The organism is Pseudomonas sp. DW-iso17 (genome assembly GCF_058725345.1).
In genome coordinates, this window is sequence record NZ_JBZXEA010000047.1 from 56,465 (window position 1) to 114,002 (window position 57,538).

General features: G+C 60.8%; 52 protein-coding genes (1 of these 52 only partly in view). 33 read left to right on the forward strand and 19 right to left on the reverse strand.

All coding sequences use genetic code 11. The features are described 5' to 3' along the window. Positions 1–157: 157 nt before the first annotated feature. Positions 158–793, reverse strand: coding sequence for a response regulator (locus tag AC4PS6_RS26620; RefSeq protein ID WP_014717036.1), 636 nt, complete (start codon positions 791–793; stop codon positions 158–160). A 199-nt stretch (positions 794–992) separates the two neighbouring features. Continuing rightward, positions 993–1,811 carry a response regulator gene (locus tag AC4PS6_RS26625; RefSeq protein ID WP_336826994.1) on the reverse strand — a complete coding sequence of 273 codons (819 nt, stop codon included), beginning with the start codon at positions 1,809–1,811 and terminating at the stop codon, positions 993–995. A 389-nt stretch (positions 1,812–2,200) separates the two neighbouring features. Between AC4PS6_RS26625 and AC4PS6_RS26630 the strand changes: the two genes are divergently transcribed. The 9 genes from AC4PS6_RS26630 (at position 2,201) to AC4PS6_RS26670 (ending at position 10,029) form a co-directional block, all read left to right on the forward strand. After that, positions 2,201–2,821: a DUF1120 domain-containing protein gene (locus AC4PS6_RS26630; RefSeq protein WP_019817638.1), complete on the forward strand. Its 621-nt coding sequence runs from the start codon at positions 2,201–2,203 to the stop codon at positions 2,819–2,821. Between the two features lie 13 nt (positions 2,822–2,834). Next, positions 2,835–2,957 (forward strand): hypothetical protein, encoded by a 123-nt coding sequence (locus tag AC4PS6_RS26635; RefSeq protein ID WP_256203223.1) that lies wholly within the window; start codon positions 2,835–2,837, stop codon positions 2,955–2,957. Between the two features lie 45 nt (positions 2,958–3,002). Continuing rightward, complete coding sequence (locus AC4PS6_RS26640) at positions 3,003–3,617, forward strand: DUF1120 domain-containing protein (RefSeq protein ID WP_014717033.1); 615 nt, start codon at positions 3,003–3,005, stop codon at positions 3,615–3,617. Positions 3,618–3,629: 12 nt separating this feature from the next. After that, complete coding sequence (locus tag AC4PS6_RS26645; protein ID WP_019817636.1) at positions 3,630–4,250, forward strand: DUF1120 domain-containing protein; 621 nt, start codon at positions 3,630–3,632, stop codon at positions 4,248–4,250. Positions 4,251–4,253: 3 nt separating this feature from the next. Next, positions 4,254–4,937, forward strand: coding sequence for a DUF1120 domain-containing protein (locus AC4PS6_RS26650; RefSeq protein WP_032903334.1), 684 nt, complete (start codon positions 4,254–4,256; stop codon positions 4,935–4,937). Positions 4,938–4,965: 28 nt separating this feature from the next. Beyond that, complete coding sequence (locus tag AC4PS6_RS26655; RefSeq protein ID WP_014717030.1) at positions 4,966–5,670, forward strand: fimbria/pilus chaperone family protein; 705 nt, start codon at positions 4,966–4,968, stop codon at positions 5,668–5,670. A gap of 119 nt (positions 5,671–5,789) precedes the next feature. Continuing rightward, positions 5,790–8,225 (forward strand): fimbria/pilus outer membrane usher protein, encoded by a 2,436-nt coding sequence (locus AC4PS6_RS26660; RefSeq protein ID WP_236466067.1) that lies wholly within the window; start codon positions 5,790–5,792, stop codon positions 8,223–8,225. An 11-nt stretch (positions 8,226–8,236) separates the two neighbouring features. After that, the gene (locus tag AC4PS6_RS26665) at positions 8,237–9,376 is read left to right on the forward strand and encodes a DUF1120 domain-containing protein (protein ID WP_492181063.1); all 1,140 of its coding nucleotides are present in this window, start codon (positions 8,237–8,239) and stop codon (positions 9,374–9,376) included. 11 nt (positions 9,377–9,387) lie between these two features. Further along, positions 9,388–10,029 (forward strand): DUF1120 domain-containing protein, encoded by a 642-nt coding sequence (locus tag AC4PS6_RS26670; RefSeq protein ID WP_020301231.1) that lies wholly within the window; start codon positions 9,388–9,390, stop codon positions 10,027–10,029. On the opposite strand, the gene AC4PS6_RS26675 is transcribed toward AC4PS6_RS26670, so the two are convergent. Both AC4PS6_RS26675 and AC4PS6_RS26680 read right to left on the reverse strand, forming a co-directional pair. After that, positions 10,026–11,291, reverse strand: a complete 1,266-nt coding sequence (locus AC4PS6_RS26675; RefSeq protein ID WP_014717026.1) for a CynX/NimT family MFS transporter — start codon at positions 11,289–11,291, stop codon at positions 10,026–10,028. The two genes, AC4PS6_RS26670 and AC4PS6_RS26675, sit on opposite strands and share 4 nt — an antisense overlap. Next, positions 11,281–11,940 carry a FadR/GntR family transcriptional regulator gene (locus AC4PS6_RS26680; protein ID WP_019817632.1) on the reverse strand — a complete coding sequence of 220 codons (660 nt, stop codon included), beginning with the start codon at positions 11,938–11,940 and terminating at the stop codon, positions 11,281–11,283. The genes AC4PS6_RS26675 and AC4PS6_RS26680 overlap by 11 nt, the downstream gene beginning before the upstream one ends. A gap of 159 nt (positions 11,941–12,099) precedes the next feature. Here AC4PS6_RS26680 and AC4PS6_RS26685 point away from each other — a divergent pair, with 159 nt between their 5' ends. Together AC4PS6_RS26685 and AC4PS6_RS26690 are read left to right on the forward strand one after the other, a co-directional pair. Further along, the gene (locus AC4PS6_RS26685; RefSeq protein ID WP_336826995.1) at positions 12,100–12,411 is read left to right on the forward strand and encodes a type II toxin-antitoxin system MqsR family toxin; all 312 of its coding nucleotides are present in this window, start codon (positions 12,100–12,102) and stop codon (positions 12,409–12,411) included. Then, complete coding sequence (locus AC4PS6_RS26690; RefSeq protein WP_014717023.1) at positions 12,408–12,890, forward strand: type II toxin-antitoxin system MqsA family antitoxin; 483 nt, start codon at positions 12,408–12,410, stop codon at positions 12,888–12,890. The genes AC4PS6_RS26685 and AC4PS6_RS26690 overlap by 4 nt, the downstream gene beginning before the upstream one ends. Before the next feature lie 53 nt (positions 12,891–12,943). Here the strand turns inward: AC4PS6_RS26690 and AC4PS6_RS26695 are convergent, their stop codons facing one another. The 4 genes from AC4PS6_RS26695 to AC4PS6_RS26710 form a co-directional block, all read right to left on the reverse strand. Further along, positions 12,944–13,708, reverse strand: a complete 765-nt coding sequence (locus AC4PS6_RS26695; RefSeq protein WP_003188759.1) for an amino acid ABC transporter ATP-binding protein — start codon at positions 13,706–13,708, stop codon at positions 12,944–12,946. A gap of 10 nt (positions 13,709–13,718) precedes the next feature. Further along, complete coding sequence (locus AC4PS6_RS26700) at positions 13,719–14,816, reverse strand: amino acid ABC transporter permease (RefSeq protein ID WP_014717022.1); 1,098 nt, start codon at positions 14,814–14,816, stop codon at positions 13,719–13,721. A gap of 10 nt (positions 14,817–14,826) precedes the next feature. After that, a complete protein-coding gene (locus AC4PS6_RS26705; protein WP_336826996.1) occupies positions 14,827–16,008 on the reverse strand; it encodes an amino acid ABC transporter permease in 1,182 nt (393 codons plus the stop codon). Positions 16,009–16,080: 72 nt separating this feature from the next. Continuing rightward, on the reverse strand, positions 16,081–17,112 hold the full coding sequence (locus AC4PS6_RS26710; RefSeq protein ID WP_014717020.1) for an amino acid ABC transporter substrate-binding protein: 1,032 nt from the start codon (positions 17,110–17,112) through the stop codon (positions 16,081–16,083). 346 nt (positions 17,113–17,458) lie between these two features. Here AC4PS6_RS26710 and AC4PS6_RS26715 point away from each other — a divergent pair, with 346 nt between their 5' ends. Together AC4PS6_RS26715 and rhlB are read left to right on the forward strand one after the other, a co-directional pair. Continuing rightward, positions 17,459–18,115: an alpha/beta hydrolase gene (locus tag AC4PS6_RS26715; RefSeq protein WP_014717019.1), complete on the forward strand. Its 657-nt coding sequence runs from the start codon at positions 17,459–17,461 to the stop codon at positions 18,113–18,115. Between the two features lie 95 nt (positions 18,116–18,210). Then, positions 18,211–19,677 (forward strand): ATP-dependent RNA helicase RhlB, encoded by a 1,467-nt coding sequence (rhlB, locus tag AC4PS6_RS26720; RefSeq protein WP_032903341.1) that lies wholly within the window; start codon positions 18,211–18,213, stop codon positions 19,675–19,677. A gap of 130 nt (positions 19,678–19,807) precedes the next feature. On the opposite strand, the gene moaE is transcribed toward rhlB, so the two are convergent. The 6 genes from moaE to AC4PS6_RS26750 form a co-directional block, all read right to left on the reverse strand. Further along, positions 19,808–20,257 carry a molybdopterin synthase catalytic subunit MoaE gene (gene moaE / locus AC4PS6_RS26725; protein ID WP_014717017.1) on the reverse strand — a complete coding sequence of 150 codons (450 nt, stop codon included), beginning with the start codon at positions 20,255–20,257 and terminating at the stop codon, positions 19,808–19,810. A 2-nt stretch (positions 20,258–20,259) separates the two neighbouring features. Beyond that, complete coding sequence (moaD, locus tag AC4PS6_RS26730; protein ID WP_014717016.1) at positions 20,260–20,502, reverse strand: molybdopterin converting factor subunit 1; 243 nt, start codon at positions 20,500–20,502, stop codon at positions 20,260–20,262. After that, on the reverse strand, positions 20,499–20,972 hold the full coding sequence (gene moaC, locus AC4PS6_RS26735) for a cyclic pyranopterin monophosphate synthase MoaC (protein WP_014717015.1): 474 nt from the start codon (positions 20,970–20,972) through the stop codon (positions 20,499–20,501). The genes moaD and moaC overlap by 4 nt, the downstream gene beginning before the upstream one ends. 109 nt (positions 20,973–21,081) lie before the next feature. After that, on the reverse strand, positions 21,082–24,810 hold the full coding sequence (locus AC4PS6_RS26740; protein ID WP_336826997.1) for an autotransporter domain-containing protein: 3,729 nt from the start codon (positions 24,808–24,810) through the stop codon (positions 21,082–21,084). A gap of 295 nt (positions 24,811–25,105) precedes the next feature. Beyond that, a complete protein-coding gene (locus AC4PS6_RS26745; protein WP_003188745.1) occupies positions 25,106–26,500 on the reverse strand; it encodes a PhoH family protein in 1,395 nt (464 codons plus the stop codon). A gap of 340 nt (positions 26,501–26,840) precedes the next feature. After that, positions 26,841–27,965 carry a polysaccharide deacetylase family protein gene (locus tag AC4PS6_RS26750; protein ID WP_336826998.1) on the reverse strand — a complete coding sequence of 375 codons (1,125 nt, stop codon included), beginning with the start codon at positions 27,963–27,965 and terminating at the stop codon, positions 26,841–26,843. Between the two features lie 120 nt (positions 27,966–28,085). On the opposite strand from AC4PS6_RS26750, the gene yaaA reads away from it, so the two are divergent. The 15 genes from yaaA to AC4PS6_RS26825 all read left to right on the forward strand — a co-directional run bounded on the left by yaaA (position 28,086) and on the right by AC4PS6_RS26825 (position 47,776). Beyond that, positions 28,086–28,865: a peroxide stress protein YaaA gene (gene yaaA, locus AC4PS6_RS26755; RefSeq protein WP_019817626.1), complete on the forward strand. Its 780-nt coding sequence runs from the start codon at positions 28,086–28,088 to the stop codon at positions 28,863–28,865. 878 nt (positions 28,866–29,743) lie between these two features. Next, complete coding sequence (locus AC4PS6_RS26760; RefSeq protein ID WP_014717010.1) at positions 29,744–31,060, forward strand: nucleotide sugar dehydrogenase; 1,317 nt, start codon at positions 29,744–29,746, stop codon at positions 31,058–31,060. A gap of 83 nt (positions 31,061–31,143) precedes the next feature. Then, the gene (gene alg8 / locus AC4PS6_RS26765) at positions 31,144–32,625 is read left to right on the forward strand and encodes a mannuronan synthase (protein ID WP_003188740.1); all 1,482 of its coding nucleotides are present in this window, start codon (positions 31,144–31,146) and stop codon (positions 32,623–32,625) included. A gap of 37 nt (positions 32,626–32,662) precedes the next feature. Then, positions 32,663–33,829, forward strand: a complete 1,167-nt coding sequence (locus AC4PS6_RS26770) for an alginate biosynthesis protein Alg44 (protein ID WP_014717008.1) — start codon at positions 32,663–32,665, stop codon at positions 33,827–33,829. Positions 33,830–33,912: 83 nt separating this feature from the next. Beyond that, positions 33,913–35,361, forward strand: a complete 1,449-nt coding sequence (gene algK, locus AC4PS6_RS26775) for an alginate biosynthesis TPR repeat lipoprotein AlgK (protein ID WP_336827022.1) — start codon at positions 33,913–33,915, stop codon at positions 35,359–35,361. Continuing rightward, positions 35,358–36,848: an alginate export family protein gene (locus AC4PS6_RS26780; RefSeq protein WP_014717006.1), complete on the forward strand. Its 1,491-nt coding sequence runs from the start codon at positions 35,358–35,360 to the stop codon at positions 36,846–36,848. Before algK ends, AC4PS6_RS26780 begins: the two co-directional genes overlap by 4 nt. Continuing rightward, complete coding sequence (gene algG, locus AC4PS6_RS26785; protein WP_014717005.1) at positions 36,848–38,416, forward strand: mannuronan 5-epimerase AlgG; 1,569 nt, start codon at positions 36,848–36,850, stop codon at positions 38,414–38,416. The genes AC4PS6_RS26780 and algG overlap by 1 nt, the downstream gene beginning before the upstream one ends. An 11-nt stretch (positions 38,417–38,427) precedes the next feature. Next, positions 38,428–39,876 carry an alginate O-acetyltransferase gene (locus AC4PS6_RS26790; RefSeq protein WP_336826999.1) on the forward strand — a complete coding sequence of 483 codons (1,449 nt, stop codon included), beginning with the start codon at positions 38,428–38,430 and terminating at the stop codon, positions 39,874–39,876. Positions 39,877–39,884: 8 nt separating this feature from the next. Then, on the forward strand, positions 39,885–40,994 hold the full coding sequence (locus AC4PS6_RS26795) for a mannuronate-specific alginate lyase (protein WP_492181064.1): 1,110 nt from the start codon (positions 39,885–39,887) through the stop codon (positions 40,992–40,994). A gap of 189 nt (positions 40,995–41,183) precedes the next feature. Continuing rightward, on the forward strand, positions 41,184–42,716 hold the full coding sequence (locus AC4PS6_RS26800) for an MBOAT family O-acyltransferase (RefSeq protein ID WP_014717002.1): 1,533 nt from the start codon (positions 41,184–41,186) through the stop codon (positions 42,714–42,716). Between the two features lie 11 nt (positions 42,717–42,727). Continuing rightward, the gene (locus tag AC4PS6_RS26805; protein WP_014717001.1) at positions 42,728–43,900 is read left to right on the forward strand and encodes an alginate O-acetyltransferase; all 1,173 of its coding nucleotides are present in this window, start codon (positions 42,728–42,730) and stop codon (positions 43,898–43,900) included. Between the two features lie 16 nt (positions 43,901–43,916). Beyond that, positions 43,917–44,573: an alginate O-acetyltransferase AlgF gene (locus AC4PS6_RS26810; protein WP_014717000.1), complete on the forward strand. Its 657-nt coding sequence runs from the start codon at positions 43,917–43,919 to the stop codon at positions 44,571–44,573. Between the two features lie 186 nt (positions 44,574–44,759). Continuing rightward, positions 44,760–46,211: a mannose-1-phosphate guanylyltransferase/mannose-6-phosphate isomerase gene (locus tag AC4PS6_RS26815; RefSeq protein ID WP_032903349.1), complete on the forward strand. Its 1,452-nt coding sequence runs from the start codon at positions 44,760–44,762 to the stop codon at positions 46,209–46,211. Between the two features lie 273 nt (positions 46,212–46,484). After that, on the forward strand, positions 46,485–46,949 hold the full coding sequence (locus AC4PS6_RS26820) for a hypothetical protein (protein WP_014716998.1): 465 nt from the start codon (positions 46,485–46,487) through the stop codon (positions 46,947–46,949). Between the two features lie 14 nt (positions 46,950–46,963). Next, positions 46,964–47,776, forward strand: coding sequence for an SDR family oxidoreductase (locus tag AC4PS6_RS26825; RefSeq protein ID WP_336827000.1), 813 nt, complete (start codon positions 46,964–46,966; stop codon positions 47,774–47,776). Here the strand turns inward: AC4PS6_RS26825 and AC4PS6_RS26830 are convergent. Beyond that, positions 47,773–48,630, reverse strand: a complete 858-nt coding sequence (locus AC4PS6_RS26830) for a LysR family transcriptional regulator (protein ID WP_014716996.1) — start codon at positions 48,628–48,630, stop codon at positions 47,773–47,775. The two genes, AC4PS6_RS26825 and AC4PS6_RS26830, sit on opposite strands and share 4 nt — an antisense overlap. A 111-nt stretch (positions 48,631–48,741) precedes the next feature. On the opposite strand from AC4PS6_RS26830, the gene AC4PS6_RS26835 reads away from it, so the two are divergent. Then, entirely contained in the window at positions 48,742–49,929 is a 1,188-nt protein-coding gene (locus AC4PS6_RS26835; protein WP_020301245.1) for an MFS transporter, read from the forward strand. Continuing rightward, positions 49,922–50,323, forward strand: coding sequence for a nuclear transport factor 2 family protein (locus AC4PS6_RS26840; RefSeq protein ID WP_014716994.1), 402 nt, complete (start codon positions 49,922–49,924; stop codon positions 50,321–50,323). The genes AC4PS6_RS26835 and AC4PS6_RS26840 overlap by 8 nt, the downstream gene beginning before the upstream one ends. Positions 50,324–50,361: 38 nt before the next feature. Here AC4PS6_RS26840 and AC4PS6_RS26845 read toward each other — a convergent pair whose 3' ends face one another. From AC4PS6_RS26845 to AC4PS6_RS26860, 4 genes are read right to left on the reverse strand one after another with little or no spacing between them, the layout of a single operon-like run. After that, entirely contained in the window at positions 50,362–51,222 is an 861-nt protein-coding gene (locus tag AC4PS6_RS26845) for an efflux RND transporter periplasmic adaptor subunit (protein ID WP_020301246.1), read from the reverse strand. Positions 51,223–51,232: 10 nt separating this feature from the next. Next, positions 51,233–51,433, reverse strand: coding sequence for a DUF1656 domain-containing protein (locus AC4PS6_RS26850; RefSeq protein ID WP_003188711.1), 201 nt, complete (start codon positions 51,431–51,433; stop codon positions 51,233–51,235). Beyond that, entirely contained in the window at positions 51,423–53,600 is a 2,178-nt protein-coding gene (locus tag AC4PS6_RS26855; RefSeq protein ID WP_014716992.1) for an FUSC family protein, read from the reverse strand. Before AC4PS6_RS26855 ends, AC4PS6_RS26850 begins: the two co-directional genes overlap by 11 nt. 10 nt (positions 53,601–53,610) lie before the next feature. After that, positions 53,611–55,122 (reverse strand): efflux transporter outer membrane subunit, encoded by a 1,512-nt coding sequence (locus AC4PS6_RS26860; protein WP_014716991.1) that lies wholly within the window; start codon positions 55,120–55,122, stop codon positions 53,611–53,613. Positions 55,123–55,303: 181 nt separating this feature from the next. Between AC4PS6_RS26860 and AC4PS6_RS26865 the strand changes: the two genes are divergently transcribed. The 3 genes from AC4PS6_RS26865 to AC4PS6_RS26875 all read left to right on the forward strand — a co-directional run. After that, positions 55,304–56,272, forward strand: coding sequence for a LysR family transcriptional regulator (locus AC4PS6_RS26865; protein WP_014716990.1), 969 nt, complete (start codon positions 55,304–55,306; stop codon positions 56,270–56,272). A gap of 84 nt (positions 56,273–56,356) precedes the next feature. Then, positions 56,357–57,331: a 2-hydroxyacid dehydrogenase gene (locus AC4PS6_RS26870; protein WP_014716989.1), complete on the forward strand. Its 975-nt coding sequence runs from the start codon at positions 56,357–56,359 to the stop codon at positions 57,329–57,331. A 135-nt stretch (positions 57,332–57,466) separates the two neighbouring features. Beyond that, positions 57,467–57,538: the 5' end (the start) of a chemotaxis protein CheV gene (locus tag AC4PS6_RS26875; RefSeq protein WP_014716988.1), read on the forward strand. Its footprint extends 831 nt past the window's final position; the window shows 72 of its 903 coding nt (coding positions 1–72); it begins with the start codon at positions 57,467–57,469; its stop codon lies off the right edge, out of view.

Consider the following 57,538-nt stretch of genomic DNA (forward strand, 5'->3'; position numbering starts at 1 on the left):
GACTCATCTAATAGACTAGGGATTTGGGGACGGCCATCGCACATATTGCAAAGGCACCGTGGCTACTTTAAAGACCGCCTCTTTCAAACCCCATACAACTAATACGAATTGAAAAAAACACCGGTTAGTTTCAGCCTCGTCATAAAACTGTAACTTTCTAAGGCACCATTCCCGCATCTCGGGCGTAAGCAAACAAGTCAACGTCGGTAGAAATACTCAACCGTTGCATGGCGGTGCTTTTCTGCTTGCTGATAGTTGAAATACTGCGATTGACCTGTGCTGCGATCTGGCTGACGGTCATGCCGCTGGCCAGCATCCGCACCACCTCGCGTTCCTTGCCCGACAACTGCGGCTCTTGGGATTGATCGCCCGTTCCCGCCTCAACCAGTTGCACTCGCAGGCATTCGCTGGCAAAGGTCTGCCCGGCGCACACCGCCTTTATGGCCAGGGGCAACTCCCTGGCCGAAGCGCTTTTGGCGACAACCGCCTTGGCACCATGAGCGAAAGACGCGCGCAAGGTGGCGACGTTGGCGAACATGGTCACCAGAATCACCGGCAACTTCGGATACTGGCGATGCAGCAGCCCCAACAAACCATAACCGTCAGCGTGCTGGCCGCCCGGCATGGCGAAGTCCGTGACGAGCACATCGCACGGGGTGGTGCTCAATACCCCAAGCAACTGATCAGGACCGTCGGCCTCACCCACCACTTTGCACTTGCCATTCGCCTCAATCACGACTTTCTGCCCGACTCGGACAATAGGATGATCGTCAGCAATAATTACTCGAAGCATAGATACCCACGCATGATGGCAACTTGGACCCGCGCAAAATACCTCCGCCAGCGCCCATCAACAACTGCTAACAAAGAGCTGCTTGCAGCCGCGCCCAATATTCAGTAGTGGGTATTTTTTGGACTACAACACAATAGGAAAGTACCTACAACCAAAACTAGGCAGTCAGCAGCACTTACAACCCCGGCGGGTTCTTGCCTCAAATGCTGGACAGGTACTCAAGACAGACACACAAGCGTGTCTGGAACACGTCCAAATCCCTGCTGTGTGCTGCAACTCCATCGGTCTGCACTTGCTTGATCAACTGTGTAGCGGTGATTTCAAGGTCGCAACTCCCCAAAAACACCAGGCTGCCAACCAAGCGATGGAGGCGCTCCGCAGCCAGTGACGCATTCAGTGTCGCACAGGCATGACGCAAGACACGGTGGTCCTCCCATGCTTCGATCAACAGGCTTTCGAGCAGCGAGTCAACAATCAGGTCGCTGCCAAACGTCGCAACCAGCGTGGCACGTGTTGGCCAAACGGCGCACGGCAATGTGTCCTGCCGGTCGGGTTGGCCAGCATCACCGCCTGGCAACCAGCGCACCAACAGGGCTTGCAGTTGTTCCAGGGTCAGCGGTTTGAGCAGCCAGGCATCCATTCCGGCGTCAAGACATCGCTGAGGGCTGTCGTTCTGCAGGTTGGCGGTCAAGGCAATGATCGGTACCCGTTTCAAACCGTGGTCGCGCTCATGCTGGCGAATGGCACGGACCATACTGTAGCCATCCATGAACGGCATCTGGCAATCGCTGATCACCAAGTCAAAGGGCCGGCTGGTGAACGCGACCAGGCCCATGAACCCGTCGGCGACCAGCTCGTGCCCCAGCCCCAGCTTCTGTAACAGCCATCCCAACAACAGGCGGTAGGCGGAGTGATCCTCTACGACCAGGATATTCAACTGTTGCCAATGACGCGGTACGGCAACAGGCGGCTTGAGTGTCTGGCTCGCTCCTGCGGTTGAACCTGAAAGCGAACCCATCAGTACCTCTTCGTGACTATTGATCCGGCGGCAATCCGCCGCACTGGTGCAATAGCCAAAAAGGCCTATTCGGCAGCAACGATCGCCACATCCATTTGAATGTTATCGACCTGAAACAAATAACCTTTTGAGCAATTAAAAGCCGATACAACAACTACGAAAAAATCCACTGGCTCATGGCCGCCGCGCATCAGGCCAATGTCGTATTAGTTGTATTTCCAACGTGCCACCCCCTGGCTAAATTGGGCCCACCCCAAAAGAGGGACGGTTTGCCACTCGGCAGCCGCGAAAAAATCGAGAGCGCCACTCGGCAAACCGCCCGTCCATGTCGGGTCGGACGCTGCCCTGCACGCGCCTCCATCTGCCAGCCTGCAATGGAAAAAATTGAAATGAAGATCCGTATATCTCTGCTGAGCAGCGCCCTGCTGCTGGCAATGACTTCGTCTGCGTTCGCTGCCAGCAGCGTGGACCTGACCGTCAAAGGGGTGATCACCCCCAGCGCCTGCACCCCCAACCTGCCAGGCGACATTGATTACGGAAAAATCGCAGCGAAGGATCTGAGCCCCGACAGCCATACCTGGCTTGAGCATCGGACACTGAAACTGAGCGTCAACTGCGATGCGGCGACGCTGTTCGCCATCCGCACCGTCGACAATCGGGCCGGCTCGTCAACCATCGGCACCTTTGGCCTGGGCTTGACCGACGAAAACGAAAAGCTCGGTGGGTTTGAGCTGTCGCTGCTCAGTCATACCTCTGAGACGCCCTCCACAGCATTGATCCAGTACCCCTGGAGCCCGACATGGACTGTGCTTTACCCGGATGACGGGGTCACCCCCAACACATTGGTAGGTTTTGGCGGTCGCAGTGATAGCGGTTGGGCCCCGCAACCACTTCAGGACGTGGTCATGGACATCTCCGTACGTGGCGCCATTGCACCTACCAATACCCTGACACTGGACAGCGAGGTGGCAATGGACGGTTCCGCGACCTTCGAAGTCAACTATCTGTAAGGGGGCTTCTTCGATGAAGCTCTGCCTAGCCCTACTCGGCAGCGTCCTGTCGCTGGCGGCGAGCGCCCGCCTATTGGCCGCCAGCGCTGTGGATAAGCGTCCAGGCCCGGGCACTGCAGAACGCTTGTATCTGTAACTCCCTCTAGAAGATTCAAACCACCCCCAGGAGATCCATTCGACCATGAAGGTACTCACGTTCAGCCTGACAGGCGTGTTGCTGCTCTGCCCGCCAGCATTCGCCAACAGCAACACCGAGTTGCTGGTCCAAGGCGTCATCACCCCCAGCGCGTGCGCCCCGGTGGTCTCCGGCGGTGGCATTGTCGACTTCGGCAAGGTGTCGGTCAAAGACCTCAATACCCACACCTATACCGATTTGCCCAGGGAAACCATGCTCTTGAGCGTGCGTTGCGACGGGCCGACTTTTTTTACCCTCAACACCATCGATAACCGCCCGGGTACGGCTGCCAGCCACTTCAGCTGGCACGGCCTGGGCACCACGGCCAACGATGAAAAAGTCGGCGACGCCGGGCTTGGCCTCTATAACCCGGTGGCCGACAACGTATCGGTGCGCACCATCACTTCAAGGGATGGCGGCACGACCTGGATGCCCTCCGTGATGCTCAGTCACACCTTGCTGACGGCGGTCGCCAACAGCGACGACGTGACCCCCATTGCGATCCAGGAACTGGACGCCGAGATACGCCTGATTACTCACATTGCACCCGCCAACGACCTGACGCTTACCGACGAAGTCCCCATCGACGGTCACGCCACTGTGCAAGTCAATTACCTCTAAGGAGCCCGCACCATGAAAACCCGCTTGACCACCCTGGCCGCCAGCCTGTTGCTGCTCAACTCGGCCGCCACCTTCGCCGCGTCCACCGTTGACCTGACCGTCAAAGGCCTGATCGTGCCCAGTGCCTGTACACCGAGCCTGTCCGGTGGTGGCGTGATCGACCACGGCAAGATTTCCGCCAAGGACCTGAACCCGGACAAAAATACGGTCATCGGCAACAACACACTGAGCATGGCGGTCAATTGCGACGCGCCGATCCAGTTTGCTCTGCACTCGATCGATAACCGCGCAGCGTCCGGCAGCTCGATACGTTACGGTCTTGGATTTATCAATGAGACCCAGGTGCTTGGCGGGTACATCCTGACGTTCGCCAACCCGGTTGCCGAAGGTGGCGTCGTGGTGCAGCCGATTGCGTCGGGCGACCAAGGTAATACCTGGTACAGGGAAAAGTTCTGGGACCCAGGCCTGTACATGTCAGTCGCCGCGATGGATGACGACACCCAGCCACTGGCGGTCAAGGACCTGAGCCTCGACTTGGAAGTGCAAACCATCATTAATCGCGCCGATGGCCTGGACCTGAGCAATGAGGTCACCATCGACGGCTCCGCCACCCTTGAAGTGAAGTACCTTTAACCCATGGCGGCCCATCCCTTGAACATTGACAGGCATGGGCTGCGCCTGCCGATGCCTGTGTTGGCTGCACCCGCCCGTCTCTGTGCCGCCGTACTGTGCCTGCTCATCGCGTTCCAGGCACACGCGGGCTCGTTCGTCGACCTCACGGTAACCGGCCGGGTCACACCGGACGCCTGTCATATCGAGCTGACGGACGAGGGCATTGTCGATCACGGCAAGATCCCGTCCCACAGCCTCAACGTCGACGAGTTCACCGTGCTGCCCAGCCAGATGCTTGATCTGCACGTGCTGTGCGCCCGGCCCATGCTGTTTGCACTGGTGGGCATCGACAATCGTGCCGAGTCGTCACTGGCGCCCGACTACTTCTATGGGCTGGGAAGAAACATACACGCCCCTGAGGAGCGTCTCGGTTCCGTAGCGTTGTCCTATCGCGACGCCCTGGGCGACTCACAGCCGTTGCAGGTACTGGCCTCCATCAACAGCGGCGAGACCTGGTCACAAGACCCCAATGCCTATCCACGCTCCTACATGGCCTTCGCGCCGCCCGGTGACCGTCAGCCCGAGTTCATCAGCCAGTTGCTGGTCAGGCTGCAGGTGGACACGGCCATCAACTTTTCGCAGTACCTGACACTGGACCAGGAAGTCCCTCTGGACGGCTCCATCGTCCTGGATTTGCGCTACCTCTGACCCAACTATCGCCTAATGGAAAACCGTCATGACCATGACACGCTCAAACACCGCCGTCGGCGCCCTGGCCCTGCTACTGGTGCTGGGTAATCCAGTAAAAGCCGATGGCATGGTACCCGACACCTCCGTGGTGATCGTGCACGAAGCCGAGGGCGAAGCCGCCGTGTCGGTGACCAACACCGACAGCCAGCTCGCGCTGCTGCATGTGACCTTGCTGGATATTCCAGAAGACACCGAGCCGCTGCTGGTGGTGACACCGCCGTTGTCACGGGTTGAGGCGTCCAAATCCCAGCTGGTGCGGTTCATCCTGCAGAACCAGCAGCCGCTGCTCACTCAGCGACTCAAACGCGCCGTGTTCGAAGGCATGCCGCAAGGTCGCGCCGCCACTGCCGCCGGGCATGCCCGCGTGGGCGTGACTGTGCGCCAGAACCTGCCGGTAATCGTGCACCCCAAGGGCCTGGCGCCGAACCGCACACCGTGGACCGACCTGACCTGGACCCTGCGCGACGGCCAGTTGCAGGTGCGCAATGACACGCCTTATGTGGTGCGCCTGGCGCAGGAGCTGCTGCTGTTGCCAGGTAACGGCAAAGCCATGCTGCCGCGCACCTACGTGCTGCCGGGCGAAGCCATCAGCGTACCGGCCAGCGGTGGTCAGGCCAGCACAGTCAGGCTGCAGCCGGCCACGGTGTATGGCTTTGCGGTCAAGGCCTACGACGCACCGATCACCCTCTGACGGAAAACCACAGGCGTCGCACCATCGACCGACGCCTGGATAACGAAGTGACGGCATATCGACCGTCACCAGAACGCCGGGCGCACACGGCCTGAGTGTTCACTACAAGAGTACCTTGCGTGATAACAGTATTGAGTTACCGTGACGGCGAAGCCGTGCCCGCCATCCTTGCCCGACCGCCGTTGCCGTTGGCGCTGCTGCTGTGCGCAGTGCTGTCGACCAAGGCCTGGGCCGATGATTCGAGCCCGGCCGGCTTCGACACCCAGACCTTGCATCAACGTGGCATTGACCCACAGCTGGCCAGCCTGTTGCTGGCCGCACCGCGCTTCGCCGCCGGGCGACATACCGTCCACCTGCGGGTCAACGGCGAGCGACGCGGCCGGCATGATGTCAGTTTTGATCAGCAGGGCAACCTGTGCTTTGACCGGGCCTTGCTGGACGCCGCCAACCTGCAGTTGCCCAGTGAAACCGAAGGTTGCCAGGACTTCCTTGGGCAATATCCGCAAAGCCTGGTGGAGCCGGATCCGGCGACACTGACGGTATCCCTGGTGGTGCCCACCGAAGCGCTGCGCCCGGTGCGGCAGGATATTTCCGGCTACGAAACCGGCGGATTTGCCGGGCTACTCAATTACGACCTCAGCGGCTTCTACAACCGCTTCGGCGATGACGCCAGCCGGTTCGGCTCGGCCAATACCGAGGTGGGTTTCAATGCCGGCGACTGGATCGTGCGCAGTCGCCAGGTGCAGACCTGGCAGGATGGCCTGTCACGCAGCACCCACTTGGAAGCCTATGCTCAACGCACCTTCGCCAGCCATCAGGCAGTGCTTCAGGCCGGGCAGATCAATCTGTATAACCCGGTGCTGTCCGGCGCACAGATCACCGGGGTGCAAGTGCTCACCGAACACGCCCTTCAGGAGCAGGGCCAGGGTGCGCTGATCCAAGGTATCGCCAACAGTCCCGCACAGGTCGAAGTGCGGCAGAACGGTGCGTTGATTCACTCCACCGTGGTGCCTGCCGGCCCCTTTGCCCTGACCGATGTGCGCCGGTTGAACACGCGCTCGGATGTGGAGGTCACGGTCAAGGAAAGTGTCGGCGGTGAGCGACGCTTCACTGTGCCGGCGGCCATGCTGGGTCTCGGGTTGCCAGCGCCGGGTTACTCCGTGGCGGCGGGCCGGGTACGTAATGTCGGCGACGCCAAAGGGGATGATCCATGGGTGGTCAGTGCCGGCTGGACAGGCGCCCTGCATCCTCAAGTGACCCTGGGCAGCGGCGTGCTGGCGGCCAGCGAATACCGCTCGGTGGGCGCCAGCCTGGGCTGGATGCCCTGGCTGGACAGTCAGGTCCAACTGTCCACGCAAGTGTCCAACACCCAGGCGCGTGAAAAAGTCTCCGGTGTGCAAACCGATCTTTCCTGGTCCCAGCGCCTCAACGAACAGTGGTCATTCAGCGCCGCCAATTCCTGGCGCAGCCCCGGCTACCGCGAACTCGAAGAGAGCACCTACGAGCGCGACGACCGCAATCGCGCTTCACGCTACCGCGACCAGCAAAGCCTCAACCTGGGGTGGTCGCACCCAATACTGGGTGCATTCAGCGCCGGGGTTTCGCGCTCATCCAACTTCGCCGGCGACAGCAGCAGCCGCGCATTGGCATCCTGGGGCACCAGTATTGGCGCGGTGTCTTTGTCAGCCAGCGCCGAATGGCAAATGGGCGGCAGCCAGCAACAAGATAACGCGGTTTACCTCAACATCAGTGTGCCGCTGGGCGAGAGCCGCCGACTGCGCAGTTGGGTACGCAACTCCGGCGGCGAAAACCGCACCGGCATGGGCGTGACCGAACAGATCGACGACCAGCTCAGCTACCGGGTCAGCGCCGAACATGACAGCAGCGATCATCAGGTGGAAACCACCGTCGGCGTCTCGGCGTTGCCACGCTACAGCCAGCTCGACTTCAGCTACAGCCGCTCCGATGCCGAGCGCTCCAGTTATCAAGGGGGGGCCCGCGGCGCAGTGGTGATGCACGGTGGCGGCGTGACCCTTTCCCCCTACCCGGTGCGCGACACCTTTGCCCTGGTGTCCGTCGGCGACATGAGCGGCATCAAGCTCAGTACCCCCAGCGGGCCGGTCTGGACCGATTGGCAAGGCCAGGCCGTGGTGCCGCAAGTGGCCGCGTACGGGCGCAGCCCGGTGGAAGTCCAGACCCGCTCGCTGCCGCGCAATGCCGATATCAACAACGGCCTGGCAATGATCTCGGCCGGACGCGGCGCGGTGGACAGGGTCGAGTTCGGCGTCGGTTTGACCCGCCGTGTGTTGCTCACCGTCAGTCACGACGACGGCTCGCCGCTGCCTGCGGGCGCCTCCGTCAGCAGTGCCAGTGGTGAGTTTGTGACCTTGGTGCAGGACGGCAGCCAGGTCTTTCTGCCCAACGTACTGGATCAAACGACGCTGTGGATAACCACACCCCAGGGAGGCCGTTGCCAGTTGCACTACCAACTGGCAGCCAAAGCCGACCCGTCGGTGTACTTCGAATCGGCTCCCGCACGTTGCCGCGTACCTTGAGGATTTCTGTCATGCCCCTTTCAACCTGTATGCGCTCACTCTGTATGTGGCTACTGCTCGGCATCGCCGGCACGGCCCAAGCCTTGGAAGAATGCCAACTGAACGTCAGCGAAGCTCAGGTTGATTTCGGTCTGATGAACCGTATTGCGCAACACGACGGCGCGCCGGAACGCTTGCTCGGTGAGCGCCGCCTGAGCGTGAACGTCAACTGCCCCCAGGCCGAAGACCTCAGCCTCTTCTATCGTGCGCTGGCTGCCACCCCGCAGCGCCTGCAATTTACCGAACACGGCAGCTATGCCATCGAGGTCGGCAATGCCGTGCTCGACGGTCGCGCCGTTGAATTGGGCTTGCTGACCGCTGCCGGCCAGCCCCCCGTGATGAGTGCAACGGTACTGGAGTGGCGCCCCGGGCACGGCATCGCACCGATTGAACAAGGTGCCGTGCTCATGGGCAAAACCCTTTCGTTGCAACTGACGCTACGCGCCTGGGCCGGTGTGGCGGCAATACAAGCCAGAGACGCAACTACCTGGGAAGTCTCTGGAATGCTGTACGGCGCAAGCCACGGCCGCTACCGGGAACTGACGCTGCGCGCGCACTTTGCGCCCGTTGCTTGCCTGCCGACACTGTCGGACCACGGCGTGGTCGACTATGGCACGTTGTACGCCAAGGACCTCAGCGCCACCAACGAAACACCCCTGCCCACTCGTACGCTGCGCCTGAACGTGAGCTGCGACGCGCCGATCCGCTTTGGCCTGCGCATGAAAGACAACCGCGACGGTTCGGCCACCGGCGGCACTGATGAAACGGCCTATGGACTGGACTTGGACGCCAGCCGTAACAAAATCGGGCGTTTTTATTTGACCATCGACCCGGGGGAATTCAGCGCCGATAGCTTTCCCACCTTGTACCGCACCGACTCCACCAGCAATGGCGTGGCGTGGAGCAGTTCCACCGCCCGGCAGATCCCCATGGCGGCCAACAGCCTGCTGGGTTTTACCGACAAGACAGGTGTCACCACCGGGCCGGTGTCCATGCAGACACTGACCGGCACGATGCGCATCAAGACGTATCTGGCGCCCATGCAAAGCCTGGATCTGCGTGATGTCGTGCGCATCAATGGGTCCGGCACTCTCGAAATTGTCTACTTGTAGGAGTTCGCATCATGAAAAGACACCTTCTTTGCAGCCTGCTTTTATGCGGCAGCGCCCAGGCACTGGCGGCCTCCACGGTTGACCTGAGCGTCCAGGGCCTGATCATTCCCGCCGCCTGCTTGCCACAACTCTCCAGCGGCGGCCTGATCGACTACGGCAAGATTGCCCAACAAGATCTGAACCTGGAGACCGCCACGCGCCTGCCTGTCAAGAACCTGCACATCGGCATTGCCTGCAACGGCCCCGTGCGCTATGCCTTGCGCATGGCTGACAACCGCGACGGCTCGGCCATGGTCAACAGCGAGATTTACTACGGGTTGGGGTTCGATAACAGCGGTAACCGCCTGGGAGTCTACTCCATGACCTTCGACCCTCGGCAGACGCAGGCCAGCAACACCGCACAGATCTACGGCACTGAATCCACCACCGGTGGCCTGGCGTGGCGAACCTCCAACCTCAACCCCATCGACATCGGCTCCAGGAGCTACCTGGGCTTCACGGACGTCGAGGGCAGCGTCAGCGGGCCCACGGCGATCGGTATCCTGGGAGGCATGGTGACGGTGCAGACCGTGATCAATGCGCGCAAGAATCTGGACTTGAGCGTAGAAACACCGCTCGATGGCTCGGCCACGCTGGAAGTGGTGTATCTCTAGACTTTCTCGCTGGTGACTTGCACATAGCGCGCACGGCCGGCGCCGAGGCCCGCGACGATGGCGCCCAGGCCGATCACGGCGAAGATCCAGCCGATAGCCGTCCAGCCGCCGGTCCAGTCATGTACCAGGCCGACCGCGAAAGGGCCGAGGGAGGCCAGGGTGTAGCCAATGCCTTGGGCCATGCTCGACAGGTTGGCCGCCACATGGGAATCGCGTGAACGCAACACGATCAGGGTCAGCGCCAGGCTGAACGTCCCGCCCTGCCCCAGGCCCAGCACAATCGCCCAACCCCACAGGCCATCCAGCGGCGCGTACAGGCACCCGAACAAGCCGCCGAGCGTCAACAGCATCACCACCACGATCGCCAGACGCTGGTCCTTGCCCCGCGTCGCCAGCCACGGCGCGGCCAGGGAGCTGAGCAATTGCACGATAATCGAGCCCGACAGCGCCAACCCGGCTTCGGTCGCGCTCAGGCCGCGGCCGATCAGGATCGACGGCAACCAGCCGAACACGATGTAGGCCAGTGACGACTGCAGGCCCATGTACAGGGTGACCTGCCAGGCCAGCGGATCGCGCAATAAACCCTTCACACGATAGGCCACACGATGGGCTCCGTGCTTCTGCCCAACCTGGGGCAACCAGACCAGGGCCGCCACCAGGGCCGGCAGGATCCAGAAGCCCAGGCCGATCTTCCAACTGTCGCCAAAGGCGTGGCTCAGTGGCACCGAGGCACCGGCCGCCATGGCGGCGCCCAAGCACAACGCCATGGTGTAGACACCGGTCATGGCGCCGGCCTGGCTGGCGAAATCGCGCTTGACGATACCCGGCAGCAACACGCCGATGATGCCAATGCTGGCACCTGCAACCAGGCTACCGAGGAACAACCCCACCTCACCGAACGAACTGCGCAGGATGATCCCCGCGGCCAGGGTCAGCAGGATGCCGAGCACCACGCGCTCGGCGCCGAAACGCCGGGCCAGCATCGGCGCGGTAGGTGCAAACAGGCCCAGGCACAGCACCGGCAAGGTGGTTAGTAAACCGGCCTTGGCGGCGGACAGGCCTAAACTGCTCGAAACCTCTGCCAGCAACGGCGACAGGCTCGACAAGGCCGGGCGCAGGTTCAAGGCCACCAACACCAGGCCCAGCAACAGCAGCCATGGCCGAACCACGCTCGGCTGCGCCTGCTGCACGCTGTCGTCGTCAGCTTCGGCGTCGATCAACAGTTCTTCGAGTTCGGTCTTGCGTGGGGCTTCAGGGTTCATTGATCAACTGCCGGCAGAGGGATTTGGCGCGGTCCGGGTCTTGTTGTTCCACCGCATCGAGTAGCGCTCCATGCAGGTCGAACACCGCCTGGCGTCGCGGTGAGCGGTTCAGGGTCTGGCGCAGCTGCGCGCCGACAATGGCGGAGAAGTAGTGGTACAGCTCGCTCAAGGCCGGGTTGTGCGCCGCATCCACCAAGTGCTGGTGGAAGATCAGGTCGGCACTGATATAGGCCTCCAGGTCACCGTGATAACGCTCGGCGCTGAGGTCGAGCGCCTTGCGCAACGCCGTAAGGTCCGCTTCGGTACGACGCAACGCAGCCAGGCCGATGGCCTCCACTTCCAGAATCTGACGCGTCTCCTGCGCCTGCTCCAGCGTGCAATGAGACAGCGCCCGCATTGTGCCCAGCGGGTCGGTCATCGAGCGCAGGTAACTACCATCGCCCTGGCGAATGTCGATCAAGCCAGAGAAGGCCAATACCCGCATGGCCTCGCGCACGGTGTTACGGCTGATCCCCAGCTCGGCAGACAACTCGGGCTCGGTGGGCAGGCGCTCGCCGATGGCCCATACGCCTTGGGAGATGCGCAGGCGCAGTTGCTCCAGGGCCTGGTCGACCAGGGAGCGTTTGATCAGCGGGGCGATGTCTGTCATGGGTTTAGCGCTTTCGTCCAATCATAGGATGAATTTCCCTACAGGCTATTCGGAGTTGCCTACAAAGGCAACGCACTAGGGTTCTTAGGCAGGAAAAGGAGCAGTATTTTCGATTGGTAAAATTACCCTTAGAGGGTAATTATTGGACTCAGGTGTCTTATGGAAAAGTACACACCTCATTACGATTTGGCCCTGATCAAGGCGGATGTCAGGCGGCTTGGAAAACAAGCTTTTACCAAAACAGCACGCAACTGCGGGGAAAAGCTCGATCTGAGCAACACGCAAATGCAGGAGGTTGTTTACAAGCTAACGGGCAAGATGCTGTTTAAATCCATGACAAGTTATGGCGACCATTGCGTCTGGCAAGACGTTTATCACATTCACTCACATGGCCTGGAGATCTACATCAAGGTGAGGTACCGCACGGACGGTAAACCTCCGGTGATCTCCTTCAAGGAGAGTAACCTATGAAAACAGAACAGTGCTTCAGCTGCGGCCAGCATGACGGAATGCGACATTTTTCGGGTCGCAGCGAAACATCGGAAGTCAAAGGCTTGCACCGCCGAATCGACAACCTTTCAGGCTGGGAGTGCCAAAGTTGTGGTGAGGTGATCTTTGACCCTGAAGACGCGGACCGCTATTCAGATCACTGTGATGAGATGGTCTACAGCTTCAGACGAATGATCGGTAACGAGATAAAGCGCATTCGTCGCAAATTGCATCTTTCACAAAAGGACACTGTGCAACTGCTTTCCGGCGGCGGACATAACGCACTTTCACGTTACGAACGCGGTGAGCTGCTGGCGCCAAAATCCCTCGTCGTGCTTATGCGCTTGCTTGATCGCCACCCGCATCTGCTCGTTGATGCAAAAACCTTGAGTGAGGGTGCTGATATGCGTAACACCACGCATACAACCCACAAAGAACACGAGATCGCGACGACGCCCTGACTGAGGGCAAAAAACAAACCCGGCACCAGGCCGGGTTTATTTTTAACACTCCATCAATGCAGTATCTGGCTCAAGAACAACCGGGTCCGCTCATTCTGCGGGTTATCAAAGAAGTCATTCGGTGCCGCCTGTTCCACGATCTCGCCCTTGTCCATGAAGATCACGCGGTTGGCCACGGTGCGGGCAAAGCCCATTTCGTGGGTCACGCACAACATGGTCATGCCGTCTTCAGCCAGGCCGATCATGGTGTCCAGCACCTCTTTCACCATCTCAGGATCCAGCGCCGACGTCGGCTCATCGAACAACATGATTTTGGGCTTCATGCACAGCGCGCGGGCAATCGCCACGCGCTGTTGCTGGCCACCCGAAAGCTGCCCGGGAAACTTGTGGGCCTGCTCCGGAATGCGCACACGCTCCAGGTAGTGCATGGCGATTTCCTCGGCCTTGCGCTTGGGCATCTTGCGCACCCACATCGGCGCCAGCGTGCAGTTTTGCAGGATGGTCAAATGCGGGAACAGGTTGAAGTGCTGGAACACCATGCCGACTTCACGGCGGATCGCTTCGATCTGCTTGAGGTCGTTGGTCAGCTCCACGCCATCGACCACAATGCGGCCCTGCTGGTGCTCTTCCAGGCGGTTAAGGCAGCGGATGGTGGTGGACTTGCCCGACCCCGAAGGGCCGCACAGCACAATACGCTCGCCCTGCTTGACGTTGAGGTTGATGTCTTTCAACACATGGAACTGGCCGTACCATTTGTTGACGCCCTGCATCTGGATAATGCCTTCAGGGCTCACAGGCTGTTTGATTGCTTCGCTCATCAAAAAACTCCTAACGCTTGTGGCCAGTGTCGAGCTTGCGTTCCAGATGCATGGAATAGCGCGACATACCAAAACAGAAAATCCAGAACACCAGGGCGGCGAACACGTAGCCTTCAGTGGCCATGCCCAGCCATTTGGGGTCGGCGGCGGCTTGCTTGACGCTGTTGAGCAGGTCGAACAGGCCGATGATGATCACAAGGCTGGTGTCCTTGAACAGGGCGATGAAGGTGTTGACGATCCCTGGGATCACCATCTTCAAGGCCTGCGGCAAGATCACCAGGCCCATGCTGCGCCAGTAGCCCAGACCCATCGCCGCAGCGGCTTCGTATTGGCCCTTGGGAATCGCCTGCAAACCACCGCGCACCACTTCGGCCACATAGGCCGACTGGAACAGGATCACACCGATCAGCGCCCGCAGCAGCTTGTCGAAGTTCATGCCTTCAGGCAGGAACAGCGGCAGCATCACCGACGACATGAACAGCACGGTGATCAACGGCACGCCGCGCCAGAACTCGATGAAGGTCACGCAGACCACCCGAATGGCGGGCATGTTCGAACGCCGTCCCAGCGCCAGCACAATGCCCAGCGGCAAGGCGCCCGCGATGCCCACGGTGGCGATCACCAGGGTCAGCATCAGGCCACCCCATTGGCTGGTCGCCACATTACTCAGGCCGAACACGCCGCCGTGCAGCAAGCAGTAGGCGATGATCGGGTACAGCACCAGAAAGCCCAGGCCGTAAATCGCCTTGCGTGGGAAACGCGAGATAAACAACGGCGCCACGCCTACGATGGCCAGCCACACCGTCATGTCCACGCGCCAGCGCAGGTCGACGGGGTAGTAGCCATACATGAACTGCCCGAAGCGCTGTTGGATAAACACCCAGCAGGCGCCCTCCTTGGTGCAGTCGGCGCGGGTGGTGCCCACCCAGTTGGCATCGAGGATGGCCCAGTGCAGGATCGGTGGCACCACCAGGTACACCAGGTAGATCGCCAGCAAGGTCAGCAGTGTATTGAGCCAGCTCGAGAACAAGTTGGCGCGCATCCAGGCCACCGGCCCGAAGACTTTGCTCGGCGGTGGCATGTCAGGTTTGAACGTATGCGTAGTCATGGGTGTGTCCTCACCGCTCGATCAGCGCAATGCGCTTGTTGTACCAGTTCATCAGCAGGGAAATGCTGATGCTGATCGCCAGGTACACGCTCATGGTGATGGCAATGACTTCAATGGCCTGGCCGGTCTGGTTGAGCACCGTGCCGGCAAACAGCGAAACCATTTCCGGATAACCGATACCGGCGGCCAACGACGAGTTTTTCGCCAGGTTCAGGTATTGGCTGGTCAGCGGCGGAATGATCACGCGCAGCGCTTGCGGGATGATGACCTTGCGCAGCGTCGGCCCCGGGCGCAGGCCTAGTGAACGTGCCGCTTCGGTCTGGCCATGGCTGACGGACTTGATGCCCGAGCGCACGATCTCCGCAATAAACGCCGCCGTGTACACAGTCAACGCCAGGGTCAACGCCAACAACTCTGGGATCAGCACCCAGCCACCGACGAAGTTGAAGCCCGCAAGCTTGGGCATTTCCCAATGCAGCGGCGTGCCGAAGATCAACACGCACAACGTCGGGATTACCACCAGCAGCGCCAGGCCCGCCCAGAATTTATGGAAGGGAACCCCCGTCGCCTCAAAGCGCTTGTTGGCCCAGCGGGTCATCAGCACGATGGCAACGATGGCGACCATCAGGCTGGCGACAAACGGCCAGAACCCGTCGGAGGCCAGCGCTGCCGGCATGTTCAGGCCACGGCTGCTGACAAAGAAGGTGTCACCGAAGTTATGGCTGTTGCGCGGCCCTGGCATGGTCAGGAACACCGCGAAGTACCAGAACAGGATCTGCAACAGCGGCGGAATATTGCGGAACACCTCCACGTACACCGTCGCCAGCTTGTTGATCATCCAGTTGGGCGACAAGCGCGCCACGCCGATGATGAAGCCGAGCAGGGTTGCCAGCACCACACCGATGACGGTCACCAGCAAAGTGTTGAGCAGGCCGATGACAAACACCCGGGCATAGCTGTCCGATTCGGTGTAGTCGATCAAGTGCTGCGCGATGCCGAAGCCGGCACTGCGCTCGAGAAAGTCGAAACCCGAGGTGATGCCCCGGTGTTGCAGGTTGGTCTGGGTGTTATGGAACAGGTACCAGCCCAGCGAGACCACCGCCACGATCGTGATGATCTGGAACAGCCACGCACGCACTTTGGGGTCGCTGAAGCTGAGCTTCTGCTTGGGTGCGCCGATTTTATTTTGCATGAAGTGCCCCGAAAATAATGGAACAGAACATCACCCGGCAGTTGGCCTACCGGGTGACAGAACCATCAGCGATCAGCGCACAGGGGGTGCGTATTGAATGCCGCCGTTGTTCCACAGGGCGTTCAGGCCACGGTCGATTTCCAGCGGCGTGCTCTTGCCCAGGTTGCGCTCGAACATCTCGCCGTAGTTACCCACTTGCTTGACGATCTGTACCACCCAGTCCTTCTTCACTTTCAGGTCTTTGCCGTATTCGCCGTCGGCACCGAGCAGACGCGCAACGTCCGGGTTCTTGGTGGCCTTGGCTTCAGCCTCGACGTTCTTGGAGGTCACACCGGCCTCTTCCGCGTTGAGCATGGCGTAGCCCACCCAGCGCACGATGGCCAGCCACTCGTCATCGCCGTTACGCACGACCGGGCCCAGGGGCTCCTTGGAAATGGTTTCCGGCAGCACCACGTAGTCTTTCGGCGAGGCCAGCTTGCTGCGCTGGGCGAACAGCTGGGACTTGTCGGAAGTCAGTACGTCGCAACGCCCGGATTCCAGCGACTTGGCGCTTTCATCGGAGGTGTCGAAGGTGATCGGGGTGTATTTGAGGTTGTTGGCGCGGAAATAGTCGGAAACGTTCAGCTCGGTGGTGGTACCGGCCTGGATGCAGATGGTTGCACCATCCAGTTCCTTGGCACTTTTCACGCCCAGCTTGTTGTTCACCAGAAAGCCGATGCCGTCGTAGTAGGTAATGAAGCCCGGGAATTTCAGGCCCATGCCCGCGTCGCGCGAGCTGGTCATGGTGGTGTTGCGCGACAGGATGTCGACTTCGCCGGATTGAAGCGCGGTGAAACGCTCCTTGGCGTTCAACTGGCTGAACTTGACCTTGGTGGCATCGCCAAATACGGCAGCCGCCACCGCGCGGCAATAGTCAGCGTCGATCCCGAGGATCTTGCCGCTGGCATCCGGCACCGAGAAACCCGGCAGGCCGTCACTCACACCGCACTGCACAAAGCCTTTCTTCTGCACGGCGTCCAGGGTGGCGCCCGCGTGGGCAAAACCACTGACACCCAGTACAGCCGCCGCAGAGACGATGGCCAGGGTGGATTTCAATACCTTCATTACAAACCTCCAATTGCTCTTGTTGTGTCGGAGCTCCAACCTCAGCGCACCCTTATGAGGCGATATCGACCCGTGTTGGTTTTTTTTGGGGCCAAGCAGCATGAGGTTTTTGCGGTAATTCCAGTTGCTTTCCCACAGGCGGCAGTCACTGATAGTGTTACCGTCCTAGGAGAGTTCTGACATCGAGCTACACATAGCAAGGCGCGTACCAGAGTCTTGGTCGAGTGGCTGCAACTGCGGTTACATGGCAAAAGATTCAGCCTTGCGACATTCTCTTAACAGATCAACCTGTTGCGCACCGTTCCGACGCACCTCATCGGAGCGCCCGCACATCTATGGAGCAGACATGACCGAACCCTTGATTCTTCAGCCCGCCAAGCCCGCAGACGCCTGCGTTATCTGGTTGCATGGCCTGGGCGCCGATCGCTACGACTTCTTGCCGGTGGCCGAAGCCCTGCAGGAAACCCTGCTGACCACCCGCTTCGTTTTGCCCCAGGCACCTACGCGTCCGGTGACCATTAATGGTGGCTACGAGATGCCTAGCTGGTACGACATCAAGGCCATGAGCCCGGCCCGTTCGATCAGCCTGGAAGAACTGGAAGCGTCGGCAAAAATGGTCACCGACCTGATCGAGGCGCAACAGAGAACCGGAATAGACACCTCGCGAATTTTCCTCGCCGGTTTTTCTCAAGGTGGCGCGGTGGTCTTCCACACCGCGTTTAAGAAATGGGAGGGCCCCTTGGGCGGTGTGATCGCCCTCTCCACCTATGCGCCCACCTTCGATAATGAGCTGGAATTATCCGCCAGCCAGCAACGCATCCCCACGCTGTGCCTGCACGGCCAGTACGACGAAGTGGTACAAAACGCCATGGGCCGCAGCGCCTACGAGCATTTGAAGGGCCGTGGTGTCACCGTGACATGGCAGGAATACCCAATGGGCCACGAAGTGTTACCCCAAGAGATACACGATATTGGCACCTGGCTGACTGAACGCCTGCGCTGAACCCCGTGTTTATGTAGCCGTATGACAGACGCACTACGCCGCGCTCGATTCTTGCATTACACTGGCCGGCGTACATTCCTTAACCAATTAATGAGATGACCGTGCTCAAAGCACTCAAGAAGATGTTCGGCAAAAGCGAGGCTGAGCCGCTCGCGCCTGTTCCCAGTGCTCCTGCCCCCAAGCCCGGCAACCGCAATGACGGTCAACAGCCCGGCCGGAACGCACCCGCCGCCTCACCGAGCAAAACCACGGTGACGCCGCCCGAACAGGTAAAGCCTGCCGAGCCCGCCCCGACGCCTGTGGCCAAGCCCCGTCGCGAACGTGCGCCCAAGCCGCCCGTGACCCCCTGGAAACTCGAAGACTTCGTCGTCGAACCCCAGGAAGGCAAGACCCGCTTCCACGATTTCAAACTGGCCCCGGAACTGATGCACGCCATCCAGGACCTGGGTTTCCCGTACTGCACGCCCATCCAGGCGCAAGTGCTGGGCTTCACCCTCGCGGGCAAAGACGCCATCGGCCGCGCCCAGACCGGCACCGGCAAGACCGCCGCGTTCCTGATCTCGATCATCACCCAATTGCTGCAAACGCCGCCGCCCAAAGAGCGCTACATGGGTGAACCGCGTGCGCTGATCATCGCCCCGACCCGGGAGCTGGTGGTGCAGATCGCCAAGGACGCCGCCGACCTGACCAAGTACACCGGCCTCAACGTCATGACGTTCGTGGGCGGCATGGACTTCGACAAGCAGCTCAAGCACCTTGAAGCCCGTCACTGCGACATCCTCGTCGCCACCCCGGGCCGCCTGCTCGACTTCAACCAGCGTGGCGACGTACACCTGGACATGGTCGAAGTGATGGTGCTGGACGAAGCCGACCGCATGCTCGACATGGGCTTTATCCCGCAAGTACGCCAGATCATCCGTCAGACCCCGCCCAAAACCGAGCGTCAGACTTTGCTGTTCTCCGCGACCTTCACCGAAGACGTGATGAACCTCGCCAAGCAGTGGACCACCGACCCGTCTATCGTCGAGATCGAAGCACTCAACGTCGCCAGCGAAAACGTCGAGCAACATATCTACGCCGTCGCCGGTGCTGACAAGTACAAGCTGCTCTACAACCTGGTCAACGACAACGGTTGGGAACGCGTGATGGTCTTCGCCAACCGCAAGGACGAAGTGCGCCGCATTGAAGAGCGCCTGGTGCGCGACGGCGTCAACGCTGCGCAACTGTCGGGTGATGTGCCGCAGCACAAGCGCATCAAGACCCTGGAAGGCTTCCGTGAAGGCAAGATCCGCGTGCTGGTGGCTACCGATGTAGCCGGTCGCGGTATTCATATCGACGGCATCAGCCACGTGATCAACTTCACCCTGCCGGAAGTGCCGGACGACTACGTGCACCGCATTGGCCGTACCGGACGTGCCGGGGCAGCGGGTGTGTCGATCAGCTTTGCAGGGGAAGATGACTCGTACCAGCTGCCGTCCATCGAGGCGTTGCTGGGGCGCAAGATCAGCTGTGAGACGCCGCCGACGCACTTGCTGCGGGCTGTAGAACGCAAACGCCCCTGATACCGGAATGCGGTAAAAAAAATGTGGGAGCTGGCTTGCCTGCGATGCAGACACCTCGGTTTTTCAGTCACGCCGAGGTGATGCTATCGCAGGCAAGCCAGCTCCCACATTGGTTTCTACGTCTGGCTGGCTACTTCCAGCGATCCGCTGCGGCGTGGTCACTGCTGCGCCCTTCTACCCAACGCGGCCCCTCGCTGGTGTTTTCCTTCTTCCAGAACGGCGCCCGCGTCTTCAAGTAATCCATCACAAATGCGCAGGCATCAAACGCCGCCTGCCGGTGCGCACTGGCCGCGCCGACAAACACAATCGGCTCGCCCGGTTCCAGCGTGCCGATACGGTGCAGCACCTCCAGCTTGAGCAACGGCCAGCGCTGTTCGGCTTCCACGGCGATCTTGGCCAGGGCTTTTTCGGTCATGCCGGGGTAGTGTTCAAGAAACATCCCCGACACCTCGCGCCCGTCATTGAAGTCGCGTACATAGCCGACAAAGCTCACCACCGCGCCCACGCCCACGTTGGCCGCGTGCATGGCGTTGACTTCGGCACCTGGATCAAAGGCTTCGACCTGCACACGAATGGCCATGATCAGCCTCCGGTCACGGGTGGGAAGAAGGCGACTTCATCGCCGGCTTGCACCGGCTCGTCCAGGCTGCACAACTCCTCGTTGCGCGCACACATCAGGCTCGCTTCGTTGAGCACGGCGAATTCCGGATCAGCAGCCAGCGCGAGGCGCACGGCGTCAACAGTGGCAAACTCACCTTCCATCTCCAGCGAATCGAAGCCCACCGCTTCGGCGTAGCGCGCAAAAAACAGTACGTTGATACTCATTGCTCATCCGCCTTGAAATGCCCGCTCTTACCGCCCAGCTTTTCCAGCAGGCGAATACTCTCAATGGTCATGCCGCGATCCACCGCCTTGCACATGTCGTAAATCGTCAGTGCGGCGACGCTGGCGGCGGTCAGGGCTTCCATCTCAACGCCGGTCTGCCCGGAGAGTTTGCAGCGCGCCACGATACGAACCGCGTCTGTACCGTCGGCACTCAGCTCCACCTTGACGCCGGTGAGCATCAACGGGTGGCACAGAGGGATCAAGTCACTGGTTTTTTTCGCTGCCTGGATCCCGGCAATGCGGGCCACGGCAAACACGTCGCCTTTGGGGTGGGCGCCGTCGACAATCATTTGCAGGGTGGCGGGCAGCATGCGCACCCGCGCTTGCGCCACGGCCTCACGGAACGTCACGGCTTTGTCGGTGACGTCGACCATGTGGGCGCGACCTTGGGAATCGAGATGAGTCAGCACAGCAATACTCCTGATCAGGAGCAGCGATTGTAAACCTGTGGGTCAAAATTTGCGCAGGGCTGTTTATCCCATCCTGTAGGAGCGAGCTTGCTCGCTCCTACATTCAAGGTTAGAACCGGAAAGTAAACCCGGCATTGATGCCGTTATTGTTCCCTCGGTTGGAGAGCAAGCCGCTGTAGTTCAACGACACCAAGGTGTCCTGGGTCAGGGCCATTTCCGCACTGGCTTTGATCACCGCGCCATCCCTCGCCACAGGTACGCTGTTGACGGCGAAGGCCGTGTCACTTCCGGCAAACTTCAGAGAAGCTTCACGATCGATGTCACCAAACTGGTGCTCCCACCCCAGCTCACCGCGCAGGGTCACCGCCGAGGTGGACGTGAGTGGCAACTGAGTATGGCCACGCACGCCCAGGGTGGAGAGCGTCGCGTCCTGGCTTTGCTGGCTGGCATGCAAGGCTGCAGCACCGCCTTTTTCCTTGAACGAGTCGCTTTGATAGTTCAGATACGTGAGGTTGGCGAAGGGTTCAAGCACGCGCCATTGGGTGTAGCCGATCTCGGCAAACACTTGGTCGGTGCGCGCGTTGTAGTCGGCTTTGGCATGGTCCGACTGATTGGCATAGGCCACCCGACGCGAAGTGTCCAGACGGTGCCAGGTGCTGGCACCGCCCAGGCGCAGGGCAATCGCCTCGAAGCGTTTGCCGCCGTAGACCGACAGGTGATAGTTGTCGCTGTCGGCCGACGCCGACTGGCCGTTAAGGTGGCTTTGGGTGTAACCGGTCGCCGCCCCCAGACGCCAGCCGTCGTTCACCTCGGTGTCCAGGCCCAGCAGTACGCCGCTGGTGGACGAGGAGTAGCCGCTGGCGTTGTTGTCACCACTGACGTTGTTGCGTCCACCGAGTAGCTGTACCCAACCGCCGTTGTCACGGCTGTCGATCTGCGCGCTGGAGTCCAGTGCCTGCGCCTGTTGCAGGCGAGCGTTGACCGCTTCACGCAGGTAGCGGCTGTCAGCCATTTGCGCTGCGGCCACGTCCGAATGCAATTGCCCTGAAAGTTGCTTGAAGCCCTGCCGCGCCTGGGCGGCGGAATCCGACGCCAACAGGCTTTCGTAGACCGGGCTGCCTGCGCCCAATGTCTCGGCCACCGTCGCCACCGCTCGCTCATTGCGGGTTTGCGCGACACTGGCGAAGGTGGTCTGGTTGCGGGCTATCGCCAGGGTCAATTGGTTCGGTTGATAGTTGAGCGCAGTGCCTATGAACAGGTAGTTGGGGGCAAACGCTGCAAACTGCCCTTGGATACCTTGGCTGGCACTGAGGATATTGAACTGCTGGCCCAGCAAGCTGCGCGCCTCGGTGGCGGTCAACAGGTTGGGGCTGTTCTCCAGGGACACGTTCACCACACCGCCATTGAGGGTCGCCACCCCGCTGCTCTGCAACTGGTCGCTGCGGCCATCGGCCCCGACTTCGACGGCATACACCGAACCCGGGTTGAACGTGACATCGCCGGTGCGCAGTGTGCCAATCGAATGCCCCGGGGCCACTCGCCCACCGTTGTTGACGGTCAAGGCGCCCACCGTGCCGTTGCCGGCCAGGGTGCCGCCCAGTGTGGTCATCACGCCGTTATCGGCATTGCGCGTGCCTACGGCGCTGCTATCTACCGTCACGGCAGAGGTCAATGCGCCGTCCACCGACAATTTGCCTCCGCGCACCCAAGTACTGCCCGAATAGCTGTTCTGGCCTTCCAGCACCAACTCGCCATCCCCGGACTTGACCAGGCTACCGACGTAGGTGCTGCCGGTGAGCACGTCCTGGCCGCGGGTGAGTGTTGCCTGCTCCCGGGCATGACCCATGTCGTATTCAAACTGATCGTCGGCCGAGGCATTGGCGGGCAGGCCATCGAGCCAGCCTTTTTGCTGCTTGGTGGCGGCCCAGGTCGCCTGTTCGGCAGCGTCTTCTACGCGACGGGCGCGAATGGCCTCATCGGAAATCGGGTTGGCCCAGATATCGCGGGTACCGCTGGGCAACGCCACTGCTACCGCACCGAGGAACTGCCCCGGCCCTTGCATAGCTTTTTGCAGGTTGGGCAAGCCCCAGCCACTGACCACACCTGGTACTTGTGGGACACCCGGCGCGGCATCATGCACCGGTTGCAGGTTGTCATAGGTGCGGCCTCCGGTCAGCTCGCCAACCGGCGTGTCCGGGCCATCCGGCGCCTGCAGGCTGGAGGTGGTCAGCAACACGTCCCGCGCCTGGCTGGGCGTCATATAGGGGAAGCGCTGCATCACCAACGCCAGGGCTCCGGAAACGCTCGGCGCGGCGGCCGAGGTGCCGTTGGCATTCGGGATAATTTCGCCCTCGGGGCCGGCGGACGGGATGCCCGACACGCCCATCACGCACCACCACTTGGAGGTACCGCAACGGTTGTAGACCTGGGCGCTGGTCTCGTCGTAGCCGGTGATGGAGAGGAACTTAGCTTCGATATCCGGCTTGAAAAACGGCAGGTTCGCATTGGTGTCCGGGTTGGCACCGTGGCTGTCGTTGCCCGCAGAGATGATCTGGATGAACGTGTTTTGCCGGGCCGCATCGGCCATGGCGTCCATCCAGGTTTTCTGCCCGGCGTGGGCTTTGTCCCAGAACGGGCGATAGGCGGCGGTCATGTCGCGCAGGTTCTGCGCGGCGCTGTCGCCGACGTTGCCGAAGTGGTTCTCCACGTCATTACGCGAGCTCTGCCCCCAGCTCTGGTTGACGATCGCCACGTTCTTCGCCGCCAGGGCGTTGTAGCTGGCCATGAATGCGTTGTAGTCGAGGTCGTTGGAGCCTTGGTAGCGGTCGTTGTCGCTGCCGCCGGTGTTGGCGACAAACAGATTGGCGTCGAAGGCAATGCCGTGCATACCGGTGCCGTCGCGGTTGGCGGCCAGCACCCCGGACATTTCTGTGCCATGCCCGTCGTTGAACGCGGGGTCGTATTCCCCTGGGATGCTGAAATGTTCGCCCTGCTTGAACTCGCCGCTGGGCACTTCAAGGCGGTAGCGCGGGTGGGTAGCGTAGTACTCGCCCGTGGAGGTCACCGCCTGCACCCGGTCCTGGCCCTGAGCGTTCTTGCCCTGGAACTCGGAGTGTTCGGTGAGGATGCCCGAGTCCAGCACGCCAACATTGACCCCCTTGCCAGTGATGCCCAGGGCATAGGCGTAATACGCGTTGGTGCGGTCCAGGCCGGAGTTGACCTGGGCTTCCGGGGTCTTCCAGGTTTGCGCGTTGGCGCTCCAGTCACGGGTTGCCCCAGCCCAGAACTGGCCTGCGTTCAACTGCCCGCTGAGGTTGCTGCTAACGCCCGGCTCGACGTAAGTGTAAGGCTTGGCGGCCGGCAGGTTGGCGATAATGGCTTTGGAGAAGTCGAGGATATTGGTGGTGTAACGGCCGCTGTTGCTGAACAGCCGGCTGCGGTAGTAGTCCAGGCGCGAGGCATAGTCCAGTGGCCGCCGGGTGTCGCCGAGCATGGCGGCGATGGTCAGGTTTTCGGGTTGTAGCTCGTAGTTTTGCTTGAGGGCCGAATCGAATTTGCCGGACTGGGCGGCGAAATCCTTGGCCGCGAGATCGACGATATCCGCGTAGGCAAACCTGAGGTTTTTGTACACGGCCGTCTCAGGGCCGAATGAGGCGACGGCTGTCCTGAACGCCGACTCCAATACCTGCGGGGTGTAAGGGTTATCGTCTGCCCTGGCCATGGAACCGTGGCCCAGCCATAACGCCAGGCCGAGTGCTATGGGTGTGAGGGGGATGGTCTTGAAGCGGGGGGTACGATTGCGTTGCGACACAGTGAAGCCATTACCTGCTACGTCCATTTTCCTTTCCCTTTGGATATGTGCGTCATCAATGAGCGGTGTTTCGGGCTTTTGTAATAGGCAGGGTCACGGTGAAAACCCTGGACAGGTTTTCCAAGCGTTCGTCGAATCAAGGAGGTGGCGTTCCGACGGGGTCAAGCAGTGTTCTTATTGTTTTTACCGCAGAAAAAATGTAACAAAATAATTACAGAAACCACAAGCACCCAGGACGCGTTAACGCAGGCAAATGTCGCACAGAACAAAAACCCCGGATTTCGTGAAAAATCCGGGGCTTTTCGCAGCGGGTTCAGCGTAGTTACAGATGGGACTCGGCGTATTCAGCCAGAATCGAACGCGGTACCCCTTGCAGCGCAATGTGCACGCCGTTCGGGAAGTCCTTGAAGCGTTCCGTCAGGTAAGTCAGCCCGGAGCTGGTCGCGGACAGGTAAGGGGTGTCGATCTGCGCCAGGTTGCCCAGGCACACCACTTTGGAACCGGCGCCGGCACGGGTGATGATGGTTTTCATCTGGTGCGGTGTGAGGTTCTGGCATTCATCGATCAGAATCAGGCTCTGCTGGAAGCTGCGACCTCGGATGTAGTTGAGGGATTTGAACTGCAACGGCACTTTGCTGAGGATGTAGTCGACGCTGCCATGGGTGTTTTCGTCATCCATGTGCAAGGCTTCGAGGTTGTCGGTAATCGCCCCCAGCCACGGCTCCATTTTTTCCGCCTCGGTACCGGGCAGAAAGCCGATTTCCTGGTCCAGGCCCTGCACGCTGCGGGTAGCGATGATGCGGCGATAGCGTTTGGTGACCATGGTCTGTTCGATGGCGGCGGCCAGGGCGAGGATGGTTTTGCCCGAACCTGCGGCGCCGGTCAGGTTGACCAGGTGAATGTCCGGATCGAGCAGCGCATACAGCGCCAGGCTCTGGTAGATATCACGCGGTTTCAGGCCCCAGGCTTCCTGGTGCAACAGGGGTTCCTGATGCAGGTCGAGGATCAGCAGCTTGTCGACCTGGATCTCTTTGATCCAGCCCACGAAACCCTGTTCATCGACGATAAACTCATTGATATGCACGGCCGGCAGGTTGTCGATCAGCTGTACCTGATGCCAGGTGCGGCCGTGGTCCTGACGGGTTTCGACCTTGCTCACACGGTCCCAGAACGAACCGGTCATCATGTGATAACCACGCGAGAGCATCGACACATCGTCGACCAGTTGGTCGGTACTGTAGTCCTCGGCAGCGATCCCACACGCTCGTGCCTTGAGGCGCATATTGATGTCTTTGGTCACCAGCACCACGCGCAGGTCCTTGTCGCGGGCGTGCAGGTCGATCAATTGGTTGATGATTTTGTTGTCGTTCAGGTTTTCCGGCAGCAGGCTGTTGGGCTCGCTGCGCTTGCTCATCAGGATCGACAGCAAGCCCTTCGGGCCGCCCTTGCCACGCTGGATCGGTACGCCGACTTCAACGTCCTCGGGCGAGGCTTCACCCAGGGTCTTGTCGATCAGGCGGATGGCCTGGCGGCATTCGGCGGCAACGCTGTGGTGGCCGCTTTTGAGTTTGTCGAGCTCCTCAAGCACGATCATCGGGATGGCGACGTGGTGTTCTTCGAAGTTCAGCAGTGCGTTTGGATCGTGGATCAATACGTTGGTATCAAGCACATAAAGGATTGGCTGGTCGGAAGAAGGGTTACGTCCATGATCATCCATACTCGGTCACCTTTGTGGGAGCCATTCGACGCAATACCTGGGCGGTGCTGCGCCTCGATTCGACCACCGATTGCACCTTGAACAAGGTCAAGTGCAGTGCCCACAGGAGGAGTCTTGGAAGACGCCACCTGTGCTGCAGGTTTCGGCGGTCTGACTTCGTAATACCGCAAAACCCATGACAGGAAAAAGTACTTTGACGCTTTTTTGAAGTTTATTTTTCAGGATGACGAATAGCACTAGCCGAGTGCCATGTACCCCGTTAAAGTCGGAAGTCCGCCTGCATCGAAATGTCGCAGCAAATCGCCCCGAAAAGACCCCATCCCCAGCAAAGCCGGGCACTTCATCGAAATGCCTCGCGACACTCCTGCCAACCCAAGCCACTCTGCGCCGTTGCCTGCAATACCATCGGCAATGCCACCCGCGCCTTGTCCTGGGTGTCGTGAAACACGATCACGCCTTTGCGCCACAGCAGCATCAACGTCAGCACCCGTTGCGCCGACTCATCGGCCTTGAGCTTGCCCGGCTCGTCCTGGGAATCGATGTCCCATAACGCCACTTGCAAACCCTGTTGCTGGAAGAATCCCTGGCTGTCCGCGCGGCGCTGCCCATAGGGCGGACGGAACAGCGGCACATAGTTTTCCGGCAGCAGATTCTGCACCAGCGCTGCGCTGCGGGTGATGGAGCTTTGCCAGTCGACCCAATGGCTGTGGGAGCGGTACTGCCAGCCCTGAAGCCCCACGCACTGCCCTTGGTACAGCGCCTGCACACCGGCGGCGGAACTGCGCTCCACACGGGTTTGCAAGCTGCTGCCAAGGACAAAGAACGTCGCGTTCATCTTTTGCTTGCGCAGGTAATCGGTGAGCCAGTCGGTATTGCCGCTGACAGGTGCAGGGCCACCGTCGAAGGTCAGTAAAAACATCCGGTCATTGAGTTCATCACCGTTGCGCTCATGATCGCCAAAGCGCGCCACTTCACTGCTGATCTGCGGAAACAGCGCGGCCTTGCGCAACAACTCGTCCAGATAGCGTTCGTGAAAGTGCCGACTGGGGGCAGCCCAGCCTATATAGAAAGAGTTGTCACTGACCTCGAACTTGCCGGCCTGCTCGCGCAGATCGTCCATGTTTTCCACCAGGTAGCAGAACGAGGCATCTGCTTCGCAGCTCTGCTGGGCGAATGTGTAGTTCTCCAACAGCCGTTGCCAGAGCTGGCGACGCAGGTCATCGATGGCGGCCAGGTTGATGATCTTCAGACCCAGCCGTTGCTTGAGCGCCGCGTCGTCCAGGGCTTCGCTGGCGAGCAGGCCGTGGGCGAACATCAGGATCTCCGCCCGCGAAGCCACATCGAACAGCGCCGGGCTGGCGAGTTTTTCCGGCCAGGTACCACGGTCCAGGCTGGCGACATCCACCGGCGCGGCCTGGGCATTCAGGCACAGCAGGCAAGCGGACAATAAAAGCGCTAATCGCACACGGGGTCTCCCTCTACAGAGTTACCGCCCATCATAGCGGATCGCATCTATCGCCATCATAGGTGGAGTCAAAACGCCCCAACCCCTAGAATCTCGCCCACGATTCCAGGAGCCAACTTCATGCTGATGGTGATTTCCCCCGCCAAAACCCTCGACTTCGAGTCCAAGCCGGTCACTGCGCGCTTCACCCAGCCGCAGTACCTGGACCACTCCCAGGAACTGATCGAGCAACTGCGCGAACTGAGCCCGGCGCAAATCAGTGAGTTGATGCACGTCTCCGACAAGATCGGTGGCCTCAACGCCGCGCGCTTCGGCAGCTGGACGCCGGCCTTCACTCCGGCCAACGCCAAGCAGGCGCTGCTGGCGTTCAAGGGCGATGTGTATACCGGCCTGAATGCCGAGACTTTCAGCGAGGCCGATTTCAGCTATGCCCAGGACCATCTGCGTATGCTCTCGGGCCTGTACGGCCTGCTGCGTCCGCTGGACCTGATGATGCCGTATCGCCTGGAGATGGGCACCAAGCTGGCCAACGCCCGCGGCAAGGACCTTTACGCGTTCTGGGGCACACGCATCAGCGAATGGTTGAATGAGGCCCTGGCCGAACAAGGCGACGATGTGCTGCTTAACCTGGCCTCCAATGAGTACTTCTCGGCAGTCAAGCGCACGGCCTTGAACGCGCGGATCATCAACACCGAGTTCAAGGACCTGAAGAACGGCCAGTACAAGATCATCAGCTTCTACGCGAAGAAGGCCCGAGGCATGATGAGCCGTTTTGTGATTGAAGAACGCATCAACGACCCGGCCAAGCTCAAGCAGTTCGATGTGCAGGGTTATCGCTTCAATGCGGAGCAATCCAAGCCGGATAACCTGGTGTTTTTGCGCGATCACGCACCGGAATAAGGCCTGTACAGCCCCCAACATCAACTGTGGGAGCTGGCTTGCCTGCGATAGCGGAGGGTCAGCCGACTCACATGTCGCTGATACACCGCTATCGCAGGCAAGCCAGCTCCCACATTTTTTGCCTGCATTCCACCCCATCAATCGTCATTTATTTGGCGCCAGAAAAACATCCAGACACAACCCTAACGATTTCTTCACTCGACACCCGTCGGTTTTTTTCGTAGTGGCACCACTTTTTTTAAACGGTAGTGGCACAAAACTATCCCCTCGCACCAACTCCCCATAACTACTGGCCTAAATAGCAAGTGCTATCAATATAGTACCAGTGCCATCTTTTCTAATATTTCAAAAAATTTCGGAAAAGGGGATGAGTGGCCCGGAACTTCGTCCTGAAGCACCGCTCATACCACCGGTAACGAAATTCTCTGCTTACGTAAGAGATGACTTACATAGCGACCAACGGAAGTAGCCAAGTTGTCATAAAGCACTTTGGCTCTATGGTCATAACATCAACTGATCGAGTTAAGGGTGGCGATAAGTACGCATTGCTATCCCCTGCAGGCCAAGGCAGCGCTGACCTAAATGAGCCCGTGCAAACACACAAGGCATTGATAAAAAAGGCATTTTGCCTGCATCAAAACCTTGCCGCACCGGCGCCGGAGCCTTCCTCCAAGGAAGCACGGCTGCATTTCAGGGCAAGCCCCAATAATAAGGCCTCGTTGCGCACAACTTGAGTGCAATAGTTAGTCACTCGTTATTCAACATGCCTGCACGCGGTAAGTCGGCGTCTATTCGCCTAACTTTCGCGGCATCAGTGACGCTTGCAAACATGAACTCCGGCCATTTAATGGCATGAATTAAACAAAGAGGTAATTGCGATGCGCATCAGCATATTTGGTTTGGGTTACGTTGGCGCAGTGTGTGCCGGTTGCCTGTCTGCCCGTGGCCACGAAGTGGTCGGCGTAGACATTTCCAAGGAAAAGATCGACCTGATCAATGCCGGTAAGTCGCCGATTGTTGAACCGGGTCTGGGCGAGCTGTTGAGCCAGGGTATCCAGACGGGCCGACTGCGTGGCACTACCAACTTCGCCGAGGCGATTCGCGATACCGACCTGTCGATGATTTGCGTCGGCACGCCAAGCAAGAAGAACGGTGACCTGGAACTGAACTACATCGAGTCGGTATGCCGCGAGATCGGTTTTGTGCTGCGTGACAAGACCACCCGCCACACCATCGTGGTGCGCAGCACCGTACTGCCGGGCACTGTCGCCAACGTGGTAATCCCGATCCTGGAAGATTGCTCCGGCAAGAAAGCCGGCGTCGACTTCGGCGTTGCGGTCAACCCCGAATTCCTGCGTGAATCCACTGCCATCGCCGACTACGACCTGCCACCGATGACCGTTATCGGCGAGTTCGATAAAGCCTCCGGCGATGTGCTGCAATCGCTGTACGAAGAACTCGACGCGCCGATCATCCGCAAGGACATCGCCGTTGCCGAAATGATCAAGTACACCTGCAACGTATGGCACGCCACCAAAGTCACCTTCGCCAACGAGATCGGCAACATCGCCAAGGCCGTCGGCGTTGACGGTCGTGAAGTGATGGAAGTGGTCTGCCAGGACAAGACCCTCAACCTGTCCCAGTACTACATGCGCCCAGGTTTCGCTTTCGGCGGTTCGTGCCTGCCCAAAGACGTGCGTGCCCTCACCTACCGCGCCGGCTCGCTGGACGTGGAAGCACCGCTGCTCAACTCGCTGATGCGCAGCAACGAGTCCCAGGTACAGAACGCCTTCGACATCGTCTCCAGCCACGACAAACGCAAAGTTGCGCTGCTGGGTCTGAGCTTCAAGGCCGGCACCGATGACCTGCGTGAAAGCCCGCTGGTAGAGCTGGCAGAAATGCTGATCGGCAAGGGCTACGATCTGAGCATCTACGACAGCAACGTCGAATACGCCCGCGTGCACGGCGCGAACAAGGACTACATCGAAGGCAAGATCCCGCACGTGTCGTCCCTGCTCAACTCGGATTTCGATGATGTGATCAACAACTCCGACGTGATCATCCTCGGTAACCGTGACGAGAAGTTCCGTGCCCTGGCGCATAACGCTCCGGAAGGCAAGCAAGTGGTCGACCTGGTGGGCTTCATGTCCAAGGCCACCAGCGTGAGCGGCCGTACCGAAGGTATTTGCTGGTAACAGCAACGGCAAGTTTCAGGCTGCCAGTGGCTTTATCCCCAGCGCTTGCAGCCTGAAGCCTCCTCACCTTGCGGATGACGCTTATGTCCAAGTTAAAACATGTATTTCTGCAATCGGCCGGCTGGCTGTTCTTTCTCAGCCTGCTGATGGGTCTCGCCCTGCTGTTGCCGGCGAGTACCTTCGATTCGCAATCGAAGAATTTTATTTTCCTGATTGGCGCTGTGGGTATCTGGCGCTACTCGATGGGTGCGACGCATTTCTTTCGCGGCATGCTGTTCCTGTACGTGGTGTACCCGCACCTGCGCCGCAAAGTGCGCAAGCTGGGCAAGGCCGCCGACCCGTCCCATGTGTTCCTGATGGTCACCAGTTTTCGTATCGATGCGCTGACCACCGCACAGGTCTACAGCTCGGTGATTCGTGAAGCCATCGACTGCGGCTTTCCCACCACCGTGGTGTGCTCGCTGGTGGAAATGTCCGATGAGCTGCTGGTCAAGAGCCTCTGGGAAAAGCTCAACCCGCCGGCTCACGTCAAGCTCGACTTCGTGCGCATCGCCGGTACCGGCAAACGCGACGGCCTGGCGTTTGGTTTCCGCGCCATCTCCCGCCACCTGCCGGACGATCGCGCCGTGGTGGCCGTGATCGATGGCGACACCGTGCTCGCCGAAGGCGTCGTGCGCAAGACCGTGCCGTGGTTCCAGCTGTTCGGCAATGTCGGTGGCCTGACCACCAACGAATTCTGCGAAGTGCGCGGCGGCTACATCATGAGCGAGTGGCACAAGCTGCGCTTTGCCCAACGCCACATCAACATGTGCTCCATGGCCCTGTCCAAGCGCGTGCTGACCATGACCGGGCGCATGTCGGTATTCCGCGCCAGCGTAGTGACTGACCCGGGCTTTATCGCCGATGTGGAAAGCGACTCGCTGCAACACTGGCGCCTGGGCCGCTTCAAGTTCCTCACCGGCGATGACAAGTCCAGCTGGTTCAGCCTGATGCGCCTGGGCTACGACACCTTCTACGTGCCGGACGCCGCCATCAACACCGTGGAACACCCGCCGGAAAAGAGCTTTATCAAGGCCAGCCGCAAACTGATGTTCCGCTGGTACGGCAACAACTTGCGCCAGAACTCCCGTGCCCTCGGCCTGGGCGTGCGTCGCCTGGGCCTGTTCACCAGCGTGGTGCTGTTCGACCAGCGCGTGTCGATGTGGACCTCCCTGCTCGGCCTGACCGTAGCGATGATTGCCACTTTCAAGTACGGCGGCGCCTTCATCCTCGCCTACCTGCTGTGGATCGGCATCACCCGCCTGATCCTCACCCTGCTGCTGTCGTGCTCCGGCCACAAGATCGGCCCGGCCTACCCGCTGATTCTCTATTACAACCAGATCATGGGCGCGTTGGTGAAGATCTACGTGTTCTTCCGCCTTGATCAACAGTCCTGGACCCGCCAGGACACCAAACTGACCCGCGATTTGGCCAGCTTTCAACGTTGGTTCAACACCTGGTCGTCTCGGACCATGACCTTCTCCGCCGGCAGCATCTTCGTTGCCGTGTTGCTGATGATGGTCTGACCCTGCCAAGCCTGAATTAACTAGGAAATCGAATACTATGAACAGCCAAGTAAACGCCAACGTTGTCCACGAATCCGAAGCCCAGCGCCAACACGCCCGGGTGAAAATCCCGGCCAAGCTGCGCTTCTTCAACAGTGACCGCACGCCGACCGAAGCAAAGGTTATCGACCTGTCCGCCGGCGGCCTGGCCTTCACCGCCACCCAGCCGCTCACCATCGGCCAAGTGCACAAGGGCCGCCTGCAGTTCGTGATCGACAACCTCGGCCTGGCCATGGACGTGGAGCTGCAGATCCGCTCCTACGACCGCCAGACCGGCCGCACCGGCTGCCAGTTCCAGAACCTCGATGCCCAGGATATTTCTACCCTGCGTCACCTGATCACTTCGCACCTGTCCGGCGACATCGTGACCATGGGCGACGTACTCGCGACCCTGCAACGCGACAACTTCACCAAGGCACGCAAGGTCAAGGACGGCGGCAGCGGCATGACTGCGTTCGGTCGCCTGCGCGCCGTGACATTCAGCCTGGCGATCTTTTTGGTCGGCCTGGCGGCCTTCGGTTTTGTGGTCAAGTCGCTCTACGGCATGTACTTCGTCAGCCACGCCCAGGCCGGCCTCGTCAGCGTACCGGGCATGAACGTGACCATGCCCCGTGACGGCACCGTGCAGAGCCTGCTCAAAGGTGATTCGGTTGCGGCCAAGGGCGCGCCACTGGCGACGTTCAGCACCAGTATGCTCGACGTACTCAAGGGCCACCTGGACGAAGACCAACTGCAACCGGCCAAGGTTGAAGAGCTGTTCGGCAAGCAAATGACCGGCACCCTGACTTCGCCGTGCGACTGCGTGGTCGCCCAGCAACTGGTCGCCGACGGCCAGTACGCCAGCAAGGGCGATGTGATCTTCCAACTGGTGCCACGCGGCAGCCAGGCCAATGTGGAAGCGCGCTTCAGCTATCGCCAGTTCGGTGATGTGCGCCCAGGTACCCCGGTGAGCTTCCAGGTCGCCGACGAAGAACAGGTTCGCACCGGCACCATCGTCAGCAGCACCAGCCTGAACAGCGCCGACCTGTCCTCTGACATCCGTGTGCAGATCAAGCCCGACGCACCGCTGGACAGCACCTACGCCGGCCGCCCGGTGGAAGTCACCAGCGACCGTGGCCCATCGCTGAACTGGCTGATCGACAAAGCCATGGCTCACGGTCTGTAAGCGAGGACATGCCTGTGAACTCTATTCCAACAACACCGCTGACCTCTGTGGGAGCCGGGCTTGCCCGCGATGCAGGCGACTCGGTGCATCAGTTGCACCGCAGCGATGCCATCGCAGGCAAGCCAGCTCCCACACAGAGCAAATTTCACCTGGCCTCTGCGTACTGCGCGCTGGCACTGGCCGTAAGCCTGGCCGGTTGCGCCGGCCTGCCCGACCAGCGCCTGGCCAATAAAGCGCTGAAACGCGGCGACACCGTCACCGCCCAGCAGAATTACCAGCAACTGGCGGAACTGGGCTACAGCGAGGCCCAGGTGGGCCTGGCCGATATCCAGGTCGGCACCCGCGACCCAGCGCAAATCAAGCAGGCCGAAGCCACCTACCGTGCGGCCGCAGACACCTCGCCCCGCGCCCAGGCACGCCTGGGTCGCCTGTTGGCGGCCAAGCCGGGCGCCACTGAGGCCGAGCACCATGAAGCCGAAAGCTTGCTGAAAAAAGCCTTTGCCAATGGCGAAGGCAACACCTTGATCCCGCTGGCGATGCTGTACCTGCAATACCCCCACAGCTTCCCCAATGTGAATGCCCAACAGCAGATCAGCCAATGGCAGGCGGCGGGTTACCCGGAGGCCGGCCTGGCCCAGGTGCTGCTGTATCGCACCCAGGGTACCTACGACCAGCATCTGGATGATGTGGAGCGCATCTGCAAAGCCGCGCTGAACACCACCGATATCTGCTACGTCGAACTGGCCACGGTCTATCAGAAAAAACAGCAGCCGGAACAACAGGCCGAACTGCTCAAGCAAATGGAAGCAGGCGTAAGCCGTGGCACCGTCACCGCCCAGCGCGTCGACAGCGTCGCCCGCGTACTCGGCGATGCCACCCTCGGTACCCCGGACGAGAAAACCGCCCAGGCGTTGCTGGAAAAAATCGCCCCCGGCTACCCGGCGTCCTGGGTCAGCCTGGCGCAACTGCTCTACGACTTCCCCGAACTGGGCGATGTCGAGCAGATGATGAAGTACTTGGACAACGGCCGCGCCGCCGACCAGCCACGCGCCGAATTGCTGCTGGGCAAGCTCTACTACGAAGGTAAGTGGGTGCCCGCCGATGCCAAGGCCGCCGAGGCGCATTTCGAAAAAGCCGTGGGCCGTGAAGTGGCCGCCGATTACTACCTCGGCCAGATCTACCGCCGTGGCTACCTGGGCAAGGTTTACCCGCAAAAAGCCCTGGACCACCTGCTGACCGCAGCGCGCAACGGCCAGAACAGCGCCGACTTCGCCATTGCCCAACTGTTTTCCCAAGGCAAGGGCACCAAGCCCGACCCATTGAACGCCTATGTCTTCAGCCAGTTGGCCAAGGCCCAGGACACGCCAGAAGCCAATGACCTGGCCACCCAGCTCGAAGCGCCGCTGACGCCTGCGCAACGCGCCGAAGGCCAACGCCTGGTGCAACAGGAACTGGCCGCCCGCGGCACCCTGGCCCAAAGCACGCTGCAACTGCACGCCCTGCAAGAAGAAGACGGCGAGGAATCCCTATGAAGCTCAACCCATTCGTCAAGGCCGGTATCGGCCTGTCCTTCGCCCTGCTGTGGTCGTGCCCGACCCTGGCCGCGCTCACCGAAGCGAAGAACTTCGGCCTGGAAGTCAAAGCCACCGCGCAGTCTGAAGATGACCGCGACCTCGGCACCCAGAAAGGCGGCGACGTCAACGGCATCGGCCTCGACCTGCGCCCCTGGATCTACGGCGAAAGCGGCGCGTGGAGCGCCTACGCCATGGGCCAGGCAGTGGTGTCCAGCGACATCATCGAGACCGACACCCTGCAACAGTCGGCCGATGACACCACCGAGCAGCAGTCGAGCAACGACGACCGCAAGGCCAAGAAAAACTACCTGGCCCTGCGTGAGTTCTGGGTCGGCTACAGCGGCTTCACGCCCTACCCCGGCGAGATCCTCAAGTTCGGCCGCCAGCGCCTGCGCAATGACGACGGCCAGTGGCGCGACACCAACATCGAAGCGTTGAACTGGACCTTCGACACCACCTTGCTCAAGGCCAATGTCGGCGCCGCCGAACGCTTCAGCGAATACCGCACCGACCTTAAGGAATTGTCGCCGGTCGACAAGGACCGCCAGCACTTCTACGCCGACGCCGCCTACCAGTGGACACCGGGCCAGTGGATCGGCCTGCGCGGCCACCACACCCACGACGACGGCAAGCTCGACTACGCCGAACCGGGTGTGGCCAGCGACCCGCTGGACAAGCGCGAAAACGGCGACCTCACCTGGCTGGGCATCGAAGCCAATAGCGACGCCTACAACTGGCGCAACACCAACACCGTCAACTACTGGGCGAGCATCACCGGCATGAAAGGCGACCGCGACAAGGTCAACGCCTTGAACGCCGACGGCAGCCGCCCCACCTCCGCCAAACGCAGCGATGACGTCAGCGGCTGGGCCACCGATATCGGCGTGCGCCTGCGCCTGGATCCGCAGTGGCAAGTGGGTGCCGCGTACTCGCGCGCCAGTGCCGAGTACGAACAGAACGGCCTGCAAAGCAACCGTTCGAATTGGACCGGCACCCAGTCCCGTGTGCATCGCTTTGGTGAAGCGTTTCGCGGCGAAATGAACAACATGCAGTCCATGAGCCTGTTCGGTTCCTGGCAACTGCGCGAGGACTACGACGCCAGCCTGGTGTACCACAAGTTCTGGCGCGTGGACGGCAACAAGCCGGTGGGCAGCAACGGCATCGACGCGGTGCAGAACAACACCGATGACGTCACCGGCGCGATCCTCTCCAGCACCTCCCTGCCGTTGGAAGACGGCAAGAAAGACCTCGGCCAAGAAATGGACCTGGTGGTCACCAAGTACTTCAAGAAAGGCTTGCTGCCAGCGGCGCTGAGCCAGTCGATCGACGAGCCTTCAGCCCTGGTGCGTTTGCGTGCCGGCGTGTTCAAGCCCGGCGATGCCTATGGCAGCCAGGTCGACTCCTACATGCACCGCGCGTTTGTCGACGTGGTCTGGAAATTCTGATGGGAGCCTGCGCCATGAATGCTCAAAGCCTACTCGTCGCGGCAATGCTGATGGCCAGCGCCACAGCGTTTGCCGATACGGCGGCCAAGGCGCCGATCATCGCCAAGGAACTGCAACAGGCCAAAACCTACACCATCTCCAGCCCGCCTACCGCGCCGCTGGAAATGGCCAAGCCGGCGCTGCCCGACCTGTCGGGCTACACCGCGCAGGCGATGGAAAAGAAAATCGTCAAGACCAAGGCGGGCAAAATCAGCATCCGCCGCATGATGCAAGAAGACGCGCTCAAGGACTTTATCGGCGGCGATAACAAGATGGCCGAATGGGTGGTGCGCCAGCATGGTATTCCCCAGGCGATCTTCGTCGATGACGGCTACATGAACCTCAAGGACCTGCTGGGCAAAGTGCCCAAGCAGTACTTCAGCGAAACGTCGCCGGGTGTGTTCCTGGCCAAGTTGCCGATCGTGGTGGGCCGTAAAGGCATCCTCGATATCGACAAGAACACCCAGGAACTGCGCCTGTCCCAACAAGCCGGCGCGTTTTTGATCAACGACGGCCAGCTGTTCGTGCGTGACACCAAGGTCACCGGCTGGGATGAAAAAACCAACGGTCCGGCGCTGTTCAAGTCGGCCAAGGAATTCCGCCCGTTCCTGCTGGCCTGGGGCGGCACCGAGACCTACATCTCAAAAACCAAGATGGCCAGCTTCGGCTACGCCAACAGTAAGTCGTACGGGGTGAGTATTTCCCAGTACACGCCGAACATGGCCAAGGTGCTCAAGCGCCCCGAGCCGACCGGTTGGATCATCGACTCCGAGTTCTCGGACATGTGGTACGGCTTCTACTGCTACGAGACCACGGGCTTTGTGATCAAGGGCAATACCTACAAAGACAACATCGTCTACGGCATTGACCCCCATGACCGTTCTCACGGCCTGATCATCGCGGACAACACCGTGTACGGCACCAAGAAGAAGCACGGCATCATCATTTCCCGGGAAGTGAACGACAGCTTTATCTTCAACAACCGCAGCTATGACAACAAGCTTTCGGGCCTGGTGATCGACCGTAACAGCGTGAACAACCTGATCGCCGACAACGAGATCTACCGCAACCACACCGACGGCATCACCCTCTATGAGAGCGGCGACAACCTGCTGTGGGGCAACAAGGTGATCAGCAACCGTCGCCACGGGATCCGCGTGCGTAACAGCGTGAACATCAAGCTCTACGAAAACACCTCGATGGCCAACGGGCTGACCGGCGTGTACGGCCACATCAAGGACTTGACCGACACCGACCGCGACATCGCCCTCGACCCGTTTGACGCCAAGGTGTCGCTGATCGTGGTCGGCGGTGAACTGGCGGGTAACGGCAGCGGGCCGCTGTCCATCGACTCGCCGTTGAGTATCGAGCTGTATCGCGTGTCGATGCTGGCGCCGACCAAATCCAGCGGCATCAGCTTCTCCGGCATCCTGGGCGACCGCCAGGAAGAAATTCTCGACCTGCTGGTGCGCCAGCAGAAAGCCGTGCTGATCGACCCCGTCGAACGCCAGACCGAATTGCAGGACTGAGGATGACCCTTATGCACCCACACATGATCAAACTGCTGAGCCTCTCGGGTCTGACCCTCGGCCTGCTGGCGGCCAGCCAGGGCGTACGCGCCGATGAAGTCAAAGCTCCTACCTTCACCGCTGAACCCTGCTGCAGCCTGTGCCCGGCCGCCCATGACGCGAAAAACTACACCACGCGCTACCAGCAGAACTTCACCACCCTGGTGCAAGCCCAGGGCGACTGGCTGTTCCGTACCCAGGAAGACCTGCGCACCGAGTTCGACACCACCCCGGCCGGCTACAAGCGCATGCAGCAGCTGCACGATGCGTTCAAGAGCAAGGGCGTGGAACTGGTGGTGGTCTACCAGCCAACCCGTGGCCTGGTGAACCGCAACAAGCTCAACCCCGCGGAGAAAGCCTCGTTCGATTTCGACAAAGCCCTAGGCAACTACAAGAGCATGCTCGGCCGCTTCGCCAAGATGGGCTACGTGGTACCAGACCTGTCGCCGCTGACCAACGAACAACTGCCGGATGAATTGCCAGCCCACGATTTCTATTTCCGTGGCGACCAGCATTGGACTCCGTACGGCGCCCAGCGCACCGCGAAAATCGTCGCGGCCAAGGTCAAGCAAATGCCGGAATATGCCGAGATTCCCAAGCGTGAGTTCGAGACCAAGCGCTCGGGCCGCATGGGCAAGACCGGCACCCTGCACAACATGGCCGGGCAACTGTGTGGCACCAGCTATGCGATCCAGTACATGGACCAGTTCACCACCGAGCCCAAGGGCGAAGCCGGTGACGGCGACCTGTTCGGCGATTCGGGCAACCCGCAGATCACGCTGGTGGGCACCAGCCACAGTGGCAAGAACTACAACTTCGCCGGTTTCCTGGAAGAGGAAATCGGGGCCGACATCCTCAACGTCGCCTTCCCCGGCGGTGGCCTGGAAGGCTCGATGCTGCAGTACCTGGGCAGCGATGAATTCCAGAAGAGCCCACCGAAGATCCTGATCTGGGAATTCTCGCCGCTGTACCGTCTCGACCAGGAAACCATCTACCGCCAGATGATGGCGCTGCTGGACAACGGTTGCGAAGGCAAGACCGCGCAGATGTCGGCCAGCACCACGCTCAAACCGGGCAAAAACGAACTGATGGTCAACAGCGCGAACAAAGACCTGCGCAACGCCAACCATCAGGTCGATATCCGCTTCGCCGATCCGTCGGTGAAAACCTTGCAAGCCACCCTCTGGTACATGAACGGGCGCCACGAGGACATCAAGATCGAGAAACCCGAAACATCCGATACAGACGGGCGTTTCGCCTTTGAACTGCGCACCGATGAAGACTGGGCCTCGCAGAACTTGCTGGCCGTGGAAGTGCAGGGCCCCGAAGCGGGCGCTGCGGCGCAGAAGGTTGAAGCGAAAATTTGCACACGCAACGTATTCCCAAGCGGTGGTCAGCAGACCGCCCAACTCGGGAAGTGAGGTTACTTATGCAAAAGTTATTGCTCCCTGGCCTGCTGGGCCTGGCCATGTTCGCAGGTTCCGTCAATGCAGCGGCGCCACTGCGTCCACCCCAGGGCTATTTCGCACCGATCGAAGCGTTCAAGACCGGCGACTTCAAGAATGATTGCGACAGCATGCCAACGCCCTACACCGGGCCGTTGCAGTTTCGCAGTAAGTACGAAGGTTCCGACAAGGCCCGTTCGACCCTGAATGTGCAGTCGGAAAAAGCCTTTCGCGACAGCACCGCCGACATCACCAAGCTGGAAAAAGACACCAGCAAACGGGTGATGCAGTTCATGCGCGACGGCCGTCCACAGCAGCTCGAATGCACCCTGAACTGGCTGGTGTCATGGGCCAAGGCCGATGCGTTGATGTCCAAGGACCTCAATCACACCGGCAAGTCCATGCGCAAATGGGCGCTGGGCAGCATGGCCTCGGCCTATGTGCGCCTGAAGTTCTCCGAGTCGCAGCCACTGGCCAAGCACCCGCAGGAAGCCCAGCAGATCGAAGCCTGGTTCAACAAGTTGGCCGACCAGGTGGTGAGCGACTGGGACAACCTGCCCCTGGAAAAAACTAACAACCACTCGTACTGGGCCGCCTGGTCGGTGATGGCAACGTCCATCGCTACCAACCGCCGCGACCTGTTTGACTGGGCGGTGAAGGAATACAAGGTCGGCGTGAACCAGGTCGATGACCAGGGTTTCTTGCCGAACGAATTGAAGCGCCAGCAACGCGCCCTGTCGTACCACAACTACGCGCTGCCGCCGCTGTCGATGATCGCCAGTTTTGCGCTGGTCAACGGCGTGGACCTGCGCCAGGAAAACAACAGCGCGCTCAAGCGCCTGGGCGACAAGGTGTTGGCCGGGGTGAAAGACCCGGACATCTTCGAGCAGAAGAACGGCAAAGAGCAGGACATGAAGGACCTCAAGGAAGACATGAAATTTGCCTGGCTTGAGCCCTTCTGCACCCTCTACACCTGCGCACCGGATGTGATCGAACGCAAGCATGGCATGCAACCGTTCAAGACCTTCCGCCTGGGCGGTGACCTGACCAAGGTCTACGACCCGGCGCATGAAAAAGGCAACAAAGGCAGCTAGTCGCTGATCGTTCCCACGCTCTGCGTGGGAATGCAGCACGGGACGCTGTGCGTCCCAAAGCGTGGCGCAGAGCGCCACAAGAGGCATTCCCACGCAGAGGGTGGGAACGATCACAGCCTCCCCCGACATCGTGGGGGGGTTTGGGGGGGCTCTGGCCCTTGACTATTGGTTAAACATGGAGAGATCGGGATGGTTTTCTCGTCCAATGTGTTCCTGTTTCTGTTCTTGCCGATCTTTCTCGGCTTGTACTATTTGAGCGGGCAACGCTATCGCAATCTGCTGCTGCTGATTGCCAGCTACGTGTTCTACGCCTGGTGGCGAGTGGACTTCCTGGCGCTGTTCGCCGCAGTGACCCTGTGGAATTACTGGATCGGCCTCAAGGTCGGTGCCGCCGGTGTACGCACCAAGCCAGCGCAGCGCTGGCTGTTGCTCGGGGTGGCGGTCGACCTGTGCATCCTCGGCTACTTCAAGTACGCCAACTTCGGCGTCGACAGCATCAATGTAATGATGAAGTCGGCAGGCCTGGAGCCGTTCATCCTCACTCACGTGCTGTTGCCGATCGGGATCTCGTTCTACATCTTCGAGTCCATCAGCTACATCATCGACGTGTACCGTGGCGACACCCCGGCGACCCGCAACCTCATCGACTTTGCGGCGTTCGTGGCGATTTTCCCGCACCTGATCGCCGGTCCCGTGCTGCGCTTTCGCGACCTGGCCGACCAGTTCAACAACCGCACCCACACCCTGGATAAATTCTCCGAGGGCTGCACGCGGTTCATGCAGGGTTTCATCAAGAAGGTCTTTATTGCTGACACCCTCGCGGTGGTGGCCGACCATTGCTTCGCCCTGCAAAACCCCACCACAGGCGATGCCTGGCTCGGCGCGCTGGCCTATACCGCGCAGCTGTACTTCGACTTCTCCGGCTACAGCGACATGGCCATTGGATTGGGCTTGATGATGGGTTTTCGCTTCATGGAAAACTTCAAGCAGCCCTACATCAGCCAGTCGATCACCGAGTTCTGGCGGCGCTGGCACATCAGCCTGTCCACCTGGCTGCGTGACTACTTGTACATCACCCTGGGCGGCAACCGCAAAGGCACCCTGACCACTTACCGCAACCTGTTCCTGACCATGCTGCTCGGTGGCCTGTGGCACGGCGCGAACATCACCTACATCGTGTGGGGCGCCTGGCACGGCATGTGGCTGGCGATTGAAAAAGCCATCGGGCTGAACACCGCACCGCGCAGTTTCAATGTGCTGCGCTGGGCCTTCACCTTCCTGCTGGTGGTAATGGGCTGGGTGATTTTCCGCGCCGAAAACCTGCACGTTGCCGGGCGTATGTACGGTGCGATGTTCAGCTTTGGCGAGTGGTCACTGTCGGAACTCAACCGCGCCAACCTTACCGGCCTGCAAGTGGCAACCCTGGTGGTGGCCTATGCAACCCTGGCGTTTTTCGGTCTGCGCGACTTCTACACCAACCGCCCGGCCGACAAGGCCAAGCCAGCCGACCCGAGCCTGATCAAGGCCGTACCCGGCGACAACCCTGGCAGCATCCACGAGCCCGGTTTCAGCGTGGGCCGTGACGCTGCCGTGCAACCGGCCTACTGGACCGCTGACTGGCCACGCTACGCCATGCGCGCGGCGGTGCTGCTGCTGTTCGTGGCGTCGATCCTGAAACTGTCGGCGCAGAGTTTCTCGCCGTTCCTTTACTTCCAATTCTGAGGGAGCCGACCATGACCCGTTCATTACGCGTCCTCTACATAAGCCTGTTCCTGGTGCTGTTGCTGGCACTTGGCGCCTGGTCGCTGCGCAGCTTCTTTGGCTTCAGCACCAACGCCGATGCCACCGTGCTCAACGGTCGCTGGACCAAAGCCGTCGAGACCCACTATGACGACGAGTTCCCGATCAAGCGCCTGGGCACCAACCTGTGGGCGGCGCTGGACTACAAGCTGTTCAATGAAGGCCGCCCTGGCGTGGTGCTGGGCCGCGATCACTGGCTGTACAGCGACGAGGAATTCAACCCCGCCGTCAACGAAGACCAGAACCTGCAAGGCAACTACGCGCTGGTCGAAGGCGTGCGCCAGAAGCTCAAGGCCCAGGGTATACAACTGGTGATGGCGATCGTGCCGGCCAAGGTACGCCTGTATCCGGAGCATTTGGGTGAAGTCAAACCGGCCAGCGTGCACGCCAACCTGTACCAGGACTTCCATGCCCGAGTGGCGGCGGACAACATTCCAGCTCCAGATCTGCTCGGCCCGCTGCAACAGGCCAAGCTCGCCGGCAAGCAAGTGTTCCTGCGCACCGATACTCACTGGACACCGGACGGTGCCGAAGTCGCCGCCAAGCAATTGGCCAAGGCGATTGCCGACAAAACCCCACTGAGCGGCGAGCCGCAGCGTTTTGTCACCGAGGCTGAAAAAACCGAGCCACATAAAGGTGACTTGCGTTTGTTCCTGCCCCTGGACCCGCTGTTCGAAAACCTGATGCCACCTAAAGAGCCGCTGGAAAAACGCGTCACCCACCTGGCCGAAGAGAAAGGTGATGACGCGCTGTTCAGCGACAGCGAAACCCCGGTGGCCCTGGTGGGCACCAGCTACAGCGCCAACCCCAACTGGAACTTCGTGGGTGCGCTCAAGCAAGCCTTGCACAGCGACGTGGTCAGCTACGCCGAAGACGGCCACGGCCCGATCCTGCCGATGCTCAGCTACCTCAAAAGTGACGACTTCAAGAACAGCCCGCCTCAGGTGCTGATCTGGGAGTTTCCTGAACGTTATCTGCCTATCAACAACGAAATCGGTGATGCCGACCCAGCCTGGGTTGCGCAGCTTAAACAAGCCGGTTCGCGCCAACAGAACATGGCAATCAACACACCTAAATCCGAGACGCCCGACCGGGCGCAAAACTGAAAGAGAGGTAACTCACATGACTTTCACTACTACTCCTCGTCGTCTCGCTAAAACCCTGGCTATCGCAGCAGGCCTGAGCGTCGTATCCCTGTCGGCCTTCGCTGCCGGTGACGCCGCCCTGTACGGCCCGACTGCACCAAAAGGCTCCAGCTTTGTGCGTATCTACAACGCCAGCAACCAGGAAGTCAGCGCCACCGTCGGCAGCACCAACCTCAGCGACGTTGCGCCACTGGCCAGCAGCGACTTCAGCTTCATGCCGGGCGGTGACTACAGCGCCAAGGTCGGCAGCCAGACCCTGCCGGTCAAGCTGGCCGCCGACCACTACTACACCCTGGTCAACAGCGGCAGCGGCCAGCCGCAGTTGATCGAAGAGCCACCGTTCAAGAACAAGCAGAAATCCCTGGTGCGCGTGCAGAACCTCAGCGACAAGGCGCTGACCTTGAAGACCGCCGACGGCAAGACCGATGTGGTCAAGTCGGTGGCTGCCAAGGGCCGTGGCGAGCGTGAGATCAACCCGGTGAAGGTAAGCCTGGCGCTGTATGACGGTGACAAGAAAGTCGGCGATGTGAAGCCGGTTGCGTTGGAACGCGGTGAAGCGGCGGTGTTGTACGTCACCGGTTCAGGTTCGAGCCTGTCGCCAGTGTGGGTGAAACGCCCAGTGTCGACCCGCTGATTATTTCCCTGAGTTGACACGCCCCCTTGTGGGAGCTGGCTTGCCTGCGATGGCGGTCTTGTAGGCGCCATCGCAGGCAAGCCAGCTCCCACACTGACCGGGGCTCAACTCAGGACCGAGACAAAAACAAGAGTGAAACGACAAACCTTCGTAGCTCTGACCCATATCGATTCAAGGAGAAACACCATGATCCCAGTAATCCTTTCCGGTGGTAGCGGCTCACGTCTTTGGCCGCTTTCGCGTAAACAATTCCCCAAGCAGTTCCTGGCACTGACCGGCGAGCACACCTTGTTCCAGCAAACCCTGGAGCGCCTGGTGTTCGAAGGCATGGACGCCCCCATCGTGGTCTGCAACAAAGATCACCGTTTCATCGTCAACGAGCAACTGAGCGCACGCAAGCTCGACTGCCAGCGCATCCTGATGGAACCCTTCGGCCGCAACACTGCGCCGGCCGTGGCCCTGACCGCGATGATGCTGGTCAACGAAGGCCGTGACGATTTGATGCTGGTACTGCCCGCCGACCACGTGATCGACGACCAGAAAGCCCTGCAACGCGCACTGGCCCTGGCCACCGTGGCCGCCGAGCGGGGCGAGATGGTACTGTTCGGCGTGCCGGCCACCCGCCCGGAGACCGGCTACGGCTACATCAAGTCCACCAACGATTCGCTGCTGCCTGAAGGCGTGAGCCGCGTGCAACAGTTCGTGGAAAAACCCGATGAAAAACGTGCGGTCGAGTTCGTCAAAAGCGGTGGCTACTTCTGGAACAGCGGCATGTTCCTGTTCCGTGCCAGCCGCTTCCTCGAAGAGCTGAAAAAGCATGACCCGGACATCTACGACACCTGCGTGCTGACCCTGGAGCGCAGCGAGCAGACCGCCGATACCGTGACCTTCGACGACGCCACCTTCGCCTGCTGCCCGGACAATTCCATCGACTACGCCGTGATGGAAAAAACCCAACGCGCCTGCGTCGTGCCCTTGGCCGCTGGCTGGAGCGATGTGGGTTGCTGGGCCTCGCTGTGGGCGGTCAACGATAAAGACGCCAACGGCAACGTGAGCAAAGGCGACGTGGTGATCCAGGACAGCCGCAACTGCATGGTGCATGGCAACGGCAAACTCGTGTCGGTGATCGGCCTGGACAACATCGTGGTGGTGGAAACCAAAGACGCGATGATGATTGCCCACAAGGACAAGGTCCAGGGCGTCAAGCAGATGGTCAACACCCTCAACGAGCAAGGCCGCAGCGAGACCCAGAACCACTGCGAAGTCTATCGTCCGTGGGGTTCCTACGACTCGGTGGACATGGGCGGGCGTTTCCAGGTCAAGCACATCTCGGTCAAGCCGGGCGCGTGCCTGTCGCTGCAGATGCACCACCACCGCGCCGAACACTGGATCGTGGTCAGCGGCACCGCCGAAGTCACCTGTGACGACAACGTGTTCCTGCTCTGCGAAAACCAGTCCACCTACATCCCGATCGCCTCGGTGCACCGCCTGCGCAACCCGGGCAAGATCCCGTTGGAGATCATCGAAGTGCAATCGGGCAGCTATCTGGGTGAAGACGATATCGAGCGCTTCGAAGATATCTATGGTCGCTCGACACCGGTTGAACGTGGTGTATCGGTGAAAACTATCGCGCAGTAAAACAGTCGTACAAGAAGCCCTCGCCCAGCCCATTGCGTCCCCTATCCGCAGTGGGTTGGGTGGGGGCTTTTTCTTGGGGTTTGTGGTGACTGTACAGGCCTCATCGCAGGCAAGCCAGCTCCCACAGTTGACCGCGCGCCCACTTTAGAATGCGGTCGAATGTGGGAGCTGGCTTGCCTGCGATGGCGTCTGCCCGGCCAACACAATGCTCAAGGTAACCAATCCCACCTAAGCTTAAGTTAGGATGCTGGTTCCCTATTCGAGGTGGTCTCCATGTTCTTCGGCGTTCTCCTGATCATCACCTGGCTGATCCTGCTGCTGCGCTACCCGGCCAAGGCGCTGCCGGTATCGTTGGCCGCTGCCGTTGGCCTGGGTTTCGTCGCCGTCTGGGTGGTATGGCTGGACAACCGCGAAGCCGCGCAATTGGCTCGCCTTGAGCTGCGCATTACTTACGCCCCACAGGAATGCCCGGCCGACCGTCCTTTAAAACTGACCCTGAACAACGGCAACGACGTGCCACTGACCGAACTGCGCTGGCGCGTCGCCGCCTATGCACCGGGCGATACGGTCAACCTGGCCGACAATGTCTACGCCGCCCCACGCTATCGCGGCCCCGGCGAGTTGCAGGCGGGCGCCACCTGGGATGACTGCCTGCCCACCCCGCCGCTGCGTCCCGGCTATCGCCCACAAACCCTGGAATTTCGCGCCGAGCACCTGCAAGGCAGTTTCTCGGACTGACAAAGGAATGATGCATGCCCAACGTACTGATCACCGGTTGTTCCAGCGGCATCGGCCGCGCCCTTGCCGAGGCGTTCAAAGCCGCAGGCTTCGAGGTATGGGCCAGCGCCCGCCAACCCGATGATGTCGCCGCGCTTATCGCCGCAGGCTTTAATGCCCTACAACTGGACGTCAACGACAGCGCCGCCCTGCAACGCTTGTCCGAGCAGTGGGGCGAGTTGGATGTGCTGATCAACAACGCTGGCTACGGCGCCATGGGCCCATTGCTCGACGGCGGTACCGAGGCGATGCAACGCCAATTCGAAACCAATGTGTTTTCCATCGTCGGCGTGACCCAGGCCTTGTTTCCCGCCCTGCGCCGCAACAAGGGCCTGGTGGTGAATATCGGCAGCGTTTCCGGCGTATTGGTGACGCCGTTTGCCGGCGCCTACTGCGCGTCCAAAGCCGCTGTGCATGCGTTAAGCGACGCCCTGCGCATGGAGCTGGCACCGTTTGGCGTGCAGGTGATGGAAGTGCAGCCTGGTGCGATCAATACAAGCTTTGCAAAGAATGCCGGCGCCCAAGCCGAATTGCTGATCCACGAACAGTCACCATGGTGGCCGTTGCGCGAGGGCATTCGGGCACGCAGCCAAGCGTCCCAGGACAAGCCAACCCCGGCCAGTGAATTTGCTGCAGACGTGCTCAAGGCGGTGCAGCACGTGCGACCGCCACGCCTGTTGCGTTCGGGCAACGGCAGCCGCGCGTTGCCATTGATGGCGGCACTGTTGCCAAAGGGGTTGCTGGAGATGGTGTTGAAGAAGCGCTTTGGTTTGAGTGGCAGCCTCTAGCCCTTCATAAAATCAATAAACGCCCGCACCTTCAGCGGCAGGTGCCGGGTATCCGGGTACATCGCGTAGACCCCTTGGGGGGCGAAGCGATGATCCGCCAGCACACGCACCAGCCGTCCGGCCTCCAAGTCTTCCTGCACCAGCCATTGCGGCAGAATCGCCACACCGTGGCCGCGCACAGCAAATGCCTGGAGCACTGCCGCACTATCAGCCACCAACGCAGCAGGCCCGGCACGGTATTGATGTTGAATGCCCGCCGGGTCGGTGACGCTCAGTTCGGTCAAGCGGCCATGGCCCAACCGGGGGATCTGCTCCAGCTCTTCCAGGGTCTGAAGCCCGGCAAACTGCGGTGCCGCAACAGCAAACACATCGAACGTCGACAACTGCACCGCCCGATGATTGGAGTCCAGCAGGCGCCCCAGGCGAATCGCCACGTCAAAACGCTCGGAGATCAGGTCGGCATGGGTGGAGGATGTGGATAAGTGGATATTCAGGTCCGGGTGCAGGCGGCGAAAGGCTTCTACCGCCGGGGCAACGACGGCCAGGGCATATTCGACAGTGGTGGTGATGCGCAGCGTGCCCTTGAGCTGAGCATGCTCACTGCGGGCTTCTTCTACCGCCAGGCGGGCCTCTTCGAGCATGCGCGTGCAGCGCAGGTAAAAGCGTTCGCCGGCATCGGTGAGCGCCAGTTGGCGGGTGTTGCGGGTCAGCAGGGTGACGCCGAGTTCCGCCTCCAGGCGCTTGAGGTTGAAGCTGACCACGGCGCGAGTCTGGCCCAGCAGGTCCGCAGCAGCAGTGAGCGAGCCGGCCTCGACCACAGCCTTGAAAGTGTCAAAACGGTCCAGGCTGACCATGATGGACGCCCTCCTTTGTCAAAATATTTTTGACAAACTAGCAGGCAAACCGGCGTATCCCAAACCCTGCTTGCGGCCTACCCTGCCGGCTTCACTTGCAGGAACGCGTTCATGACCTACCGCTCGAAAGTCGCCTGGATCTTTTTATTGGGTTTTGCCCTGGACCTGGTGAACATGTTTGTTGCCACCGTCGCCTACCCGGATATCGCCCGCGAGCTGCACGCCTCGGTCACACAGTTGGCGTGGATCAGTAATGCCTACATGCTCGGGCTGACAGTGATCATCCCCTTGAGTGTATGGTTGGCGGCGCTCATGGGCGAGCGCACCCTGATCGCTTCCAGCCTGCTGCTGTTCGCCGGCGCCTCGGTGATGGTGGGCCAGGCCGGCTCCATTGAGGCGTTGATAGGCTGGCGCGCAGTGCAAGGGCTCGGTGGCGGTTTGCTGATTCCCGTGGGCCAGGCCATGGCTTACCGGCACTTCCCCGCCGCCGAGCGCAGCCAACTGACGGCGCGGGTGATGTCGGTGGCGTTGCTGGTGCCGGCACTATCGCCAGCATTGGGTGGGGTGATTGTCGACACTGTGGCATGGCGCTGGATCTTCTACGCCAACTTGCCACTGGCCTTGGTGACCCTGCTGCTGGCCTTGTTGTGGATAAAACCCGACGCGCCCACCCGCGTGCGCCCACCTCTGGACCTGAGCAGCATTTTCAAACAGGTTGCCAGTCCGATGCTGCGCGTGGCGATGCTCGTCTACCTGTGCATACCCGGGGTGTTTATCGGCACCAGTCTGATCGCCATCCTTTATGTGCGCAGCTTGGGCTATGACGCCACCCAAACCGGCGCGCTGATGTTGCCCTGGGCGCTGGCCTCGGCAGTGGCAATCTACCTGAGCAAAAAACTCTTCAATCGCTGCGGCCCCAAACCCTTGTTGCTGGCGGGCATGGCGCTGCAATGCGCTGGCATCCTGTTGCTCAACGAGCCCGCGCTGATTATTGCGGCCTACGTCTTGATGGGCCTGGGCGGCAGCCTGTGCAGCAGCACTGCGCAAACTCTGGCCTTTCTGGATATTCCCGCCGAGCGCATGGGCCACGCCAGTGCGTTGTGGAACATGAACCGTCAAGTAAGCTTCTGCGTCGGCGCCGCCGTGCTCAGTGCAATACTGTCGGCCTTGGATTCCTTCGCCATAACCTTCACGATGGCGGCAGCTCTGACCCTGTTGCCGCTTTTCGCAGTGTTGCGCCTGGATGCTTCCAGAGTACGCACGCTGCTTCACCCTTGCAGCGAGCCCAAGCATGATTGACTACAGCGATTTTTTCGAAGAAGTGATCCAGACCCACGTCGAGATCGAGCAATGGTTTGCCGGGGTTGCGCCTCAGGGCACGCTGGAAAATCTGCTCGCGCGCTTCTCACCCGAGTTCAGCATGATCGCGCCCGCCACCGGTACGCGGGTCAACAGGGCCGGGGTCAATGCGTTGTTTACGCGCCTGGGCGGGATGCGTCCGGGGTTGAAAATCACCTTGAGTGAAATGACCGGCATCGACCGCCATGCGCGCGGCGCCACGGTGACGTATCGCGAGCATCAGATTGACGACAGCGGCACCCAGACCGACCGCCGCGCCACGGTGGTGTTCGAGAAACAGGCCAGTGGCGCGCTGCTGTGGCGACACCTGCATGAAACCTTTATCAAAGCCTGACGCGGTCAACTGTGGGAGCGGGTAAGCCCCCCCACAGTTTAGTTTTGTGTTGGGTTGACGATCACGGTGCAGGTAATCCCTGCCGCCAACAACACGCCTTCCGGCACTTCATCAATGTGAATCCGCACCGGCACGCGCTGAGCCAGGCGCACCCAGTTGAAGGTCGGGTTCACATCGGCGATCAGTTCACGGCTCTCGGGGTTGTCGCGGTCGTAGATGCCACGGGAGATGCTTTCCACATGGCCCTTCAAGGTCTCGCCGCTCATCAGCTGCATATCGGCTTTGTCGCCCACCTTCACGTGGGGCAGTTTGGTTTCTTCGAAGAAGCCATAGACCCAGAACGAGTTCATATCCACCACAGCCATCTTCGCTTCGCCGATACGCGCATAGTCGCCACGATGCACGTTGAGGTTGGTGACGTAGCCGTCCACCGCCGCCAGCACACGGGTACGTTTCAAGTTGAGTTCAGCGGCCTCCAGTTGCGCCAGGGCGTGCTGATAATCGGCCAGGGCCGAGTCGGCGATGTTGCTGGCGTCGTCGCGGTTTTCCCTGGAGATCACTAGCGCGTCCAGGTCGGCGCGGCGGTGCGCGTTGACCTTGCGCATTTCCCAAGTGGCCTTGCGGGAGGCCACCAGCGATTGCGCTTGCTTGACGGCAATGCGGTAGTGCTCGGGGTCGATCTGCATCAGCAGGTCGCCTTTTTTCACCAACTGGTTATCGCGTACCGGCACGTCCACCACTTCGCCGGTAACGTCAGCCGCCACATTGATAATGTCGGCGCGCACGCGACCATCGCGGGTCCACGGCGTTTGCATGTAGTGCACCCACAACGTGCGGCCAATCCAGATCGCCAACGCCAGCACCAGCAAGGTGGCGAGCAGGCTGAAAAACTTTTTCATCGGGGCATTCTCAACGGTAGACGCTCAGCGCCAGGGCGCCGAACAGGCAAGCGAACAGGCTCAGGCGCAGCAGCGCCGGGTGCCAGAAGAAACGGTACAGGTCGAACCCGGCCAGGAAGCGGTCAACCGCCCAGGCCAGCCCCGCTGCGATCAAGAACATCAGGGTCATGGTCGGCATATAGATGCCGTGGAATGCAATTTCACGAGGCATTCGGGGCTCCTTTGAGGGCGGCCAGAGGCGATTGCGGGTCGAGCAACGAGGTGCGAATAAAGTGCAGGTAGCTCTTCACCCGGCGCAGGGCCGAGGTGTCGAAGTGCGGGGCGAAGGGTTCGTCGGTGGCCTGCACGCGGCTGATCGCATGGTCGACGGCAATCAACCCGCGCTCCAGGTTGCTGGCGCTGGGTTGCAGGAACAGCCGCACCAGCGAGCGTCCCATCACGCGGATCGCCTGGCGCCACGGCTGCGACTCGGCATACGCCGGGTGCACCGGCAAAATCGCCTGCTCCTTGCGCAGTTCGATGATCGCGTGGCCGACCTCCAGCACCACGAACATCCAGCGCAGCAAATCGCGTTGCACCTGCGGCTGGCCGGCCGCGAGGCCATACGCTTGGTGCAGCAGGTCACGGGTGCGGCTTTCAAAGCTCGACGCCAGGCCCTTGAGCTTGCCGCTGATGGCATACACCACCTGCTCACGCAGGTCTTGCTCCAGGCGGCGCCACAACCAGCGGCTGTTGGGCGGCAAAATGATCGCCCCCGCCGCCGCGCATACCAGCATGCCGATGACCATGGCGATGTAGTCGTTGATAAAGGTGTAGGGGTTATAGACCGTGAGGTTGTCGGGCACCGAGCCGGTGCTGAAGAAGATCAACAGGCCCACACCCACACCGGCGTATTGCGGGCGGGAGGAGAGGAAGGCACCGAAGATGATCACCGGCGCCAGCATCACGCACAGCAGCGGGAAACCGTCGATCCAGGGGAACACGAAGAACATTTCGACAAAGCCGACCAAGGCGCCGATCAAGGTGCCGCAGGCCATCTGGAACGCCATGCGCTTGGGGTTGGGCGTGGCAGCAGACAGGCCCACCGTGGCCGCCGCGATCAGGGTCATGGTGGCGCCGCTGGGCCAGGCCGTGGCCACCCAGTAACTGCCCAGCACAACCAGGATAAACGAGGCGCGCACACCGGCAGCGGCACAGGCCAACCAGTTGGTCTTTGGCGTGTAGGCTTCGTGCCAATCCTCCCGCGCATGGCGATGCTCGGCCAGGGACGCGTGGGTTTGCGCGTAGTTGTGCAGGTCGTCGACGAAGCGGTACAGCAGCTCGTAGGCAGTGTGGAAATCCAACTGCTCGGCGTCCGTCGGGTTGTCTTCCTGGAAGCTCGCCCGCAGGCTGCGCACCTTGGCGGGCAGGCCGTCCTTGTAGGCGCTCAGTTGGTTGACCAGGCGCGCGGCATCCAAGCTGGTGAGGGCGCGGCCAGAGAAGCCGTCGAGCACTTCGGCCAGGTCTTGCAGGCCGGGCTTGATCGCTGCCACTACATGGTCGGCCTCATCGGCGCGCAAGCGTTCAAGCAATTGGTGCAAGGCGTTGAAGCGCGTGGTGATGCTCATGAATTCGCTGTTAAGGCGACTGAGCCGCCCGTTACGCCGACGCATGTGCGGGTCTTCGAACACGGTGACGCTGCGCAGGCCTTCCAGCCCCACGGCTTCGGCAATAAAGCGCACGTTGCTGGCCTCGAAACCTTCGCGTTGGCTGCGCCCGCGCAGGCCATCGGTCACAAACAGCGCGAACACACCGAAGCGCTGGTACAGCGCGTTGCGCATGGCGGCGCTGGAGGTCTGCGGCAGGATGGCGGCGCTGACCAGTGTCGAGCACAGTATCCCCAGGGAGATTTCCAGCACCCGCCACACCGCCGCCATGAAGGCGCCGTCCGGGTGGGCCAGGGCCGGCAGGCCGACCATCGCCGCGGTGTAGCCGGCGAGCACGAACCCATAGGCGCGAAAGTTACGATTGCGCGTGGCGCCAGCGGTGCAAATGCCGACCCAGATCGCCAGCGCACCGAGGAACAGTTCGGTGTTCTGCGCAAACAAAGCGATCAACAGCACCATCACCGCCGAGCCTGCCAAGGTCCCGAGGAAGCGATAGAAACTCTTGGCGAACACCTGGCCGCTCTGGGGCTGCATCACGATAAATACGGTGATCATCGCCGTGCGCGGTTGCGGCAGTTCCAGGCGCATCGCCAGCCACAGCGTCAGGAACGCAGCGACCAGCACTTTGAAGATATACACCCAGGTCACGCCATCACTGCGTGCCCAGTCGAAAAAACCACGGCGCCACTCAAGGGAATGCAGCCAGCGCAGCGGTGCAGGCAAGGGAGTCATCAAGGCCTACTCAGTGATCAAACACGGCGAGCGCCGCCGGAGTCTTGCTTGGGAGTGTCTTGGCAGCCGTGGGCACATCGTCGCCAGCACCGAGGCCGCCGCCCAAGGCGGTCACCAGCTCGGCATGGGCGCTGAGGCGTGCCGCCTGCACCTGTTGTGCGATCTGCTGCTGGCGAAACAACAAGGTTTGGGCGTTGAGCACGTTGAGGTAATCAGTGAGGCCACGCTGATAGGCGATCATGGCGATGTCGTAGGTTTTCTGCGCCGAGGCCACCGACTGCGCGGCAAAAACCGATTGCTTGTCCATGGATTCGCGGCGGATCAACTGGTCGCTGATGCCCTTGAGCGCATTGACCAGGGTCTGGTTGTACTGGGCCACCGCGATGTCGTAGCCGGCACTGGCTTCACCCAATTGCGCACGTAGACGGCCGCCGTCGAAGATCGGCAAGGTGATCGCCGGGCCGACGTTGTAGTTGAATTTCTTGCCGGCCAGAAACGCCAGCATACCGCCGCCGGTGGCCATGTAGCCGAGGCTGCCGACCAGGTCGACGTTGGGGTAGAAGCCTGCATGAGCCACATCGATACCCCGCGCCTGGGCCGCTACCTGCCAGCGACTGGCGACCACGTCCGGGCGTTGGCCGAGCAATTGCGCGGGCAGGCTGGAGGGCAATTTCAACGGCGCGGCGAGGGCCAGGGTCGGGCGCTGCAACTGCGCGCCCTCCCCCGGGCCTTTGCCGGCCAACGCCGCCAGTTGGTTACGGCTCAGGGCGATTTCCTCGTCCAGGGCATCCAGTTGGCGATGGGTTTCCGGCAGCGGGGTTTCGGCCTGGCTGACGTCAAAGTGAGTACCGATCCCGGCGGCCAGGCGTTTGTTGGCCAGGTCCAGGATCTGCTGTTGCTGGGCCAGGGTGGCGGCCGCGATGTCATGGTTGGCGTACTGCAACGACAGCTGGATATAGGCGCGCACCACGTTGTTTTGCAGTTCGAGCTGGGCCAGGCGCGCTTCGGCGGCGCTCATGTGCGCCAGGTCGACGGCGCGTTCGGTCGTGTTGCTTTCCCGGCCCCACAGGTCGAGGGCGTAGCTCAGGCCCAGGGACGAATTGTTGTCCCAGGTGTTGGCGCCGCTCAATTGGCCGGGGCCGTAGAACTGATCCTTCGGCCAGTTGTGACGCTTGAGGGTGGTGTCGCTGTTGACCTGCAGCGACTCGGCCGACTCGGCCACGCCGGCCAGCGCTCGGGCTTGCCGCACACGGGCGGCGGCCACGGCCAGGCTGGGGCTGTTGCGGGTGGCGAGTTCGACCCAACGGTTGAGCTGCGGGTCGCCGTAGGCCTGCCACCATTGGGCGGTGGGCCAGTGGGCGTCGCGGTCGGCGCTCTGGATCGCGGCGTCGGTGGCCAGGGTATTGGCGTTGATCGCCTGGCCTTGCGGGGCGATTCCTCCGGTTCCGATGCAACCGCTGATGACTGACGTTAAAGCCCAAACACTGAGAGTCTTCAGCTCTCTGCTGATGCGACGCGGCACGGCAAGCGAATTCCTGAGAGGGTGTTGCGGGAGAGGTGGCGCAATTCTAGGCGGCGCCAGGGAGGACGATAAGCTGGTATTCCTGTGAATCTTTGTTACCGTTCAGGCGATAATCCGTTGGTAGGGATCACTGAAAGCGTAACTTTCTGTCACAATTTGCTATCTCCCTTGAGAACACTCCATGGACACTTTGCAAAACATGCGCGCCTTCAGTTGTGTGGCCGAAGCCGGCAGCTTCACCGCCGCCGCCGTGCAACTGGACACCACCACGGCCAACGTCTCGCGCGCGGTCTCCAACCTTGAGGCCCACCTGCAAACCCGCTTGCTCAACCGCACCACCCGACGCATCGCGCTGACCGAAGCCGGCAAACGCTATTTGCTGCGCTGCGAGCAGATCCTCGCCTACGTCGAAGAGGCCGAGGCCGAGGCCAGCGACGCTCACGCGCGCCCGGCCGGGCAGTTGAAAGTGCATACCATGACCGGCATCGGCCAGCATTTCGTCATTGACGCCATTGCCCGCTACCGCCGCACCCATCCCGACGTGACCTTCGACCTGACCCTGGCCAACCGCGTGCCGGATTTGCTCGATGAGGGCTATGACGTGTCCATCGTGCTGGCCAGCGAGCTGCCGGACTCAGGTTTCGTGTCCCAGCGCCTGGGCATCACCTACAGCATCGCCTGCGCCTCGCCGGACTACGTCAAGGCCAAGGGCTGCGCACAGCGGCCCCAGGACTTGCTCAACCATGCGTGCCTGCGCCTGGTCAGCCCAGTGGTCCAGTTGGACAAATGGACCTTCAACGGCCCTGAAGGCCAGGAAAGCGTGGCGATCAACAGCTCGCCGTTCCTGGTGAACTCGGCCGACGCGATGAAAACCGCGATCACCAGCGGCATGGGCGTCGGCCTGCTGCCGGTGTATGCCGCCATCGAAGGGCTGCGCAATGGCACGCTGGTGCGGGTGATGCCGACCTACCGTTCCCAGGAGCTGAACCTGTACGCCATCTACCCCTCGCGCCAATACCTGGATGCAAAGATCAAAACCTGGGTGGAATACCTGCGCGGTTCGTTGCCGGAAATTCTGGCGGCGCACCAGGCGGAGTTGGTGGCGTATGAGTTGAGCGGTGGTGTGGGTAGCGTGCGGATGGCGAACTGATTTTGGCATGCTGCTTCCCCGCCCCCTATAAATTCATTGTGGGAGCAGGCAAGCCAGCTCCCACATGTTGAGTGGAGTTCTGCAATGAAAAAGACTGTCCTGGCCTTCAGCCGTATCACCCCGCCCATGATCGAACGCCTGCAACAGGATTTCGAGGTGATCGTGCCCAACCCCAAGCTGGGTGACATCAACGCACAGTTCAACGAAGCCCTGCCCCATGCCCATGGCTTGATCGGCGTGGGCCGCAAGCTGGGCCGCGAGCAGCTTGAAAGCGCAAGCAAGCTGGAGGTGGTGTCCAGCGTGTCGGTGGGCTACGACAACTACGACGTGCCGTACCTCACCGAGCGCGGGATCCTGCTCACCAACACCCCCGATGTGCTCACCGAGAGCACTGCCGACCTGGCCTTTGCGTTGCTGATGAGCAGCGCCCGCCGCGTGGCCGAATTGGACGCCTGGACCAAGGCCGGCCAATGGAAAGCCAGCGTGGGCGCGCCTTTGTTTGGTTGCGATGTGCACGGCAAGACCCTGGGCATTGTCGGCATGGGCAATATCGGCGCGGCCGTGGCCCGGCGTGGGCGCCTGGGCTTCAACATGCCGATCATTTACAGCGGCAATAGCCGCAAGACCGCGCTGGAGCAGGAACTGGGCGCGCAGTTTCGCAGCCTGGAGCAGTTGCTGGCCGAGGCGGATTTCGTCTGCCTGGTGGTGCCGTTGAGCGACAAGACCCATCACCTGATCAGCACTCGGGAGCTGGGGTTGATGAAGCCCAGCGCGATTCTGATCAATATTTCCCGTGGGCCGGTGGTGGATGAGCCAGCGCTGGTCGAAGCCCTGCAAACCCAACGCATTCGTGGCGCCGGGCTGGATGTGTATGAAAAGGAACCGCTGGCTGAATCGCCGTTGTTCCAGCTGAGCAATGCGGTGACCCTGCCGCATATTGGTTCGGCCACCGGTGAAACCCGCGAAGCCATGGCCAACCGCGCCGTGGACAACCTGCGCAGCGCCCTGCTGGGCCAACGCCCGCAGGATCTGGTGAACCCACAGGCCTGGAAGGGCTGATACTGGACTTAATGTGGGAGCTGGCTTGCCAGCGCCCGCATAAACAGTGCCCGACACAAAAATCCGGTTAAAGCCCAGGCCAGCCAAGTCGATAACTCTCTATAGATCGTCATCCCTGATCCACAGAAGGTTTTTATGTCCACCACCAAAGCCCGCGCAGACTCACTCTCGCTTCTGCTCTTTACCTTGCGCAGCGGCAAGCTGATG

Coding starts and splice junctions, on each gene's coding strand:
- AC4PS6_RS26625 (WP_336826994.1), bottom strand. CDS start 1,811: ATGGGTTCGCTTTCAGGTTCAACCGCAGGAGCGAGCCAGACACTCAAG.
- AC4PS6_RS26830 (WP_014716996.1), bottom strand. CDS start 48,630: ATGGTCAGCCTGGACCGTTTTGACACTTTCAAGGCTGTGGTCGAGGCC.
- yaaA (WP_019817626.1), top strand. CDS start 28,086: ATGCTGATGGTGATTTCCCCCGCCAAAACCCTCGACTTCGAGTCCAAG.
- AC4PS6_RS26635 (WP_256203223.1), top strand. CDS start 2,835: ATGAAGCTCTGCCTAGCCCTACTCGGCAGCGTCCTGTCGCTGGCGGCG.
- AC4PS6_RS26770 (WP_014717008.1), top strand. CDS start 32,663: ATGAACAGCCAAGTAAACGCCAACGTTGTCCACGAATCCGAAGCCCAG.
- AC4PS6_RS26800 (WP_014717002.1), top strand. CDS start 41,184: ATGGTTTTCTCGTCCAATGTGTTCCTGTTTCTGTTCTTGCCGATCTTT.
- AC4PS6_RS26790 (WP_336826999.1), top strand. CDS start 38,428: ATGCACCCACACATGATCAAACTGCTGAGCCTCTCGGGTCTGACCCTC.
- AC4PS6_RS26710 (WP_014717020.1), bottom strand. CDS start 17,112: ATGAAGGTATTGAAATCCACCCTGGCCATCGTCTCTGCGGCGGCTGTA.
- AC4PS6_RS26740 (WP_336826997.1), bottom strand. CDS start 24,810: ATGGACGTAGCAGGTAATGGCTTCACTGTGTCGCAACGCAATCGTACC.
- AC4PS6_RS26825 (WP_336827000.1), top strand. CDS start 46,964: ATGCCCAACGTACTGATCACCGGTTGTTCCAGCGGCATCGGCCGCGCC.
- AC4PS6_RS26655 (WP_014717030.1), top strand. CDS start 4,966: ATGACCATGACACGCTCAAACACCGCCGTCGGCGCCCTGGCCCTGCTA.
- AC4PS6_RS26850 (WP_003188711.1), bottom strand. CDS start 51,433: ATGCCTCGTGAAATTGCATTCCACGGCATCTATATGCCGACCATGACC.
- algG (WP_014717005.1), top strand. CDS start 36,848: ATGGGAGCCTGCGCCATGAATGCTCAAAGCCTACTCGTCGCGGCAATG.
- AC4PS6_RS26680 (WP_019817632.1), bottom strand. CDS start 11,940: ATGACAGACATCGCCCCGCTGATCAAACGCTCCCTGGTCGACCAGGCC.
- AC4PS6_RS26760 (WP_014717010.1), top strand. CDS start 29,744: ATGCGCATCAGCATATTTGGTTTGGGTTACGTTGGCGCAGTGTGTGCC.
- AC4PS6_RS26650 (WP_032903334.1), top strand. CDS start 4,254: ATGGCGGCCCATCCCTTGAACATTGACAGGCATGGGCTGCGCCTGCCG.
- AC4PS6_RS26645 (WP_019817636.1), top strand. CDS start 3,630: ATGAAAACCCGCTTGACCACCCTGGCCGCCAGCCTGTTGCTGCTCAAC.
- AC4PS6_RS26805 (WP_014717001.1), top strand. CDS start 42,728: ATGACCCGTTCATTACGCGTCCTCTACATAAGCCTGTTCCTGGTGCTG.
- AC4PS6_RS26665 (WP_492181063.1), top strand. CDS start 8,237: ATGCCCCTTTCAACCTGTATGCGCTCACTCTGTATGTGGCTACTGCTC.
- AC4PS6_RS26855 (WP_014716992.1), bottom strand. CDS start 53,600: ATGACTCCCTTGCCTGCACCGCTGCGCTGGCTGCATTCCCTTGAGTGG.
- AC4PS6_RS26640 (WP_014717033.1), top strand. CDS start 3,003: ATGAAGGTACTCACGTTCAGCCTGACAGGCGTGTTGCTGCTCTGCCCG.
- AC4PS6_RS26630 (WP_019817638.1), top strand. CDS start 2,201: ATGAAGATCCGTATATCTCTGCTGAGCAGCGCCCTGCTGCTGGCAATG.
- moaE (WP_014717017.1), bottom strand. CDS start 20,257: ATGGCCATTCGTGTGCAGGTCGAAGCCTTTGATCCAGGTGCCGAAGTC.
- moaD (WP_014717016.1), bottom strand. CDS start 20,502: ATGAGTATCAACGTACTGTTTTTTGCGCGCTACGCCGAAGCGGTGGGC.
- AC4PS6_RS26815 (WP_032903349.1), top strand. CDS start 44,760: ATGATCCCAGTAATCCTTTCCGGTGGTAGCGGCTCACGTCTTTGGCCG.
- AC4PS6_RS26695 (WP_003188759.1), bottom strand. CDS start 13,708: ATGAGCGAAGCAATCAAACAGCCTGTGAGCCCTGAAGGCATTATCCAG.
- rhlB (WP_032903341.1), top strand. CDS start 18,211: ATGACCGTGCTCAAAGCACTCAAGAAGATGTTCGGCAAAAGCGAGGCT.
- AC4PS6_RS26870 (WP_014716989.1), top strand. CDS start 56,357: ATGAAAAAGACTGTCCTGGCCTTCAGCCGTATCACCCCGCCCATGATC.
- AC4PS6_RS26700 (WP_014717022.1), bottom strand. CDS start 14,816: ATGACTACGCATACGTTCAAACCTGACATGCCACCGCCGAGCAAAGTC.
- AC4PS6_RS26780 (WP_014717006.1), top strand. CDS start 35,358: ATGAAGCTCAACCCATTCGTCAAGGCCGGTATCGGCCTGTCCTTCGCC.
- AC4PS6_RS26675 (WP_014717026.1), bottom strand. CDS start 11,291: ATGAACCCTGAAGCCCCACGCAAGACCGAACTCGAAGAACTGTTGATC.
- AC4PS6_RS26685 (WP_336826995.1), top strand. CDS start 12,100: ATGGAAAAGTACACACCTCATTACGATTTGGCCCTGATCAAGGCGGAT.
- AC4PS6_RS26670 (WP_020301231.1), top strand. CDS start 9,388: ATGAAAAGACACCTTCTTTGCAGCCTGCTTTTATGCGGCAGCGCCCAG.
- alg8 (WP_003188740.1), top strand. CDS start 31,144: ATGTCCAAGTTAAAACATGTATTTCTGCAATCGGCCGGCTGGCTGTTC.
- AC4PS6_RS26795 (WP_492181064.1), top strand. CDS start 39,885: ATGCAAAAGTTATTGCTCCCTGGCCTGCTGGGCCTGGCCATGTTCGCA.
- AC4PS6_RS26690 (WP_014717023.1), top strand. CDS start 12,408: ATGAAAACAGAACAGTGCTTCAGCTGCGGCCAGCATGACGGAATGCGA.
- AC4PS6_RS26865 (WP_014716990.1), top strand. CDS start 55,304: ATGGACACTTTGCAAAACATGCGCGCCTTCAGTTGTGTGGCCGAAGCC.
- AC4PS6_RS26620 (WP_014717036.1), bottom strand. CDS start 793: ATGCTTCGAGTAATTATTGCTGACGATCATCCTATTGTCCGAGTCGGG.
- AC4PS6_RS26835 (WP_020301245.1), top strand. CDS start 48,742: ATGACCTACCGCTCGAAAGTCGCCTGGATCTTTTTATTGGGTTTTGCC.
- AC4PS6_RS26715 (WP_014717019.1), top strand. CDS start 17,459: ATGACCGAACCCTTGATTCTTCAGCCCGCCAAGCCCGCAGACGCCTGC.
- AC4PS6_RS26840 (WP_014716994.1), top strand. CDS start 49,922: ATGATTGACTACAGCGATTTTTTCGAAGAAGTGATCCAGACCCACGTC.
- AC4PS6_RS26705 (WP_336826996.1), bottom strand. CDS start 16,008: ATGCAAAATAAAATCGGCGCACCCAAGCAGAAGCTCAGCTTCAGCGAC.
- AC4PS6_RS26810 (WP_014717000.1), top strand. CDS start 43,917: ATGACTTTCACTACTACTCCTCGTCGTCTCGCTAAAACCCTGGCTATC.
- AC4PS6_RS26745 (WP_003188745.1), bottom strand. CDS start 26,500: ATGGATGATCATGGACGTAACCCTTCTTCCGACCAGCCAATCCTTTAT.
- AC4PS6_RS26820 (WP_014716998.1), top strand. CDS start 46,485: ATGTTCTTCGGCGTTCTCCTGATCATCACCTGGCTGATCCTGCTGCTG.
- AC4PS6_RS26845 (WP_020301246.1), bottom strand. CDS start 51,222: ATGAAAAAGTTTTTCAGCCTGCTCGCCACCTTGCTGGTGCTGGCGTTG.